Source organism: Fictibacillus enclensis, assembly GCF_001457035.1.
In the GTDB taxonomy this organism is placed as follows: Bacteria; Bacillota; Bacilli; order Bacillales; family Fictibacillaceae; genus Fictibacillus_C; species Fictibacillus_C enclensis.
On the sequence record NZ_KQ758621.1, the window covers coordinates 115343 to 173013 of the forward strand.

At 45.6% G+C, this 57671-nt stretch carries 59 protein-coding genes and 3 pseudogenes (2 of these 62 running past the window's edge); 8 read left to right on the forward strand and 54 right to left on the reverse strand.

Annotated elements, in window-relative coordinates:
- The 4 genes from AS030_RS20610 to AS030_RS20625 all read right to left on the reverse strand — a co-directional run.
- Positions 1 to 301 carry the 5' end (the start) of a Gfo/Idh/MocA family protein gene (locus tag AS030_RS20610; RefSeq protein WP_061975250.1) on the reverse strand. 671 nt of this gene lie to the left of the window's left edge, so the window shows 301 of its 972 coding nt (coding positions 1–301); its start codon is at positions 299 to 301; its stop codon lies off the left edge, out of view.
- The gene (locus AS030_RS20615; RefSeq protein WP_061975252.1) at positions 301 to 1254 is read right to left on the reverse strand and encodes a Gfo/Idh/MocA family protein; all 954 of its coding nucleotides are present in this window, start codon (positions 1252 to 1254) and stop codon (positions 301 to 303) included. Before AS030_RS20615 ends, AS030_RS20610 begins: the two co-directional genes overlap by 1 nt.
- Before the next feature lie 275 nt (positions 1255 to 1529).
- Positions 1530 to 2087 carry a GNAT family N-acetyltransferase gene (locus AS030_RS20620; protein ID WP_061975254.1) on the reverse strand — a complete coding sequence of 186 codons (558 nt, stop codon included), beginning with the start codon at positions 2085 to 2087 and terminating at the stop codon, positions 1530 to 1532.
- 102 nt (positions 2088 to 2189) lie between these two features.
- Entirely contained in the window at positions 2190 to 3110 is a 921-nt protein-coding gene (locus tag AS030_RS20625) for a phytanoyl-CoA dioxygenase family protein (protein WP_061975257.1), read from the reverse strand.
- A gap of 310 nt (positions 3111 to 3420) precedes the next feature.
- On the opposite strand from AS030_RS20625, the gene AS030_RS20630 reads away from it, so the two are divergent.
- Both AS030_RS20630 and AS030_RS23225 read left to right on the forward strand, forming a co-directional pair.
- Positions 3421 to 4317 carry a helix-turn-helix domain-containing protein gene (locus AS030_RS20630; RefSeq protein ID WP_061975259.1) on the forward strand — a complete coding sequence of 299 codons (897 nt, stop codon included), beginning with the start codon at positions 3421 to 3423 and terminating at the stop codon, positions 4315 to 4317.
- Between the two features lie 111 nt (positions 4318 to 4428).
- Positions 4429 to 4749, forward strand: a pseudogene (locus AS030_RS23225) (formylglycine-generating enzyme family protein); the annotation flags it as partial.
- 178 nt (positions 4750 to 4927) lie between these two features.
- On the opposite strand, the pseudogene AS030_RS23230 reads toward AS030_RS23225, so the two are convergent.
- The 3 genes and pseudogenes from AS030_RS23230 to AS030_RS24455 all read right to left on the reverse strand — a co-directional run.
- Positions 4928 to 5164: pseudogene (locus AS030_RS23230) on the reverse strand (ABC transporter permease subunit); the annotation flags it as partial.
- A gap of 213 nt (positions 5165 to 5377) precedes the next feature.
- Positions 5378 to 5692: pseudogene (locus tag AS030_RS24450) on the reverse strand (phytanoyl-CoA dioxygenase family protein); the annotation flags it as partial.
- A 53-nt stretch (positions 5693 to 5745) separates the two neighbouring features.
- Positions 5746 to 5907: a hypothetical protein gene (locus AS030_RS24455; RefSeq protein WP_240482438.1), complete on the reverse strand. Its 162-nt coding sequence runs from the start codon at positions 5905 to 5907 to the stop codon at positions 5746 to 5748.
- Between the two features lie 311 nt (positions 5908 to 6218).
- On the opposite strand from AS030_RS24455, the gene AS030_RS20640 reads away from it, so the two are divergent.
- Entirely contained in the window at positions 6219 to 6947 is a 729-nt protein-coding gene (locus AS030_RS20640) for a UTRA domain-containing protein (protein WP_061975261.1), read from the forward strand.
- 38 nt (positions 6948 to 6985) lie between these two features.
- On the opposite strand, the gene AS030_RS20645 is transcribed toward AS030_RS20640, so the two are convergent.
- From AS030_RS20645 to AS030_RS20710, 14 genes are all read right to left on the reverse strand, one after another.
- Positions 6986 to 7807 carry a PfkB family carbohydrate kinase gene (locus AS030_RS20645; protein ID WP_061975263.1) on the reverse strand — a complete coding sequence of 274 codons (822 nt, stop codon included), beginning with the start codon at positions 7805 to 7807 and terminating at the stop codon, positions 6986 to 6988.
- A gap of 18 nt (positions 7808 to 7825) precedes the next feature.
- Entirely contained in the window at positions 7826 to 8689 is an 864-nt protein-coding gene (locus AS030_RS20650; protein WP_420889665.1) for a carbohydrate ABC transporter permease, read from the reverse strand.
- A gap of 19 nt (positions 8690 to 8708) precedes the next feature.
- Positions 8709 to 9536 (reverse strand): carbohydrate ABC transporter permease, encoded by an 828-nt coding sequence (locus tag AS030_RS20655; RefSeq protein ID WP_061975400.1) that lies wholly within the window; start codon positions 9534 to 9536, stop codon positions 8709 to 8711.
- A gap of 117 nt (positions 9537 to 9653) precedes the next feature.
- A complete protein-coding gene (locus AS030_RS20660) occupies positions 9654 to 10937 on the reverse strand; it encodes an ABC transporter substrate-binding protein (protein WP_061975267.1) in 1284 nt (427 codons plus the stop codon).
- Positions 10938 to 10969: 32 nt separating this feature from the next.
- Positions 10970 to 11959, reverse strand: coding sequence for an SIS domain-containing protein (locus AS030_RS20665; RefSeq protein WP_061975269.1), 990 nt, complete (start codon positions 11957 to 11959; stop codon positions 10970 to 10972).
- Between the two features lie 210 nt (positions 11960 to 12169).
- On the reverse strand, positions 12170 to 13414 hold the full coding sequence (locus AS030_RS20670) for an ATP-binding protein (RefSeq protein WP_162264568.1): 1245 nt from the start codon (positions 13412 to 13414) through the stop codon (positions 12170 to 12172).
- 188 nt (positions 13415 to 13602) lie between these two features.
- Positions 13603 to 14310, reverse strand: a complete 708-nt coding sequence (locus AS030_RS20675; protein ID WP_061975273.1) for a GDSL-type esterase/lipase family protein — start codon at positions 14308 to 14310, stop codon at positions 13603 to 13605.
- Positions 14311 to 14521: 211 nt separating this feature from the next.
- Entirely contained in the window at positions 14522 to 15616 is a 1095-nt protein-coding gene (locus AS030_RS20680; RefSeq protein ID WP_061975275.1) for a Gfo/Idh/MocA family protein, read from the reverse strand.
- 63 nt (positions 15617 to 15679) lie between these two features.
- A complete protein-coding gene (locus AS030_RS20685) occupies positions 15680 to 16429 on the reverse strand; it encodes a ThuA domain-containing protein (protein WP_061975277.1) in 750 nt (249 codons plus the stop codon).
- Positions 16430 to 16853: 424 nt separating this feature from the next.
- Positions 16854 to 18062: an MFS transporter gene (locus AS030_RS20690; protein WP_061975280.1), complete on the reverse strand. Its 1209-nt coding sequence runs from the start codon at positions 18060 to 18062 to the stop codon at positions 16854 to 16856.
- A gap of 20 nt (positions 18063 to 18082) precedes the next feature.
- A complete protein-coding gene (locus AS030_RS20695) occupies positions 18083 to 18652 on the reverse strand; it encodes a TetR/AcrR family transcriptional regulator (RefSeq protein ID WP_061975282.1) in 570 nt (189 codons plus the stop codon).
- A 137-nt stretch (positions 18653 to 18789) separates the two neighbouring features.
- Positions 18790 to 19854, reverse strand: coding sequence for a Ger(x)C family spore germination protein (locus AS030_RS20700; protein ID WP_061975284.1), 1065 nt, complete (start codon positions 19852 to 19854; stop codon positions 18790 to 18792).
- Positions 19855 to 20976, reverse strand: a complete 1122-nt coding sequence (locus AS030_RS20705; protein WP_061975286.1) for a GerAB/ArcD/ProY family transporter — start codon at positions 20974 to 20976, stop codon at positions 19855 to 19857.
- A complete protein-coding gene (locus AS030_RS20710; RefSeq protein WP_061975288.1) occupies positions 20973 to 22469 on the reverse strand; it encodes a spore germination protein in 1497 nt (498 codons plus the stop codon). The genes AS030_RS20705 and AS030_RS20710 overlap by 4 nt, the downstream gene beginning before the upstream one ends.
- A gap of 170 nt (positions 22470 to 22639) precedes the next feature.
- Between AS030_RS20710 and AS030_RS20715 the strand changes: the two genes are divergently transcribed.
- Positions 22640 to 23734: an L-dopachrome tautomerase-related protein gene (locus AS030_RS20715; RefSeq protein ID WP_061975290.1), complete on the forward strand. Its 1095-nt coding sequence runs from the start codon at positions 22640 to 22642 to the stop codon at positions 23732 to 23734.
- Positions 23735 to 24094: 360 nt separating this feature from the next.
- On the opposite strand, the gene AS030_RS20720 is transcribed toward AS030_RS20715, so the two are convergent.
- From AS030_RS20720 to AS030_RS20740, 5 genes are read right to left on the reverse strand one after another with little or no spacing between them, the layout of a single operon-like run.
- On the reverse strand, positions 24095 to 24394 hold the full coding sequence (locus AS030_RS20720) for a spore coat protein (protein WP_061975292.1): 300 nt from the start codon (positions 24392 to 24394) through the stop codon (positions 24095 to 24097).
- Complete coding sequence (locus AS030_RS20725; RefSeq protein ID WP_061975294.1) at positions 24391 to 24606, reverse strand: hypothetical protein; 216 nt, start codon at positions 24604 to 24606, stop codon at positions 24391 to 24393. The genes AS030_RS20720 and AS030_RS20725 overlap by 4 nt, the downstream gene beginning before the upstream one ends.
- A gap of 15 nt (positions 24607 to 24621) precedes the next feature.
- The gene (locus AS030_RS20730; RefSeq protein WP_061975296.1) at positions 24622 to 25758 is read right to left on the reverse strand and encodes a zinc-dependent alcohol dehydrogenase; all 1137 of its coding nucleotides are present in this window, start codon (positions 25756 to 25758) and stop codon (positions 24622 to 24624) included.
- Between the two features lie 18 nt (positions 25759 to 25776).
- Entirely contained in the window at positions 25777 to 26145 is a 369-nt protein-coding gene (locus tag AS030_RS20735) for a spore coat protein (RefSeq protein WP_061975298.1), read from the reverse strand.
- The gene (locus tag AS030_RS20740; RefSeq protein ID WP_061975300.1) at positions 26142 to 26411 is read right to left on the reverse strand and encodes a hypothetical protein; all 270 of its coding nucleotides are present in this window, start codon (positions 26409 to 26411) and stop codon (positions 26142 to 26144) included. Before AS030_RS20740 ends, AS030_RS20735 begins: the two co-directional genes overlap by 4 nt.
- A 269-nt stretch (positions 26412 to 26680) precedes the next feature.
- Here AS030_RS20740 and AS030_RS23235 point away from each other — a divergent pair, with 269 nt between their 5' ends.
- Positions 26681 to 27244: a helix-turn-helix domain-containing protein gene (locus AS030_RS23235; protein WP_074440630.1), complete on the forward strand. Its 564-nt coding sequence runs from the start codon at positions 26681 to 26683 to the stop codon at positions 27242 to 27244.
- A gap of 52 nt (positions 27245 to 27296) precedes the next feature.
- On the opposite strand, the gene AS030_RS24630 is transcribed toward AS030_RS23235, so the two are convergent.
- The 4 genes from AS030_RS24630 to fdhF are packed head-to-tail and all read right to left on the reverse strand — an operon-like array spanning position 27297 to position 31137.
- Positions 27297 to 27428 (reverse strand): hypothetical protein, encoded by a 132-nt coding sequence (locus AS030_RS24630; RefSeq protein ID WP_276203876.1) that lies wholly within the window; start codon positions 27426 to 27428, stop codon positions 27297 to 27299.
- A 27-nt stretch (positions 27429 to 27455) separates the two neighbouring features.
- Positions 27456 to 27674, reverse strand: coding sequence for a heavy-metal-associated domain-containing protein (locus AS030_RS20750; protein WP_061975302.1), 219 nt, complete (start codon positions 27672 to 27674; stop codon positions 27456 to 27458).
- Between the two features lie 15 nt (positions 27675 to 27689).
- On the reverse strand, positions 27690 to 28187 hold the full coding sequence (locus AS030_RS20755) for a helical membrane plugin domain-containing protein (RefSeq protein ID WP_061975304.1): 498 nt from the start codon (positions 28185 to 28187) through the stop codon (positions 27690 to 27692).
- Complete coding sequence (gene fdhF / locus AS030_RS20760) at positions 28162 to 31137, reverse strand: formate dehydrogenase subunit alpha (protein WP_061975307.1); 2976 nt, start codon at positions 31135 to 31137, stop codon at positions 28162 to 28164. Before fdhF ends, AS030_RS20755 begins: the two co-directional genes overlap by 26 nt.
- A 144-nt stretch (positions 31138 to 31281) precedes the next feature.
- Between fdhF and AS030_RS20765 the strand changes: the two genes are divergently transcribed.
- A complete protein-coding gene (locus tag AS030_RS20765; RefSeq protein ID WP_061975309.1) occupies positions 31282 to 31500 on the forward strand; it encodes a hypothetical protein in 219 nt (72 codons plus the stop codon).
- Positions 31501 to 31552: 52 nt separating this feature from the next.
- On the opposite strand, the gene AS030_RS20770 is transcribed toward AS030_RS20765, so the two are convergent.
- From AS030_RS20770 to AS030_RS20865, 19 genes are all read right to left on the reverse strand, one after another.
- The gene (locus AS030_RS20770) at positions 31553 to 32779 is read right to left on the reverse strand and encodes a CynX/NimT family MFS transporter (protein WP_061975311.1); all 1227 of its coding nucleotides are present in this window, start codon (positions 32777 to 32779) and stop codon (positions 31553 to 31555) included.
- Between the two features lie 259 nt (positions 32780 to 33038).
- Positions 33039 to 33494 (reverse strand): hypothetical protein, encoded by a 456-nt coding sequence (locus tag AS030_RS20780; protein WP_061975316.1) that lies wholly within the window; start codon positions 33492 to 33494, stop codon positions 33039 to 33041.
- Between the two features lie 212 nt (positions 33495 to 33706).
- Positions 33707 to 34702, reverse strand: coding sequence for a hydroxyacid dehydrogenase (locus AS030_RS20785; protein ID WP_061975317.1), 996 nt, complete (start codon positions 34700 to 34702; stop codon positions 33707 to 33709).
- Positions 34703 to 34724: 22 nt separating this feature from the next.
- Complete coding sequence (locus AS030_RS20790) at positions 34725 to 35870, reverse strand: DUF2264 domain-containing protein (RefSeq protein WP_061975318.1); 1146 nt, start codon at positions 35868 to 35870, stop codon at positions 34725 to 34727.
- Positions 35863 to 36498: a YesL family protein gene (locus AS030_RS20795; RefSeq protein WP_061975319.1), complete on the reverse strand. Its 636-nt coding sequence runs from the start codon at positions 36496 to 36498 to the stop codon at positions 35863 to 35865. The genes AS030_RS20790 and AS030_RS20795 overlap by 8 nt, the downstream gene beginning before the upstream one ends.
- A gap of 53 nt (positions 36499 to 36551) precedes the next feature.
- On the reverse strand, positions 36552 to 37907 hold the full coding sequence (locus AS030_RS20800; protein WP_061975320.1) for an ABC transporter substrate-binding protein: 1356 nt from the start codon (positions 37905 to 37907) through the stop codon (positions 36552 to 36554).
- A 25-nt stretch (positions 37908 to 37932) separates the two neighbouring features.
- The gene (locus tag AS030_RS20805; protein ID WP_061975321.1) at positions 37933 to 38787 is read right to left on the reverse strand and encodes a carbohydrate ABC transporter permease; all 855 of its coding nucleotides are present in this window, start codon (positions 38785 to 38787) and stop codon (positions 37933 to 37935) included.
- Between the two features lie 20 nt (positions 38788 to 38807).
- Entirely contained in the window at positions 38808 to 39728 is a 921-nt protein-coding gene (locus AS030_RS20810; RefSeq protein WP_061975322.1) for a carbohydrate ABC transporter permease, read from the reverse strand.
- Between the two features lie 157 nt (positions 39729 to 39885).
- Positions 39886 to 40782, reverse strand: coding sequence for an AraC family transcriptional regulator (locus AS030_RS20815; protein WP_240482442.1), 897 nt, complete (start codon positions 40780 to 40782; stop codon positions 39886 to 39888).
- Positions 40783 to 40820: 38 nt separating this feature from the next.
- Positions 40821 to 41594 carry a sugar phosphate isomerase/epimerase family protein gene (locus tag AS030_RS20820; RefSeq protein ID WP_061975324.1) on the reverse strand — a complete coding sequence of 258 codons (774 nt, stop codon included), beginning with the start codon at positions 41592 to 41594 and terminating at the stop codon, positions 40821 to 40823.
- Between the two features lie 14 nt (positions 41595 to 41608).
- Positions 41609 to 42475 (reverse strand): sugar phosphate isomerase/epimerase family protein, encoded by an 867-nt coding sequence (locus AS030_RS20825; RefSeq protein ID WP_061975326.1) that lies wholly within the window; start codon positions 42473 to 42475, stop codon positions 41609 to 41611.
- Between the two features lie 29 nt (positions 42476 to 42504).
- The gene (locus AS030_RS20830; protein ID WP_061975328.1) at positions 42505 to 43578 is read right to left on the reverse strand and encodes a Gfo/Idh/MocA family protein; all 1074 of its coding nucleotides are present in this window, start codon (positions 43576 to 43578) and stop codon (positions 42505 to 42507) included.
- A gap of 15 nt (positions 43579 to 43593) precedes the next feature.
- Positions 43594 to 44754: a Gfo/Idh/MocA family protein gene (locus tag AS030_RS20835; protein WP_061975330.1), complete on the reverse strand. Its 1161-nt coding sequence runs from the start codon at positions 44752 to 44754 to the stop codon at positions 43594 to 43596.
- A 231-nt stretch (positions 44755 to 44985) separates the two neighbouring features.
- Complete coding sequence (locus AS030_RS20840) at positions 44986 to 46050, reverse strand: Gfo/Idh/MocA family protein (protein WP_061975332.1); 1065 nt, start codon at positions 46048 to 46050, stop codon at positions 44986 to 44988.
- A 16-nt stretch (positions 46051 to 46066) separates the two neighbouring features.
- Positions 46067 to 46915: a sugar phosphate isomerase/epimerase family protein gene (locus tag AS030_RS20845; protein WP_061975333.1), complete on the reverse strand. Its 849-nt coding sequence runs from the start codon at positions 46913 to 46915 to the stop codon at positions 46067 to 46069.
- Positions 46916 to 47039: 124 nt separating this feature from the next.
- Complete coding sequence (locus AS030_RS20850; RefSeq protein ID WP_061975335.1) at positions 47040 to 47861, reverse strand: sugar phosphate isomerase/epimerase family protein; 822 nt, start codon at positions 47859 to 47861, stop codon at positions 47040 to 47042.
- Positions 47858 to 49036, reverse strand: coding sequence for a dihydrodipicolinate synthase family protein (locus AS030_RS20855; RefSeq protein WP_061975338.1), 1179 nt, complete (start codon positions 49034 to 49036; stop codon positions 47858 to 47860). Before AS030_RS20855 ends, AS030_RS20850 begins: the two co-directional genes overlap by 4 nt.
- Positions 49008 to 50201: a Gfo/Idh/MocA family protein gene (locus tag AS030_RS20860; RefSeq protein WP_061975340.1), complete on the reverse strand. Its 1194-nt coding sequence runs from the start codon at positions 50199 to 50201 to the stop codon at positions 49008 to 49010. Before AS030_RS20860 ends, AS030_RS20855 begins: the two co-directional genes overlap by 29 nt.
- A gap of 92 nt (positions 50202 to 50293) precedes the next feature.
- On the reverse strand, positions 50294 to 51103 hold the full coding sequence (locus AS030_RS20865; RefSeq protein ID WP_240482443.1) for a helix-turn-helix domain-containing protein: 810 nt from the start codon (positions 51101 to 51103) through the stop codon (positions 50294 to 50296).
- 368 nt (positions 51104 to 51471) lie between these two features.
- Between AS030_RS20865 and AS030_RS20870 the strand changes: the two genes are divergently transcribed.
- Together AS030_RS20870 and AS030_RS20875 are read left to right on the forward strand one after the other, a co-directional pair.
- Complete coding sequence (locus tag AS030_RS20870; protein ID WP_061975342.1) at positions 51472 to 51969, forward strand: hypothetical protein; 498 nt, start codon at positions 51472 to 51474, stop codon at positions 51967 to 51969.
- Positions 51970 to 52524: 555 nt separating this feature from the next.
- Positions 52525 to 53028, forward strand: coding sequence for a GNAT family N-acetyltransferase (locus tag AS030_RS20875; RefSeq protein ID WP_061975344.1), 504 nt, complete (start codon positions 52525 to 52527; stop codon positions 53026 to 53028).
- Between the two features lie 20 nt (positions 53029 to 53048).
- On the opposite strand, the gene AS030_RS20880 is transcribed toward AS030_RS20875, so the two are convergent.
- From AS030_RS20880 to AS030_RS20900, 5 genes are all read right to left on the reverse strand, one after another.
- Positions 53049 to 53918: a PhzF family phenazine biosynthesis protein gene (locus AS030_RS20880; RefSeq protein WP_061975346.1), complete on the reverse strand. Its 870-nt coding sequence runs from the start codon at positions 53916 to 53918 to the stop codon at positions 53049 to 53051.
- A gap of 108 nt (positions 53919 to 54026) precedes the next feature.
- Positions 54027 to 55079 carry a Gfo/Idh/MocA family protein gene (locus AS030_RS20885; protein WP_061975348.1) on the reverse strand — a complete coding sequence of 351 codons (1053 nt, stop codon included), beginning with the start codon at positions 55077 to 55079 and terminating at the stop codon, positions 54027 to 54029.
- Positions 55080 to 56180, reverse strand: coding sequence for a Gfo/Idh/MocA family protein (locus AS030_RS20890; protein WP_061975350.1), 1101 nt, complete (start codon positions 56178 to 56180; stop codon positions 55080 to 55082). It lies immediately after the preceding gene.
- Between the two features lie 19 nt (positions 56181 to 56199).
- Positions 56200 to 57021 (reverse strand): carbohydrate ABC transporter permease, encoded by an 822-nt coding sequence (locus AS030_RS20895; protein ID WP_061975352.1) that lies wholly within the window; start codon positions 57019 to 57021, stop codon positions 56200 to 56202.
- Positions 57018 to 57671, reverse strand: partial view of a carbohydrate ABC transporter permease gene (locus AS030_RS20900; RefSeq protein ID WP_061975354.1) — the 3' portion only. 294 nt of this gene lie beyond the right edge of the window; 654 of the gene's 948 nt are visible here — the last part of the coding sequence; its start codon lies off the right edge, out of view; it ends in the stop codon at positions 57018 to 57020. The genes AS030_RS20895 and AS030_RS20900 overlap by 4 nt, the downstream gene beginning before the upstream one ends.

Below are 57671 nucleotides of genomic sequence, written 5' to 3' on the forward strand. Positions count from 1 at the left end.
CCGCGCTGACAGTGGATATGGCCAGCGGCTTTTCACACAGAACGTGTTTATTCGCTTCAATGGCCGCAAGCACCAGCTCCTCATGCTTGGCATTCTCTGAACAGACGACCACCGCCTCACATACCGCCAGCGCATCATGGATATTTTCAAAGAAGACCGTCTGCAGGTCAGCCGCTTTCTTTTTTCCGCGATGGGCATCATCATCATAAATTCCGGCCAGCTCCGTACCCGCGCATGACTTTACGGCACTCGCAAATGCTTCAAAGTGGACGTGAGCCGTTGATAAAATAGAGACCTTCATCAGGTATTCAGCTCCTTTACTAAGGAAATAGGCCGTTTTTCGTCCGCTGACTGCATGGCCAGCAAAGCCACCCTCGTGCTTTCATAGGCGTCCTTGAGTGTAATGGGAACCGGCCGGTCGTTCCGAATGGCGTCTATAAATTCCCTCAGCTCGAGATACCAAGGGTCATCCCGTAAAAGTACGGCCGGAATCTCGGTGGAATCTTTTGAAGCAGAGATATTTTTATGAACCTGCAGCGGCAAGACATCCTGGCTGTTGTAGGTAAAGAGCTCATTTTCCTGCGCGATTTCTGCCTCCTGAACAAAACCGCCGTCATACCTCCAGCTTCCTTCCAGCCGTGTGATAGACCCGTTCTCATGACGAAGGGTCAGTAATGCGTAGTAATGCTCAGTGTCACTTTGCGCAAAGATCCGAGTAACCGGCCCAAACGCCCAGCGTGCAAAATCAATGTCATGCAGTAAAAGATCAAGAATGACGCCACCGCTGTTCTTCCGTTCCAACGACCAGTTTTTCGCGCTAACCGGCAGCTGTGACCTGCGTGATAGCAGCGAAGACGCCGGCTTTTCCGGATCAATATTTTTTTTTAATTGGCGGTACTCCGGAAAATAACGAAGCACCTGTCCGACCATGACTTTGACATCCGAACGCTGTTCCTGTTCCAGCATGAATCGGCAGTCTTCCTCTGTATGTGCCATCGGTTTTTCAAGAAAAATATGCTTGTCCTTGGCTACCGCTTTTTCAAAAACTTCACGGTGCATAAAGGTTGGCAGGCAAATATCTACCACATCCGCCTGCTCCAAGCACTCGTCCAGATCGTTGTATACCGGTATTCCCTCAATTCTCCCTGTTTTGGTGGTCGAGTAAATTCCGGCAACTTCAACGTCATTCATTTTTTGATAGGCACTTAAATGAATATTTCCAATAAAACCATAGCCCAAGATGACAACTTTCACAGCAGGCACCCCTTTCTTGACGAAAAATAATCTATTTTATACATTCCCTGTTCAGGCGGGAAGACCTGCAATATTTTTGAAGTGATGGGCGGCGTTTACTCACGACTTTTGTTGGCTTACTCACGGAATTTCTATCATTACTCACCATTCGATTACATTTACTCACGGAAACTCCTATTTTACTCACCGTTTTGCCTGCTTTACTCACCAAACACATCATTTTCATAAAACGGCCCAAAAAAATACCGTTCGCAAACGGTATTTCTCTCACTCTGCTATTCTACTTGTTGCGTGCGTTCCTCATACTCCTCCTTAAGAATGCTATAGTATAAAGACGTAACTACTTTCCCATCCACACGCTCCAAAATTTTCTCTTGGCTGAACCGGAAATTGAAGCCGCATTTTTCATTCACCCGTTTGGAATTATGGTTAAAATCAAAATGGCCACACCATACAATATCGAGGTTCAGCTCTTCAAAACCAAATTGAAGCACAGTTTTCACCGCTTCAGGGACATATCCATTTCCCCAATATGCCGGATTCAGCACATAACCTATTTCTTTTTGATTTAGATATACCAGGGACAAATCAGGTGTCCGATCATGCAGGCCGATACTGCCGATGACCTTTCCTTCTGAAAGCAGCTCAATCGCCCAGGTCTCATCTTCTTTTAAAAATAAATCTATGATTTCCTTGCTTTCCTCTTCGTCCTTATGAGGCTTCCAGCCGGCATTCGGTCCCACCTGCTCACTCTTCGCATACTCGTATAAATCTTTGTAATCGGATGGTTTCCAAGGTCTCAAGCGCAATCTCTCAGTCTGCAATTCTTTCATCGGCAGGCCCCCCTCTTATTTTTTTCAATTATAGGCGAATCACCTGCAAATAGGAATAACATTCACAGAAAAAAGCAGTGCACCAGGGCACCGCTTTAAAATCTACCATTTTTTCAATCCAAGCAATTTTTCTCCCAATTCTGTGAGCTGGGCCGTCTCATATTTTTGATGCTCCAGGTTGCGCGGATCTCCCGGAAAGGCTTTTCCGGTTGGAGGTATTCTTTCCTTCCATGATTGAATTCTCGTTTCCCTCAACTGATCGTTACCTTCTTGTGCAGGGAACATGGAGATATACTGTGCAAGACGGGGCTTATCCGAATAGTTTGGGCGAATACCGTGCGGCTGCATGCTATAAAAAATAAGCAGGTCTCCAGCCTTTGTAACAACCTTTGTCGGCGTATACCCGGTCGTATCCGGTTTATGCGGATCCCGGTCTTCCGGCTGTTTCTTCACCCACTCATTAAAATCTCGGTAAAGCTCTGGAATGCATTGGAAACCGCCCATATCTACATCCGTATCCACGAGGGACAAGACTCCTTGAACATTGACCGGAATCGGATCAAGTGAAGTATCCACATCCCAATGGATGAAGCTATTGTATTCATGGCCAGGCTTCATTGGAAGGTTGAGGTTGCACCGGTCGATGCTCGCCCACAATTTTTCCGTTCCCCAGATGTCTGTAAATGCCTCATAAACTTTCGGAAACATCCGGTTGTCCCACAGGTACTGATGATTGTAGAGCTCAACCATTCCTGTGTTTTTCAGCTCCTCCATTTGGATTTCTCGCCTTGCCGGCTTATACCAGGTGGAAGAATCCTGAGGGTCCTTTTCTTCAAAATCCCAAATCAAATTGACCAGACGCTCAAGGTGATCCTTCGGAACGGCATCCCGCACAATCACATATCCGTTCTCTTTCCAAAACGACCAATCGTCTTCACTCAGCACACGCAGCGGTTCATTGTTCTTTCTCTCGTTTAACGGAACGGAGATTTTGAGAATATTATTGAGCTGTTGTTTGTTCATCTTTCTTCCTCCTTGTTTTTATTTATGGTTTGATGTTGATTTAATCGTAGTCCTCCGACTGTTTTCGTACAATTAACAATCTTGCCTTTCTTTTTTTAAATCTATACAATCTTGTGGTTACCTGGCTATGAAACTCGTAATCGTTTCCCTTTGTTTCCGTTCCCAACTCAGATACCACCACAATATTGCTCACTTTTACCAAAATCTTTCATATCTTGCGGTTCTCTATGGATTTCAAGCGTTTTCTCTTATACACTAAAAAGAACCATCATGTTCAGATGGTTCTCAAACGAATTGGGAGGTTATTGTATTGAGAGACATACTTGATCACGAATCGTTCTCCCCTGAAACTTTGTTAATCAATAAAGACCCTCATCTTCTATATGCCGGGCAGATCTGCGACAATCCCTATTGGAAGTTTTCCAGCCACAAGCATGATAACTTAAGCGAGATTGTTCATATTTGTGCCGGTAAGGGAACGTTTACGATCGATGGTACCACTTATGAAGTATCACAAGGCGATACCCTCATCTACAATAAAGATGTTCTGCACGAGGAATGGTCCAACCCTTATCAGCCGTTAAAAACCTACTTTTGCGGAGTGACCAACCTTTCCATTGCCGGGCTGGATGATCTTCATATCATCCCTTCAGGCATCGAACCTGTGATCAGACGCAATAAATATTCTTCCAAAATAGAAACCCTGATAGCCGAGATCTTTGATGAAGCGGCACTAAAAGCGGATGGGTATGAAAAAGTCTCGAAGCATTTACTGATCTCTCTCATTACGTTGATCTATCGCATCCTTCATCTGCATCCCAGTGATATTTCGGCTGAATCAAGAGACTCATTGGCACACCGGATAAAAGAATATATTGACAAGCATTATACGAAAAGTCTGTCACTGGAGGACCTTGCGGAGGCTTTTTTCATCAGTCCCTATTATCTTTCCCATGTGTTTAAGGAAGAAACAAACCTTTCACCCATTCACTACCTGATCACAAGACGAATGGGAGAAGCAAAACGGCTTCTGGTCTCAACCAATTTAAAAGTACGTGAGGTTGCCCAGCTCGTGGGTTACGATAATCCCAATTACTTTACTATGCTGTTCAAAAAGTTTACCGGTGAATCACCGAAACACTTTAAAATCAAGCATTCCGAAAAGCTGCATTACCCAAACACTAAGGAAGGCCCTTATTCCAAGTAGGAAAAGGGCCTTTTTGCTGATATATTATTGAAACTCATTCTTTCTGAACACCTGTTATCGACATATTTAAAATAGTCATGACGTTTTAAGCTGAATTCTTCTTTTTCCTGGAAGTTCCCTTATGAAAGCACTGCAAAAGACAAATATGTGGGTACAGCACCAGTGTATGCCTACCCTCCAAATAATTTTGGCCTCTATAATTCTGTAGGCAATGTATGGGAGTGGTGCTCTGATTGGTTCAGTTCTCCCCACGAGTCGAACCTTAATAACCCGGCAGGTCCAATAAAAGGGCACTCAAAAGTTACTAAGGGCGGATCGTATTTATGTCATCGATCTTATTGCAATCAGTACCGCGTGGCTGCAAGATGTGCAAATACACCTGATAGCTCTGCAGGGCACCTGGGTTTCCGATGTGCAGCTGATGCGGATTAATGCTGTTTTATCTGCCCTTCATTTTAGTAGTATTATAAAAAACTACTAAAATTTTTAGTAGTCTCTTGAACTACCCTCCACCTAAATTCTGACGAATTTTGAGGAAGGAGTCTTCTCGTTAAAATTGATAAAAAACCCCTCTCCTTTTTTGAAGAGGGGCTCACCACTTCTCACAAAATCAAGCCGCTTTATTCTTATTATAGATATCCAGCGCCACGGCAGCGAGAAGGACAAAGCCCTTGATGCCCTGCTGCCAGTCGATGCCGACGCCAAGGAGGGACATGCCGTTGTTCATGATTCCCATCACAAGACCGCCAATAATGGCTCCTGCAAAGGTTCCGATCCCCCCGTAGGCTGAAGCGCCGCCGATAAAGCAGGCAGCAATGGCATCCAGCTCAAACAGGTTACCTGCTTTAATGAGCGAAATGATGATGGCCAGGAAGGTAGGAACATGATGGTTAATGATCATAATGCCCGAAACGGCCCCCACAAAAGCAGCCACCGAACCATGAGCCCAACTTGGAACTGCCGGTGCTTTCATTCTCATAAACTTAAACTTTAGCATAAAGCGCGGTTCACCCAGCACATTTGCGGTTGCCCTGTGCCAGATATCATAATGGATCAGCGCGAAGGTACCTGCCTTTCCGTTGGCTAAGGCTTCTTCCTCTGTATCATCATCCTGGAAAATACGGGTTTCATAATATTGTGTTCCCGGCATAATTCCCGTCGGCCCGAGTTCCACAGGCGTGTCCTGAGGAAAATACATGATCATCGCCCACCATGGATGATGGTTGCGCATCCGCTGATATCCCCAATAGCTGTCTTTTTGCCAAGCACCAGCTTCAGTTGAAGCATTGTAATGGCCGTGCCGATGAGCATGAAGCATATAATCCGAACCCAAAACACTGGTCAACGCTCCTGTAATGATGGGATGATCAAACACTTTTTGAAGTTCAGGAATTCTGGGGGAGAGATTGTTCCCAGGATTTCCTTCTTCTACATATACCGTCTTAACTGTGTGTTCAATGCTTCATGAAATTCCTCGGAGAAGTCTGTTTGCAGGATAAGAAAACCATCTGTGATAAACTTCTTGATCTGCTCATCCGTCAACAAAAACGGTGAAGCCGCTTTCAACTGCGTAATCTTCCTCCTTTTCATTCTGTTCCCCTTGATTATAAGCAGAGCAAATCCTAATCAGAATAGAGAAAGCTAAGGCAGATTGGTACAAAACTAAGATATAAAAAAAGATGCCCTTCTCTTTTTAGGTACTAGTTGAACCAAGTGGCTCAACCCACTAACTGCCAATTCCATTATTTTTTAGAAAAAAATGTAACAGAATACGCTAAATAAGAAGTCAATTTACTTTGTCTATCGAATAGTTTTATAAGGACGTATTAACCATATGACTTTATATCATATTTGTTATATAATATTATATAATGACCTAATGCTAGGAGGAAGCTAAATCGATGAAACTGAACAACGCCAGTTCCCTTCCTTTATATGAACAGCTGATGATCAACATAAAAGATGAGATGGATAAAGGGGTCTATAAAGCAGGGGACAGAATTCCGAACGAGGCTGAGCTTTGTGATCTTTACAGTGTGAGCCGGATTACCGTCAGACGAGCCATTCAAGAATTGGTAGAGGAAGGACTATTGGAGCGAAAGCAAGGCAAAGGCACGTTTGTTTCCCGAAAAAAAGTGGCCCGGGAGCTGATTACCGTTGAAGGGTTCTCTGATTTCAGCAAGCAATTGGGAGTGAACTCCTCGAAAAAAGTATTGGAATGCAAGGAAATAAAAGCGACAAAACAAGTTGCCGAGGCTCTTCAGATTGAAGTGGGTTCACCTGTACTGAATCTTTCGCGCCTGATGTTTATTGATGACATGCCATTCACCATTGATATTGTCCATTATTCCCTGATCCGCTTTCCAAAACTGATGGAAAACATTTTCGAGTATGAATCCACCTACGATGTGCTTAAAAATATGTATCAAGTGAACATGCAAAAGACCTCATCCACCAAGATTTTGACCGCTGTACCTGCTTCCACCACCGAGGCTGAGTACCTGGATTGTGATCCTGGGGCCATGCTGTTCAACATTGATAAAACGGTATTTGACGATCAAGGGGTACCTATTCATATTTCCACCTTTAAAGTACCAACCACTCATATCGCATTTACCATTTCAACCTAAAAAAATGGAACTAAGCCATTTCTGGCTAGTTCCATTTTTCATACCATCAACGATTTACCATGGCCAAATGCTCCCATAATCTCACAGGTTCTTGCGGCTTTTAATGCCGCGAACTGCAGGGACTCTTTAATAGAAGACTGGTTAAAGAAGCTTGTTAAAAACCCGGCAATAAACGAATCTCCTGCTCCGAGCGTATCAATGACCTCCGCTTCCTCAATGCCTTGAATGTACCGGTTGGATCCATCTGACATAATTACGCCTTTAGAGCCTCTGGTGACCACCACATTGGCGGTTCCCAATGTATGAATTTTAGCGATCAATGCATCAATTTCCAGTTCCGATAAATCGCTTCCCGAAACAAAAGCAAACGTAAGATAAGGACATGCCTTTTGGAGCAGCTCATCGGTATAGTGATTGGAAAGATCATAAGAAAGAGGGATCAATTTCTGCAGCCGGGACAACTCATCCTCCAGACTGCTGTAAATGCTCGTGTGCAGCACATCGTAGCGTTTAATAGATTCATAATCTTCTTCTGTTAGTCTCAGCTTTAAGGCAGACTGTATGCCTCCTTTATTGGATTTCACAAAAATACGGTCGCCCTCTTCATCCAGATTAACGTAGGCTTTTCCGCTCTCCCCGATTGCCCGGCGAACCCTGCTGGCATCCACATTTTCTTTTTTCAGAGATTCAACGATATGGTCACCCTCTGTGTCATTTCCTACGATACCTATAAATGCTGTTTCAGCCGCACCGAACTGCCGTGACAGCACCGCTACATTCAGCGCGTTCCCTCCCGGATACATTTCATTCCGTTCCAAATAAACATCAACTACGTTATCACCAATGGCTATTAATTTCATTTGTATTCCAACCCTTTCTTATCCTTTTACACTGCCTGCAGCCAAGCCGCGAATGAAATATTTTTGCATAAATAAAAATAAGAGAATAATAGGCGCTGCAGAAATCATCAAACCTGCCAGAAGAACTCCCCAGTTAGTTTGCAGCGCATCCCTGAATTGCATCAATCCGGCAGGTATGGTTTTCAGCGATTCTGAATCGACAAAAATGAGCGCGAACATAAACTCGTTCCATGTAAAATACGCCGTAAGAATAATCCCGGTTAAAAGGATGGGATAATTCAGCGGTAAAAATATCTTGGTGAACACGGCCCATGAACTGCATCCATCAAGGACAGCAGATTCTTCAATTTCCTTTGGCACATCCAGGAAAGCGGCACGGATGAGCAAAATGGTGATGGGGATCCGGTAAGCGACATAGGGAAGAATCAGCGCCAAATACGTATCATGGATGCCCAAAGCCTGAATCAGCTTATATAAAGGAACAAGACTGACTTGCGGGGAGAGCATCATTCCTCCCATGCAAAGAATAAGAAGCGCATTTTTTCCTTTGAAGGAAAACCGTGTTAACCCGTAAGCCCCCAGTGCACTGATGAACACTGTCCCTAAACAGGTGCTGACAGTAACGACTAAGCTATTCACGAAATATCCTGAAATTCCTGTCTCCCAAGCGTGGGAATAGTTGGAAAACAGCCATTTCTCCGGCATGGCCCAGCTGTTGGAGAAAATTTCGTCCGTGGTTTTAAAGGAATTAATAATCATCCAGAACAGCGGGTACGCCACCACGATAAAATAGACCACTAAAATGAAATAAAGTGGGACAGCTCCTTTGATTTTCGCCTTCTTCCGTCTTCTTTTGACCGGTACATTGTAGGTGTAATCAATCGTTGCTTTGGTTTCCAAATCAATCATCCTTCCCTGTTCGGAATAGCTTCTTTTGAACCAAGGACAAAAGTAATGTGAGAATGAGAATAACGGTGGCAATGGCGGATGCATAGCCCATCTGATCTTTGGCGAAAGCTGAGCTGTATAGAAGAGTACCAAGCACCTCACTGGCGTTGCCGGGACCGCCTCCCGTTAAAATATACGGTTCATTAAAAACCGTAAAAGCGCCTGTCAGCGTAATAAGCGAAGCCACAAAAAACATCTCTTTCACCTGTGGAACCGTGACGGAAATGAACCTGCGGATTTTACCGGCTCCATCCATTTCTGCTGCTTCATAAATTTCCCTAGGAATCGCCTGAATGGCAACGATAAATAACATCATGATGTAACCGATACTCTGCCATTGGGACACGGCAATCACAGCGAAAATCGCTGTTTCCGAATCACCCAGCCATTCCCTTGCCCAGGAGTCCAGTCCCAATCCGTGCAGAAAGCTGTTCAGGATTCCCATGTTCGGCTCATAGACAAAGGTAAAAAGCAATGCGATGACCGTAACCGAGATAACCACCGGCAAAAAGAAAACCGTCCGAAAAAAACTGCTGATGAACCGGGTAATGGGATCCTCGAGAATAGCGGCCAAAATCAGTCCGCCAAACACCTGGCAGATAATCGAGATGACGGCATACCAGACGTTATTTTTTAATGCGGTATAAAATACCGGATCATGAAAGAGGTTGATGAAATTGGTAAACCCGACAAATGCCTTGTCCGGGGAGAAAGCCGAAAAATCATAAAAACTAAATCTGAAGTTTTCCACGATTGGATAATATACAAAAAGCCCCATCATCACTATACAAGGTGCAAGATACAGATACGGGACGAGTTTTCTGATCGGCAATGGATTCACCTCTTCTTTTTTTAAAAGAAGGTGGTTAACGTGCAACCACCTTCTCTTCATCGTTTTCTATTTTTTCTGTAATCCATTGGCGGCTTTCTGGACATCCGCCATGACTTCTTTTGGTGTTTTCTTTCCATTGAGCATCAGCTGTGATCCTTTTAAATACGCATCAACAATTTTGATATCCACTGCAGTATCGAACCAGAGATAGGTTTTGTCGGCATTTACAATCAGATTAATGGCATCCTGCTGAAGCTTGGAAGCATTCGTTTCATTGGTTGTTCCTTTAACAGCGCTGTATTCACTGACCTTTGTCAGCTGTTCCGTACCCTTCTTTTTGGACGTGAGGAATTTAATGAACTCCATCGCTTCTTTTGGATGCTTGGTTTTGGAAGAAATCATGATTCCTTCTGGAGCAGCGGTGATCGAGTTCGGATTTCCTTTTCCGCCTTCAATTTCCGGCGTGTTGAACACCCCAAGATTTTTCTTCAGGCTTGGCTCAATCATTCCAATCTCGGCCAACTGGAAATAGCCGATCGCTGCTTTTCCACTGTTAAACAATTGGCGTGCATACTCGTGGTCCACCGAGTTAACACCCTTATTAAAGTACGGTTCGAGCTCTTTAAACTTTTCCAGGGCTTTCACATATCCCGGATTTGTAAATTCACCATCCGTATTTTTGAGGTTATAGTCTTTTTCGATGACATCTTCCGGTACCATCTGGGCATTCAATGAGCCGATGTAGTGAGAGATTGTCCAAGGTGCCTTGCTGCCAAAAGCGATCGGTGTAATGCCCTTTTTCTCAATGTCTTTCAAAACAGAGATCAATTCATCCCAGGTAGCCGGCGCCTTTAAACCAAGATCTTTGAAAATCTTTTTGTTGTAAAAAAAGGCTTTGCCGTCCGTTGACCAGGGAATTCCGTAAATTTTCCCATCCAGGGTAAAGGGCTTAAACTGAGAAGAAATGATTTGATCTGACCACTTTTTATCATCGTTTACATACTTGGTTAAATCATAGGCTTGTCCGGCACGGGCGAAATTGTAGGCAAATTCGCCGCTCCAGGAAAAGTACACGTCAGGAGGATTATCCGAGCCAAGAAGCACCCGGATTTTGTCTTTGTAGGAATCATTCAAAACGGCTTCGGTTTGGATTTTGATGTTCGGATGGGACTTTTCAAACTCTTTCACCGCATCTTCGAAGTATTGCTTTTTTGGCTCTGTCGGCCAACGATGGAAAAAACGGAGTACAACGGTGTCATCATTGCTTCCTGATGACGAACTGGAGGTACAACCCGCCATGAATGAAAGAATCATGGCGGTGATCATACCTAAAAGTAGCAGTCGTTTCATTTCCTTTCCTCCCCCTGTAAAAGCTCGATAGTTTAATATTCAACCTTCCACATGTATCTTCTCGTTGATAGTGGATGATTGCGCTCTTCAGCCAGTCGATCCGCATAAGTTCTCAACACATAGTTTAGGACTAATGGAGCAATGTAACCTTTCACTTCCTCACGTACACCTGTGAAATCAAAATCAGCGGCATCAAGGACAATCAGTTTTTTGCCATAACGCTTGGAAAATTCCAGCGCGCGTTCTTCAAGATGTCTCGTTTCATCCAGACCAAGGAGGATAATGAACGACGTTTCCTGGTCAATGATTTCAAACGGCCCATGGAAATACTCACCCGCATGGATGGCGTGGGAATGTATCCATTGCATTTCCATCAGGATGCAGATTGCAAACGAGTAAGCCACTCCATAGTTGGCGCCACTGGCCATCGTGTAAATAATGTTTTCGTTTTTGTACATTTGGCCAAAATCCTCTGCATTTCCCTTGTATAGCTCTGCTGCTTTTTCGTGTACCTGCTGGAGATTTTCAAGGCTTTCTTCGATCAGTGCAAACTTATCATTGTTTTCAATTGTTTTTAATACACCAAAAACAAGCTGATAAAGAACGGAGTAGTTCGTTGTGAAGGCATTTGCTTCTTCTCCCCACTCATACTTGAGGACAACATCAGAGGCTTGAGCCAACGGAGAACCTTCCACATTCGTCAAGGAAACGGCCAGCGCTCCTTTTGATCGGGCAAATTTCGCAGATTCTACAGTTTCTGGCGTGTTACCCGAGTGGGAGCAAAGAATGACCAGGGAGTTTTCACCCAATTTATTGTGATTACGGTGGATAAATTCATTAGAGCTGTATAAGTGGGCGTCGATTTTTTTCGCCTCACGGTCAATCACATATTTGCTTGGATACATGAGGGCGGATGATCCTCCGCATGCGACAAAAAATACGTTTTCGATTGTTTTTTTCTTAACTTCCTCAAGGGCTGCCTGAACTTGTTTTTTTACGTCAACAACTAATTCTGTACTCATGAATATTGCCTCCAATTATTAAATTTTTCGGGTGCGCGCATACCCAAAACAATACACAACATTATAATACGTTATATATTGTTATATTATTAGGTATTAATTTACCATCGGTTTCATTCGAAGTCAATATTATTTTCTGAATATTTAGTCGACAATTTTCGAGTGATTTTTCCTTGAAAACATAAAAAAACGCCCGGCATTGGCCGAACGTCATGGTGTATATTCTTCTGATTTTTTCTTATAAGCTGGCAGATTGATCGTAAAGCATGTTCCTTTCGTTAACTCGCTGTTTATCAAAATTTGCCCACCCATCTGCTTTACGATTTGATGGCAAACGGTCAATCCCAATCCGGTTCCCTTTTCCTTTGTTGAATAATAGGGGCTGCCCAGCTTTTTGAGCTGGTCTTTAGTCATGCCTACTCCATTATCTTTGATTTGAATGGAGACAAAGCCATCGGCCGTTTTACTGCCCGATATCCCGATTTCACCATCACTTTTGATCGCTTCAATCGCATTTTTGATGATGTTGATGAATACTTGCTGAACTTCAAGCTTCAATCCTTCAATTTTGAGAGACGGCTCTACTTCCTGTGTGATCTGTATGCTGTTGAGAAGAGCATACGATTGCATCACGTCAATGGATTGCTGAATAAGGGATGTTAAATTAATAATCTCATATTGATCGGTTTGGGGCTTGGCAAGTGCCAGATATTGATTAATGATTTCCTGAGCACGGTCCAATTCCTCAATGGAGATGTTTATGTACAATTGCTGCTCCTTCGTTAACTCTTCTTTTTGCAATAACTGCATAAATCCCCGCACTGATGTCATAGGATTGCGGATTTCATGTGCAACAGAAGCCGCCAGCTGGCTCACCACATTCATTTTTTCCGCCCGGATCAACTCCTGTTTCATTTCAAGCTGCTCATTCATATTTTCAATTAAATAGACGATGGCAATCAAGGTGGCCAAAACAATAAGAGAAGAGCCAAACACGAAATAGGTTTGCCGGTAATCACCTTTCAATTCAAGAAAAATCCCTCTGGTAATCGGGATCGTCATATAAAACAAGCTGATGACCAGGACTTTTCCCTTTATCTGATAGCGGTGAAACATGCGGGTAATGCGGAGCAACAACAGACAATACACCGTATAATTCCCTACTAGGACGGGCAGCCTCTGGTCCGTAAAGAAGCCTGTGATAAGCAATGCCAAAAAAGCAGCAAACCCTACCTTTTTACCTCCATATAAAAAGGACAGGATAATAACAACTGCTTTAAAGTCATACTTATAGATTTCGGTATAAAGAACAGGCTGGCTCATTGTAAAAACTAATATCATGAGCATAAACAGAAAGAATTTCGAACGAATTTTTTTCCGTTTCTCTTCTCTCTCTTTGAAAAAGACTTGGTAAATAAGAATTGTAAAAAGAATGAATACCACATGCAAGCACATGCTTTGGATAGACTCCCACATACAGTTCCCTACTTCCTGGATTTACATGGCTTATTTGGTTTTCGACAAATTTAAAAATATCCCTGTAAACAAAACCAAATTCTAAGTGTTCATTCTAGAAACTGAGCCACAATAAAAGCCAGAAAGAGGAATTCCCTTTTCTGGCTCATTTTTGGTACAACTTTGTATTATATAGTAATACCCTGTTTTTCTAAATCCTCACGCAAAACTTCAGCCATTATATCATACCCCAGCACATGCGGGTGAAGACCATCGTCAGCAAGTTCCGGACGAAGCGTTTTGCCATCGGGCTCTGTCAGATGAGGATGGTAGTTTACATAAGGAATGTCTTCGTTTTGTACCAGCTCTTTCAACTGCTCATTGATTTTAAGAACAAGCTCATTGCGGATGCTGGTCTGCAAGTTCGTTTCAATATTTGTTGGAAGAAGCGAGCAAACTACCGGGATAATCCCGCCGTCCTTCGCCTTTCTGACCATCTCTGCAATGTCAGAAACTACCTCTGCAAGAAGTTGTGTCTGATCCTTTCGTTCCCCTCTTACTGGAGCATCAAGTGCCCATAGATTGTTGATACCGATTTTCATGACAGCATATTTCGGTTTGAGCTGAACGCAATCAGCATCAAAGCGCTTCAGCATGTAGGTGGTCGTGTCTCCCCCGATTCCCCGGTTCACGATTCGGTTTCCTTTTCCGCCAAAATACGTTTCTGTATCCCACATTTCCGTTATGGAATCTCCGATAAAAAGAAAATCAATGTGTGCCTGCCTGGCAATCAGCACTTCATTGTGGAAATCAAATACTGTTCGTCTGGAATCGGCGGCAATCACGCTGCCAAAAAAACCTGGGGATATGACTTTAGGGCGTTGCATTGTTTTCATAATTCATCTGGCCTCCAACGTTGAATTCAGTGTCTCTTTATACATTCGCCCTTGTATCTACCCATACCTTCATTTCTCCAACTCCCCCGGTTGGCCCAGGCGAAATACATGCGTGCTTCGGGATGAACAACGAGCGGATTGACTTTTCTATGAAAGTGCTTACAAAAGCTGATATGACATATTAGATAATGTTCACCTAAAAATAAGGAATCTACTTCGCTTGCAATTCCAAAGCCACAGGTTCCGGGCGATCACAGGTGCTTTGCATGATATAGTGTCTTCCGCTGTCTGAGGAATCATGGAATCCATGCATGGCTTCTAGAACATGATAAGCCAGTCTGCCATTTGCCCGGTATTTTCCGCCTTCAAGGATGGCTTTGGCCATATCGGCAACACCCAGTCCTCTGCTGTTTTGATCATTACCAAACGTTAGAGGTACCTCTTTAAATTCCATCTCGTCACGTTTTCTTATTTTTACGGGACCACCAAAAGTATTCGGGTCAGGCACAAGCAAAGTCCCTTCGCTGCCATAAATTTCGATTGGAGGAAGTGATGTACCGCCAATGGCATCAAAGCTGGTTGTCATATTTCCGATTACTCCCGATTCAAAGTCAATCACGCCTGAAATATGAGTCGGGGTGGACACTTTAATTTTCGTTCCTGCTTTTGGTTGGCTAAGCACTGTTCTTTCAGGGTAACTAATGCGAGTGGAACCAGAAATTCGTTTAATCGGTCCTAAAAGAGCTACCAGGGCCGTTAAGTAATACGGTCCCATATCAAACATCGGCCCCCCGCCAAGGTCATAATAAAATGCAGGGTCTGGATGCCAATGCTCGTGCCCGCGGGAAATCATGAAGGCAGATGCTCCAATTGGCACACCAATTTCACCTTGTTCGATTAATTGGACCGCCGTTTGTATGCCAGCTCCCAGGAAGGTGTCTGGTGCACTCCCAACAAGGAGATTATGTTTTTTGGCCGTTTCTAAAATTTGTCTTCCCTCTTCACGTGTAACAGCGAGTGGTTTTTCCGTAAACACATGCTTTCCCGCTTCAAGCGCCTGGATGCAAACAGCAGCATGGGCTTTCGGAAGGGTTAAATTAATAATCAACTCGATTTCCGGGTCAGAAAGCAGTTCTTCGACAGAGCATGACTTAGGGATATTAAACGTCTCTGCTTGTGCTTTTGCCCGCTCTAGATCCAGATCAGCACACCCAACCAACTCCAGGTGCTCAAATTTCGGACAATTTTGCATGTATATAGAACTAATGTAGCCACAGCCGATAATGCCGATTTTAAGTTTTTTCATTTTAGACCTCACTATTTATAAATTTTGTGAAAAGCTTTTATCCAATCCAGCAACGGCAAAGGATTATTGGCTATCTCCCATTCCTGTATAGATGCGGCCGTTTCCGTTACCTGATGTTCCCGAAGCTGATACTAACAGATCGTTAGCTCGTTTTTTGCCTTCAGCAGCCCAAAGAAAACCACGACGCATTATAAGAGTAACCTCTGGCATAGCCACAATATTTGCTTTATGGCCTAAAGAATTATAGAAAACATGTCCCTGACCCCAGCGTTTTGTCCAGACAACAGGCATGTCCACCGCTTTATTTGCAGCATGCGGTCCTTCAACAACCGGGAAGCGTGTCGTTGCTAATACTTCAACAGCCGGATCAACGTGGAGGTAATATTGTTCACTCACCACGTTAAAATCAGAGAGACCTTCCAAGAGAGGACTTGTGGAATGCTTAATGTTTACCATGTATTCCACTCCATCATTTCCAGGGTGCGCCACCCAATTCCCCCCTGTCATGAATTGCCAGTCTACATTGTTTCGGAAGGAGTCGCACATCCCGCCATGGCACCCAGCCAATCCGACACCATTCATGACCGCTTCAGAAATATTAAGAACATATTTCTTTTCAATCTCGCCCATTGTCCAGTGCGGAACAATCAAATCCAGTGATTTTAGTTTTTCTGCATCCGCATAAGAGTCAAGAGAATTTGAAACCTCTACATTGAAATTTTCTTCTTCAAGGATTCCTTTGAAAATTTGAGAAATCTGCTCCGGTTCATGACCATCCCAGCCGCCCCAAACAATTAACGCGTTTTTTTTCATGGTATAATCGCTCCCTTTTTTTCTTCTGACCCATGGTTTTTTTGATTCTAATAGAACTCTTTCAATACTCTTCTTCATATACAAAACATTTAGAATATTATATCACTTTATCTTAAGTTTGGATATCCAATAAACTAAGTTCTTTTGCCTTTCGCAGGGATAAGTAACCTTTAACTAGAAAATGTAACGTGGGGAGAAATCGATTAGAGGACGGATATTAGGAACTGAGAGCGTGATTGGGCGTTATACAAGGCAGAGAATTTGGGAGGATGAAGAATATTTAATCTCGACAAATGACATCTGGGTCAGTAAGAGCAGTGAGTTGCCTTGGGCTTTTTACTTGCGGTTCGACATGGAATAGTTGCATAACACGTCATTTTCAAAAAAAAGCACCCCGACTCATGCGGGGTGCTTCCGATCTAACTTATGAAACCTGCTTAACAGACGACATGGCCTCTGTCTGTCCAGGGCTTGTTTTGATAAACAGGGAGATCACGAATCCAGCGGCCATAAAAAGGCTCAGCCATTCAAAGGCGCTCTGATAGGAGACGCGGCTGATTAAATAGAGGGCGGCGGATGGTCCGGTGCTCGCGCCTAAAAACAAAATAAAGGCGTTGAAGGAAATGGCGCTTCCCTTTGCGGCTCCTGCCAATTGATTGATGAGCGTAATCGAAATGGGTGTAATCAACGCGATTCCGGCAACAAACAGGACAGTGGTCACTATAAGCATCGGCAGATTATGGCTGAAACCAAGTCCTGCCAGACCCGCAACACTTAACACCAAACTGCCGCGGAACATCAGGCCATTGCCCAGTTTTCCCGCGATCCTGCCGGCAAACGGTGAGAGCAGCATCCCAATAATACCGAAGGCCCGTACCCACAAGATCTGCTGGGCAGACAATCCCCATTCAGGAGAAGTCAGATAATTGCCCAGCACGGAATACATGCCAACCAGGGACAACAGGAGAGTAAATGTAATGATATAGATCATCATCAGCTGTCTGTTCCAGAACAACAGTTTTGTTTGTTTAAATTGAGCATACACGCTGCCCTTGGCTCGCGGAAGATCATCCTTTGGCAAAAAGAAAATGACAAGCAGACTTGATACCAGGTAAACAGCGCCCAAAATGGTAAAAATGGCGTGCCATCCAAACGCATGGTTGACGGCCCCGCTGAACACTTGCCCCACCACGCTTGCCATCAAAAGACCGGAGCTGATAAAGCCGACTGCTGTCAGACGCTTTTCAGGCGGAAACATCTCTGCGGCATAAACAAAAGAGATGGGAGCAAAGGCGGCAGCAATCAGACCTTCAAATGCCCGGAACATCACTAATCCTGAAAAATGATCAATAAATCCAATGATAAAAGAAACAATCGCTAACGCACTAATGCTGCTGGCAAGAAAAATTTTACGGCCATACTTATCGGAAAATGGTCCGTACAGCAGGCAACCGATCGCATAGCATAATGAAAATGAACTTCCAATCCAGGCTGCCTGATTGGCTGTAACATGAAAAGTGTCCGTGAACACGGTGGTGAGCGGGATGGTCACATACATGCTCGAGATGATAACCAATCCGCTCCACAGTAAAATAAGGGTCATGATGGAATATTTATTATTATTATTTTTCACTAAAGGTCTCCTTTACTTGCTTACTTTCCACTGCATGCCGGTAAAATACCAGCAATCACATGGTCCACCAGCTCAGAAATAAAGCGTTCATCTGGTGTTTGTTTATAAATGAGAATGCGAAAATAGATCGGACCAAAGAGCATATCGAGCAGGATATCGATATTAACTTCCGCTTCAATCCCTTCTCTTTCCATGGCCTGGCGCAAAAAGGCAGCTGAATCATTTCTGCGCAGACTCAGGTACGAAGTATAAAACGCATCAGAAATTCCCTTGTCCTCCACAATGATGGCCAGCATCGACCGGCCGAGTGTCGTACTGAACACATCGGCCAGGTTTTTTAACTGTTCCACAAAATTGTTCTTGATCGAATCATTGAGATCGAATGGAAACGCAGACTCTGTCACCATTAAAAAAGCATCCAGTACAAGATGCGACTTCGTTGGCCACCATCGGTAAATGGTCGCTTTTCCCACACCGGCTTCAGCTGCAATCCCCTCAATCGTCAAACACAAATAACCTGTACCGTTTAATACGCTGATGGTCGCTTCTAAAATCTTTTCTTTATTTCTCGGCTGTTTGGTTTGAATCATTAGTTACAACCTCCAAAACCTTCTTAAACGAAACGATACGTATCGTTTCACTTTTGCTATTATACTCGCGTTGTTCATCATAAAGCAACTCTTTCGTTCCAAACAAAAAAAAGCTGGCAAACACCAGCTCCTTTTAATTACAAACTTAGCGGTTCAATTTTCACCGAGTATTTCACATGAACCTTCATTTTTTCATAATGGTCCAGCCATTCCCTTCTTGTCATTGGATGAACCAAGGGAGAGAGCGTATGGGCTCCCACTTCCAGCGGTTCTATCTTTAACCTTTGTGTTTCCTTAACAAGCCCCGCGGTTTCCCGTTGTAAATAAGACTCGATATCGTGGGTCATCCTATTCATTTCACTTCTATCGAGTATGTTTCGGTGTCCTCGGTATTCATCGATTCTTCCCTTTAGCTTAACATGAATGTTTAACGTTTTGAATTGATCATCGACCTGCATATGAACCTTGGAGCGTACCTGGCCCAAGGAAACATTTAGATGTGGGATGGGAAGATTCTTTAAATAGTGGTCATTGGCGATGAGCTGAAACATTTGGTCTTCCCTTTTATTAAATAAACCCACATACTTATTTTCATTAAATAACGCAGTTCCTTCATACGTAAAATTATCTTTGTCTGCCTTAAATATCGGAAGCACTGGATCGGAATAAGGAGAGTAGACCTTTTCCATAAATTCATGCAGATTGACGATGCTCATTTCCCCTTGATTTCTTCTTTCATAATGCCGGAACATCCGGTAAAGGTAATAATCCAGGTTCTTCTGCACTTTCCTTTCCTCTTCTAAAAAATCTTCAAAGCTCCCTCTTACCAGTACAAGAAAAAGGCGCGGAGATACATCAGGATCTGAGAGGATCGTATCAATTAACGAGATGATTTCTTTTTTTGCCAGTTTTTCATTAATGATCAGCATGCGAAGTTGGCCATTCTTTAATTCCCGATAAAACTTCAGGTTGAATTCTTTTTTCCCCTGCTTTAATAAATCCACATTCAATGTAAACAGCCTTTTTTTCTCATCAGTAACCGGAGGAACGAGGGTCGTTATTTTAAATTTGCCTCCTTCCCCTTGATTCAGGGACCAAAACGTGACCGGAGCAATCTCCTCAACCGTATTGTTTTCAACATAAGGTGATGAACAGCCTGAAAAAACAAGGAGGATACAAAGGATGGACAAAAGAGTCTTCATCTAAGACTGCCCCCTCTTCCATTTAATAGCAACGGCAAGTACAGAAGGAACCAAAAGGTAGGTTATTGCCCCCAGCCATAGCTGCAGTGTTACCCATAGATTTAATTCCTCTCCTTCCCTCCAGTACCAACCATTAATGATCAGCATACAGATAAAAACTGCAGCTACACTTCCTAAAAAGCCCTTGCGATTCGTCTTGATGTTTATTCTCCCTGCCACGATTCTTATTGCTCCATACAAACATAATAAAAAAAGGGCAATCAAATAGAGAAAATAAATCATGTTTAGGGAAATTAATATAAGATCCACCCTTTCGAAAACAGGGGACTGCAGATAGCGGATCATGTTCACAACCGGGAAACTAATCTTCTGCAAATATGGTGAACCATAATAGAGAAGACACGCCACAAACAGAACAAGGTATTCAAAGACTGAGAGTGCATTGCCTATACTCATTCCCCTTAAAATCTTTTCCTTAGGGCCGATCCATGGGCCCAGGCAAACTATATATTCAGGTCCGGAGAGGGCAGACCAAACCATCAGCAGTCCGTACCATGAATGAAGTGAAACCTCCCCCGGCACCAACGGATACAAATGATGAGTTTGGGAAATGGGCGGCAAGAAATATGGAATATAGACAAGAATCACCCAGATCGTGGCCAAAAAACTGATGATGGACAAACGAATCGTTTTCTCCATCCCTTGAGAAGCAATATAAAACCCGGATGCCATCAAGACGAAAATAAGCCAGCTCGTCTTCATCGAGGGAAACATAAATTGGTGGACAATTTCGACATACCCCAAAGTGGTCACGATCACTTTAATTAAAATGAAAAAAATCCCCAGAAATGCAAAGAATCGGACCATCTTTTCGCTAAATAATTGGACAAAGCCGCGATAACCCAGAACAAAATAATTCGATGTTAAATATTTGCCCAGAATCAAAAGGTTGATCTGCGAAAGCACACCCACTCCAAGGATCCCTGCCATCATATAAGGATGGACCAAATGTTTGGGCAAAATTAATACGTAGTACAGCATTTGCATCCGGTTCACCATGGCAAAGATATAACCGCTTCCCATAACAGCCGTTCTATCAAACAAGCGAAATCTGCTGCTCATTCGCTCCCCTCCCCTTTAGAGACCCGCCATTTTTTCACCGTCTTCAAATATTCCGGCCGCAGCTTTGCCCATGGCAATGGTGCGCGAACAAAAAGATCTTTCCAATCTCTCCAGTAAAGCGGAGAAACCGGTGCAAAAAATGGCTGTTTTAAGGAAGAAAGACCATTCAGATGAGCGAGCAGGAGTATCAATCCAAAGGCAATTCCCAGGATCCCATAAAATGATGCAAGAATAAGAATCAAAAATTGAAGGACGGTAGTTGCTTTTGTGACTAAATAATTCGGTACTAAAAAGCATGCAATCGCCGAGATACCCACAAGAACAATCAACACCTTGCTGGCAAATCCCGCTTCAACAGCAGCTTGTCCGATGACAATACCGCCAATAACTCCAATGGTCTGACTCGTTTTTGTCGGCATCCGTAAACTCGCTTCTTTAATAATTTCAATGATAATCAACATGATCAGTGATTCCCAAAATGGGGTGAACGGCAGTTTGGACCGTGATTCCATGAGTACATACAGAATCTGGAGTGGAATCATCTGATAATGATAAGTGGTTAATGCCACATAAAGAGGAATCAAAGTGATGGCTATAAAAAAACTTAAATAACGAAGGGTGCGTAAAAAACTGGCAATCACCCAGCGGTGAACATAATCTTCTGGAGATTGAAACAGATGAAAAAAAGTAATGGGGGCGATGAGTGCAAAAGGTGTATCATTTAGCAAAATAACGATCTTGCCAAGCCCCAGTGAATAGGCGCACGAGTCCGGACGATCCGTCTGCATAAACTGTGGAAACAAACTGTGCGTATGATCATCCATAAAAGCGGAAAGATTGGAGGCCTCCAAAATCAAGTCAAAGTTCACTTTCGAAATATTTTCCCGTGCAATTTCTACGATATCGGGATTCGCAATTCCTTCAATATACAGCATCTGAACCTGTGTTTTGGTATTCGAACCTGCCTGGAACTTTTCTGCTTTTAGCTCAGTAACGGGCAGACGCCGCCGAATCATGAACACATTCTGCTCAATCCTTTCCGTAAAGCTGTCTTTGGGCCCGTACATTATCGTCTCAGTTTCCGAATTTTCGATCGCACGGCTGAGCGTATTCTCCAGTTGTACCGCCCACCATTCATTATTCTCATGATCATGGATGAGAACAGCACCAAACAGCATGTGTTCTTTGGCTTCTTCTATTGAATGGATTCTTAGAACGCTGCAGGTGGATATACATTGAATAAACGCCTGATCCCCACTCTGAAGAAGAGGCTGAATAATAGCCTCGTTCAGCCTCTCCTTGTCGATCAGAGTTTGTATGTATACAAGCGAAAAAGAAGCCCCGTTGTTTGTTTGCCGCTGCACGATTTTAGCATCATCCATTTTCGCAGTTGCCTGTTTTAATAAATCGAGCGTCACAGCTTCATGCGTAATCCTGTTCATCTCTTCATTTTTTTTCTGATTGGCTGCTGTCCTTTTCTTTTTACGGAACATCAATACCTACCACCTAACCGAATACCTTGATAGTTTCTGCATTTATTATGTACAGGTGAATAGATTTTAACCAAAGAAAAAAGCAAGTGCTCCGCTCATGTGCTTTGCCATGCACAAAAAAAACTGCGGGTCATATATAGGTATATCGGTTCAAATCGATGAGGGAGATGATGAAATTTATGCTGCCTATGGAAAAATATTTCGGTAAGTTTGAACTCGTTTATTCATTTTATGGGGCTATGCCTACAGGCGTTACCGTGTCAGAAACCGGGCGTATTTTCGTTTGCTTTCCGAAATGGGGAGATGATGTGAAATTTACGGTGGCTGAAATTGCGGGTGATCAATTACAGCCTTATCCAAATTTGGAAACAAATTTGGCCAACCCGGCAAACGTTGCGATGTCATTTATCAGTGTCCAAAGTGTAGTGGCTGATGGGAGGGGAACACTTTGGGTATTGGATACAGCAGCACCCAATTTTTCTGAACCGATTAAAGGGGGAGCAAAACTGGTCGCTGTTGATTTAAAAACAAATACAATCAGAAATGTGTATACCTTTACAGAAGAAGTCATCCTGCCAACCACATATTTGAATGATGTTCGCTTTGATTTTCGCGTAGGAAAAGCCGGTTATGCCTATATCACAGATTCATCCTCCAAAGGTCCAGGAGCGATCATTGTTGTGGATTTAGATACCGGAAACGCATTCAGACGGTTAAGTGGCACCCCACCTACATCACCCGATCCCTATTTCTTGCCAAAAGTAGAAGGTAAAATACTGATGAACCGCAATAAAGACGGCTCCATTTCTCCCTTTCGACTGGCGTCTGACGGTATCGCGATTTCTGTGGATGGAAAGACATTATTTTTTTGTCCATTAACCAGCCGTCATCTGTTCTCCATTTCAACAGAAGCCCTGAGAGACAGAACGATACCGGAGAAGGACTTACTTTCCCGGGTGGAGTATTTGGGGGAAAAAGGGGCATCTGACGGAATGATTACCGGGGCAAAAGGAAACGTCTATGCAGGGGATTATGAAAACAACAGCATACGAAAGATCATGCCGAGCGGAAACATGAAAACCATTGCACATGACCCGAGGCTTTTATGGCCGGATACGTTTTCGATTGGACCGGATCAATACTTATATGTGATTGTGAACCAATTACACCGGCAGGCCAGGTTTCATTATGGAAGGGACCTGCGGGAAAAGCCGTATAGTTTGCTTCGCATAAACATAGATGAATTGCCTGCTCCTGCATTCTGACAATAAATGGCTGTCCAAGAAGTCTGGAAGTCGTTGATTTTCGTTCCAGGCCGCTCGCTTTTACCGGCGTAAACGCCTACTTACGCAGGGCGGGCGGTGAGCCTTACCGGCGTGAACGCCTACCTTTTGGCGCAAGCACCTTCGGTACCGGTGCTAGCACCTCCTTAGTCTCACCTGTCCCGCTAGTCCTGCAGGACAAGGAACACTCCGGCAGCGATTCATCGCACGAAGAAAATGCGGTTTTCATTTTCGAGGAGTCTCGCACCTTCCACTACAATCAACTTTTCCACGAAGTTTTTTCTCACAAAAAGGGTGCCTGAAGGTCATTTTTTGACTTTTCAGACAGCCCCTTTACATCATCTATAGTGTTGGCAAATCCAAAGCGGTATTCATATTTGTCAAATTCAATTGGATCTGCTCGTTCGTATCCCAAGCATGATACCATCCTTTTTCCGCCATATAACCGGAAATTTGTTCATGCATCTCTATGGCTTCCTCCAAATGCCGGGTTAACATTTCTTTGATTTCAGGTGTTCCGGCTTCCGTGGCAGCCATCGCGTAATTTCTGACACCGCTTTTTGCCGCAATCAATAAATCCATCGCAACAACCTGGTCGGAAATGGCATCCATTCCTGTTAAGTTTTCAATGATTGAATTCAATTTAACTCAGCTCCTAACGATTGCTTTGCATTGGATAAAACAGAGGTATATTCGTTCAACTGACTGGTGGAAAGATCAATGTCTTGCTGCATTATTTCTTTTAGCCTTGGGTCACTAACCAGTGCTTTCATCGTTTTGGACTTGGTTAAACAATTTGTTTTAAAAGCGGCCATTTCTTGAACCTCAAGTACTTCGTGCAGAGCATAGTTCATTTTCAATCCTCCTTCCTAAGGCTTCAGGACGACTTTTATGCAATCATCCGTTTTGGTATCAAAAATTTCATAGCCGCGCTTCGCTTCACTGAGCGGAAGGACATGGCTGACCACATCTCCCGGATCGATCTTTCCTGTAGAAACGAGTTCAAACATATAAGGCATATAGTGAATAACAGGTGCTTGTCCGGAGCGGATATTGACATTGCGGTTCATAATATCTCCAAATGGGAAACCGTTGTATTTCCCCGCATAAACGCCGGTCACCTGGATATTGCCGCCTTTTCGGACAGCCTGAGTCGCCATGATAAATGCACCTAATGCACCACTGTGAAGTTTTAACCCACTGGCAAGAAACTCCATATCTGTCATTTTTCCATCCATACCAACCGCATCAATGACTACATCCGCACCGCCCTTGGTGATTTCCTTTAGGTATTCTCCACAATTTTTATGATCCTCAAAGTTAACGATTTCAACCTTGTTCGTCCGTTTCGCATGCTGCAGGCGATAATTGACATAATCAACGGCAATCACGCGCTTCGCCCCTTTTAGCCAGCAAAACTTTTGTGCAAAAAGCCCCACCGGACCACATCCCAAAACGATAACGGTATCCCCGTCCTTTACGCCCGCATTATCGACACTCCAAAAACCAGTGGTCATCGCATCCGCAATAACCGCTAACTTTTCATCAGGTTCCTCGCAGGTCTCCGGGATTTTAAAATGAGTAAAGTTGGCAAAAGGAACTCTCAAATATTCCGCTTGCCCGCCTGGGTAACCGCCAGTTGTTCCGGAATAGCCGAAATAGGCTCCCATATCTCCATTATCATTTGAATTGTCGCATTGGCTTTCCAAATTGTCCTTACAGAAACGGCATTCACCGCATGCGATGTTAAATGGAATGATGACGCGGTCTCCCTTTTTTACATTAGTCACTTCAGGGCCAACCTCTTCAACGATTCCCATCGGTTCATGTCCAATGACATAGTTCTCTTGCAGGTTAGGGATCATGCCATGAATTAAATGCAGATCAGAACCGCATATTGCTGTACTGGTTACTTTGATGATCATGTCATCCGGTTTTTCAATCTTAGGGTCTGGCACTTCTTTCACAACAACATTTTTTATCCCTTGATACGTTACCGCCTTCATACTATATAACCTCCAGTGTCAATGTTCATCAGGTGTCCGATCGAACAAGCCCTTTCGATTGGTCTCAACAGGAAACAGGTTCATTTTGCCAATTTTCATCGTATTGTTGGCCGATAGCTGGTCCAATTGGTACTGTTCCGTTAATTCGTAAGGATGGAACCATTTTTTCTTGATCATCAATTCAGATATTTCCTGATGCATCGCTATGCCCTGCATCAATTGTTTTCTTAATGTGGCACGGACATCAGGTGATGCGGATTCGGTTAATGCTACAGCTATGTTGCGAACACCTTCTTTGGCACGAAGAAGAAAGTCCATGGCAAAGGTAGTGTCTGCCATCTCAGGCATATGCAGCGAGTTTATCGGGTCCAAATAATCATTATTCAATGGATGGTACCTTCCTTTCCATCAATGATGGGAGTGGGGCGATTTTGAGGAACAGGAGCTTGAAAAGGCGCTCGTTCATAGAGGGACTGCAATTCAGTAAGATCCTGCGATGATTGTTGAACATCTTTTTTCATTAAATTCCTCAAATCGTCATCAAAAACCAGTCCTTGCATTAATTTTGACTTGGCGATACAAAGCGTTTTAAAGTTAATGGCCTCATGTAAGTCCAAAGACTCGTGGGCAGCTAATACTTTCTGTTGATCCATTTTGTTTCCCCTCCTTTTTTCGTAATACAATGGTATTGTTCCAAACATAGGATGAAGTATGCTTTACAATAATTCCTACAAAGACCAATCAATTACAAGAATAGAGTAAACCCAAACTGAAAAACCGCTTTATCATCTGAAACATAGAGATAAGTGATTTTTCCTTTTTTGACCAAAATTTATTATGAATTGACATTATTGGTATTGATTTGATTTCATCCAGGTTTATAATCATAGAAAAAAGAGATGAAAAGTTTCAGGTGGTTACAATGAGAAAATGGTTATTACAATTACGACAGCAAAAAAACATGTCTCAGGGAAAAGTGGCATCCGCTGCTTTTATCGACAGGAGCTATTACTCCCAAATTGAATGGGGAAAAAGGGTCCCGAGCCAGGAGGTCGCCAGAAGAATAGCCGAAGTACTAAACTTTGATACGGCACGGTTTTACTCGAACTATTTTAATGAACCTTTTAATGAAGTCCTATCCTGCTCACCTGTATCCATTGCCCACTGCGATTTGCAGCTCCGGTACACATGGGCCTTTAATCCTCCGTCTGATTACGATGCGCCCAATTTTCTTCTGGGAAAGAGAGATGATGAATTAATCGATCATGCAGGCTCCAAAGAATTTATGGCATTGAAGTATAAAATCATTAAAACGGACCAGCCCCAGCGCAAGCTTATTCATTATGACATGTCCGATGGCATTCATATGTATGACATTTTTGGAAAACCAATATATTCAATGGAGGGAAAATTGACGGGCGCCAGTTTTGTTGGCACAGATCTTACTGCTATAAAGCAACAACTCCTTCAGAATAGAACCGATTAGAGGAAAAAGGAAAAACAGGTGACCCTTATTCCGGTTCACCTGTTTTTCCTTTTTAAACATGATCTAATCCATCGAACTTGCGGTCATTTTGGCAGCTTTCACAGAGATGAAGAATTTTCGGGGAATCGCCTGCTTCGTGGTTTTCGAGCGGCTCTTCCAATCCGCAGATTTCACATTTTTTCATGCGTTTGTTCTCCTTTTTTCATCTGAATCATTGTAGACCATTCTCCACAACATAGCCTCTCTCATGGATGGCCTGAAGAAAATCCTCATAGGACGCCATACTTGGGTCGAAGCTGATGCTTGCTTCTCCCCGGCTGATGTTGACATCAACCTGCCCAATACCCCATACATGCTGAAGTGCATTTGAAATGGTATCGGCATCCTGCTCATTTTCAAGCCCTTTAATTTTGATGATTTTTGCTTCCAATGCGGGTTTCATCCTTTATTTATTGTGTCTTGGTACTTCATTTATGCCTTCGCCCATGCCCTGCAAAAACTCCATCATCATGGCCATCGTGGCTCTCGTTTCAGGAGTGCGCATGCTTTTTCCCAGCTGCCATAAACTTGGTGTTTCCTCTTTTTCTGCAGAATCGGCCGCTCTCTCAAGCCCCTTACTCATCCCGGAAAGCATCGTTTTCAGTTGATCCGGATGGATGGTACCGAGAAAATTAAAGGCATTGATTCCGTTTTTAATCGTTTTGTGCATTTCAGGCTTGTTAATTTGCTGAATGGCGATTACTCCAACATCGTTACGTTTTTCAATAAGAGCGGATAAAGTATCCAGTGCCCCCATTTCATGAAGGTTTTTCACAATGCTAATCATGGTCAAAATCGCTTCGCTGTTGTCCGCCAGTTCCCGAACAATTCCTGCCACTGCTTCTGCCTGTTCTTCTTCCCGGGTGCGGCCTTCCTTTTTAATTTGCCTGATTGCTTTCGCCATGCTCGTCCCCCCTTATCAACTCTTCAATCGGCGTGAAATCGTCACGCTTCCACTTGGCTTCCACGCGGACACTGATTTGTGGAATACGGTTCCCAAATCGGTGATTCACTTTTGGTAATGGAGGCTCTCCGGAAGTTTCGAGAACTTCCATTCTGACATCCATTTCCTTATATGCCGGTGTGTGAGTAATAATGTCGTGGTAGCTGCTCGTCAGCTTGTTAACCGCTTCAATGTCCTCAGAAGTGTTCATGGTCAGATATAGCTCATTGCCTTTCACCCGGTCGGTGACGATTACCCGGACCTCCACATGGCCATACGGGGAAGTCAGGCCAACGAGTGCCCCGTCCTCAAGCTCCCGTTCACGGGCAAGCTCTGGCGAGACTTCCACCCATGGATGTGGAACTTTGTGTGTAAGCCCCTCTGAGCGGTACGTCATGTTTCCTTCATGGAAATGTTCCAGCAAACGGCCGTTATTTAAATGCAGGTCGAACTCTTCACCCGGCTTAAACGGCTTAGTCCATTCAACAGCAACCAGCTTCGCCTTACCGTCAGGAAATGCAAACCTCTCCTTGTACAAGAGCGGAGAATCGGTACCATCTGCTGCTACCGGCCAAAGCTGGCTGTTCCATCCTTCCAGCCGATCATAGCTTACACCGGCAAAAAACTTGGCTAGGCTGGCCGCCTCTTTCATGATTTCACCAGGATGTGTGTAGTTCCAATTGGCTCCCATCAAGTTGGCCAGCTCCTGAAAGATTTCCCAATCCGGTTTCGACTGGCCAAGCGGCTCAAGAACCTTGTAAAAACGCTGGATGCGGCGTTCCGTGTTGACAAACGTACCGTCCTTCTCCAGACTTGGTGCTGCCGGTAAAACCACATCCGCAAATTGAGCGGTTTTACTGAAGAAAATGTCCTGCACCACAAAGAATTCCAGCTTTTCAAAGCCGTCATCCACAAAATTCGAATTGGAATCCACCAGTGACATGTCTTCACCAAACAAATAAAGTGCCTTTAGCTTTCCTTTATGGATGCCTTCCACCATTTGATGGTTGTCCAATCCCGGCTCTTCCGGAAGCTTGACGCCCCATGCCTTTTCATAGCGCTCACGCACCGCTTTGTCCTGGACAGGTTCATAACCGGGAAACCATGCCGGCATCGTGCCAAAATCACACGCACCCTGAACGTTGTTGTGTCCTCTAAGTGGATACGCACCTGTTCCGGTTCGTCCGTAGTTTCCTGTCACCAGCAGCAAATTGGAGATTGCTGTACTCGTATCGGTCGCTCCCATATGCTGGGTGACACCCATTGCCCATAAGGCACAGACCGACTTTGCCTCATGAATCATAGTTGCCATCTGGATCAACGTTTCTTTGGATAATCCTGTTTTTTCCTCAGCGTATTCCAGTGTGAACTTATTCAATGATGACCGGTATTCTTCCAATCCATTGACCCGTTTCTCCAAAAATGTTTTGTCTTCCCATCCTTGATCAAGAATGTACTTTGTAACTGCTGAAAGCAAAATCAAATCTGAACCCGGTTTGGGATGAACATGCAGATCAGCCCGCTCAGCCAGTTCATTTTTCCTCAGATCCACGACCATTAATTTCTGCCCGTGCAATTTATGGGACCGTTTAATTCGGGTAGCCAGAACAGGATGGGATTCTGCCGGATTGGCCCCAATAATCATTACCAGCTCAGATGCTGCAATATCCTTAATGGTTCCGGCATCACCGCCAATTCCAACGGTCCGCAACAGTCCTGCCGTTGCCGGAGACTGGCAGTATCGTGAGCAATTGTCCACATTGTTGGTTCCCATAATGGATCGCGCAAACTTTTGAAAAAGATAATTCTCTTCATTCGAGCATTTGGAAGAGGCGATATAGCCGATGGAATGAGCACCATGCTCTTCCTTTATCCCTGTCAGTTTTTCCGCAATGAGTTTCAACGCTTCTTCCCAGGTGGCTTCAACAAACTCTTCTCCTTTTCGGATCAAAGGCTTCGTCAGACGCTTGTCACTGTTAACGAAATCCCAGCCCCATTTTCCTTTGACGCAGGTGGATATTCCGTTAACCGGAGCTTCTTCACTCGGTTCGATCTTCAGGATTTCCCGGCCCTTCGTCCAAACCTCAAAACTGCAGCCTACCCCACAGTATGTACACACTGTTTTCGTCCGTTTGATCCGGGCTTTCCGCATGGCTGCTTCCATTTCGGATATGGCGAAAATCTCCTTATACCCCGGCTCGACTTCCTTCGTAAGATCGATCATCGGTCCAAGCATGTTGGCCGGAATGCCTGTCAGATACCCCGCCTCTCCAAGCATCGATTTTTCCATTAGTGCATTACAGGGACAGACCGTGACACAATGGCCACAGGAAACACATGATGATTCATCGATGGGAACATCGTTATCCCAAATCACGCGCGGAGCTTCGCGTTCCCAGTCGATGGTCAGCGTTTCATTCACTTGCAAATCCTGGCAGGCTTCCACACACCTTCCACACAAAATGCACTGATCCGGTTCATAGCGGTAAAAAGGATGTGAGTTGTCCGGCGGGTAAGGTTTCGCTTCAAATTTATATTTCTGATGCTCAATCTCCAGATATTCAGCCGTATTATGCACCACGCAGTTACCGTTATTGTTATCGCAAACTGTGCAATAGAGCTCATGATTTTTTAAAATGCGGGACATCGCTTCGTACTGTGCATCCTTGACGGTTTTTGACAGTGAATCGACCTGCATCCCTGGTGTAGCTTTAGTGGAGCAAGCACGAACCAGTTCGCCTTCTACCTGCACAAAACAGGTATCACACGTTTGAATCGTACCCAGGTCAGGGTGATAACAAATGCTCGGAATTTCATAGTTCTGTGATTTGGCCACCTGCAGAATCGTTTGGCCTTCAGTAGCAGGAAATTCTTTTCCGTTGATTTGTATGGAAAAATGGTTGTCTTCCATTGAATAAATCAGCCTCCTTTTATTCCAATTTCGTTTCTTTTTAACAAGCATTTCCAAAACCGAAGGGAATTAAAATGGATTTGCATAGAAAAAGTAGAGATTGGTTAGGATTTTGATAGATGTGATAAAGGAGTGGATCAAAAAATGGAAAAGGAAGAATTACTTTCGCATGTCACGGCGATGATTGTATCCTCAGCCAAAGTGCCGAAGCATATGGCGTTTTCACCTGTAAAAATGGCCGATTTGTATGGAGTCCAAGCAATCGAAGTGGAAAAGGGACTTGATGAATTAGTGGATGAAGGGAAGTTAAGAAGAGAGCAATTGCAGGATTATCCGCACTATACGGTATATCTCCTGCCTTAAAAATCCATATAAAAAAACAGGCTGTTCGTGTTCAACAGCCTGTTTTCTTACGTTATAAAGCTTTTTTCTGAAGAACATCAGTATCTTTCTCAACGCTCACATACCGGTTGCTTCCCGCTCCCATGCCAACGAAAAAAAGTAGCACGCCGGCCACGACCAACACTGTAAGGGGAGGGGTCCAGCTATGGGTTTTATCATGCAAAAAGCCAAAAAGGGCCGGTCCAATCGCAGCCAGCAAATAACCGACCGATTGCGCCATTCCTGAAAGCTCTGCCGCCTGATGGGCATTTTGCGTCCGAAGCACAAAAAACATGGTCGCCAAGCCGAATCCTGAGCCGATGCCGATCCCAATCAAAATCACATAGAGAGGAGCGAGCCAGGTTATCCCGCTAAGAATGCCTGCATAGCCCAAGAGTAAAAAGAGGACCGTAAATGCTACGAGTTTTCGCTGATCTGCGCTCCTGCCCGCCAAAACCGGAACGAAGAACGTTGGAAGAAGACTCGCAAATTGAGTCAGTGACAGCAGCCAGCCGGCTTTTGAAGGACTCAGTCCCTGCTGATGCAAAATGGCCGGTAGCCAGGTAATAATCGAATAAAAAACGGTGGACTGCAGCCCCATAAACAGCGTCACCTTCCAGGCAAGCCCTGAGCCCCACATGGATGTGCCTTTTAAAGAAGATATGGGAACATGCTTCATCCTTAGCTGAGGAAGCCAAACAAGAATGGAAACGAGCGAGATGAGCACCCAGCACACAAGCGCAAAGCGCCATCCATAGCCCAATCCTTTTGAAATGGGAATACTCACGCCGGAAGCAACGGCTGCCCACATGTTCATGGAAACCGAATAGGTTCCTGTCATCAACCCTACCTTGTTCGGGAACTCTCTTTTGATTAAACTCGGCAGCAAAACGTTGCATACCGCTATGGCAACTCCAAGCAATACCGTCCCGCCAAACAATCCGGATGAGAGAGGAACAGACCGCAATAAAATACCTGCACCGAGTAACAGCAATGCACCAAACAGCGTATGCTCCAGGCCGAATTTGCGTGCCATTTTCGGCGCCAGTGGCGAGATCAACGCAAAAGCGAGCAGCGGCACTGTAGTCAGCATACCCGCGAGTGTGTTGGACATCCCTGTATTCTCCCTTATCATCTCGATGAGCGGCCCTACACAGGTTAATGGCGCTCTCAGATTAGCGCCGGCAAAGATAATACCCAAAATCAAAAGCCATCCAGCCGGCTTGGAAACAGACAACATATGAACGTGTTGATTTTTCATTCTATCTTTCCTCCAATAAGAAAAGGCCCGACTCCTCAAATCCAATGGGGGGGCCGTGGCACAATGTCATTAGTCTATTTGCATCATAAACACTTATGTATTCGCCATAAGAGAAGAGAGCTGAAAAAAGTGTCATACCTAAAGTATAACATAAATCCAATTCCTTTAAAGGGGCACAGGAATAAAACGGTCGTTTAACAAACAAGCAGCCTCCCTCTTCGTGGTACGAGAGGCGGCTGCTTTTACACGTTGTAGCCATTCAATATACCTTCTGTTTTTTAAGAATCGTAAAATCCTTATCCACCAGCCAAACCTGGTGCACACGGAGCTCAGGATCAGCTTCTGTGCTGAAATGGTCAAGACTTACAGTGAAGAATCGCTCCACTTGTTCGTTATAGGACTCATTTTTCGATTGGATGATAAAGAAGGTTTCCTTTTTAGCCAGAACCGCCTGCGTATCAAGAACCGAATGGTATCGTTTCAAATCCCCAAAGGTATAGGACATGGAAGAGCGGAACTCCTCTTCGATATCCTGCTTCATTTGATTTTTCGCTTCCCGCTCCAGCTGCTTCGGATCGACTCCAGCCACTATCAGGCCAGCCGGGGAAGTCTCATTATCTTCATATTTTGCAAAAAGCAGCTGATTCACTTTCATACCCGTACAAAGACCGGTTACAATAATAAACGCCATAAAAAAGAATACTCCCCGTTTCATACATCCCCTCCATTCTGGTTGCTCAAATCTCTTAATACAACCTATGTCAGGGTGAAGGGAATTAGTAGTGAAAATCTAGCAAAATTTTATGTTTCTATCAGTTCATGAAACAAAAAAAGTAACCACCCTGTCAGCGAAGACAACCTGAGGTGGTTACTTTTGGTTTTATTAAGCATAGTGAATCTGGTGAATTATCTTAACTATCCTCTTCTCTACGCCATAATCCCCATATCCTTCTCCAGAACCTCGCACTTCAGCGGTTCGTCCTTTAAATACCGCTGAAATTCATCCAGCATGCTTTGTCCCATCCGGGCACACTCCGGGCCTTTGCTGCCAGCAATGTGCGGGGTCAGCACCACATTGGGAAGGGTAAATAGAGGTGAGCCGGGAAGAGGCGGCTCGGGGTATGTCACATCCAAGACCGCAGTGATATCCTCACGATGCATCAGCACTTCTATCATTTCATCTTCTCGTACGATGGCACCGCGCGCGGTGTTAATAAAACTGGCATTTGGTTTTAACAGGGAGAAATGCTGTCCCGTAATCATTCCCCGTGTTTCGTTTAATAACGGCGTATGCAGGGAAACAACGTCTGCCCGCTGAAATACATCTTCCAGTGAACACAACTCCACACCCAGACTTCCGGCAGCCTCTTCGCTTACATATGGATCATAGGCAATGACCTTCACATCAAATGGCTCAAGCAGATCACAAACCCGGCGGCCGATTTTACTCAGTGAGATGATTCCTACTGTGCTTCCATACGCCCCTGCCCCGGCAGATATCGATTTTCCCGGGTAAGCATGATCCCGCTGGATGCTTCGGACATAGCTCCAGCCGCTTTTTAAGGAAAACAGAATTTGTGACAGTGCAAATTCCGTTACCGGGACGGCATTCGCTTCAGCCGCATTGAAAATCCGGATGTTTCTTCTCCACGACGCCGGAGTGGCAATGTTTTTTACTGTTCCTGCCGCATAAAAAACGGCGTTCAGACGGGGCGCTGCCGCCAAAAATGCTTCGTCGAGCTCTGGCCCTCCCCATCCAGAAAAAATGATCTCAACATCCTTTAGAATGGATTTATTTTCCTTAGCCCGGTCCTTAGTCAAAAAAGGAAGATCCATACCAACCAGATCTTCAATTTGCTGTCGTATAGTTGACGGGTAAACCCAATCAAAAGGCGCCTCGTCCATGATAAATAATCCTTTCATACGGTTTGCACTCCTTTCCCACTTAACTTTTCAATGCATGATCCATCGGAAAATCCAATCCGGACCAAGCCTTTTTTGACGTCCAGCTTTCATCCTCATCACGCCAGAAGGAAACTGATTCCGGCAAGCCCGTGGGCAAAAAGATCAACGAGCAAAGATAGGTAGAGCCATTCGTAATGTAGCCTTCACCAATTCCCGGCTGATGGCCGCAAAATCCGACCGATAACCAACCATCGTCCGTATACGTTCCGGCCGCATGGAGGCACTTTTCCAAAACGGCAGTCAATCCGCACCGAACCTGGGCGGAAGACACACTCTCCGGCAAGTCCTCTCGCCACGCGTGCTGAGCCAGCGTATGAAAAACACCGCAGCGGTAGGCGAGCGAACGGCCAACAGCCGGAAATGTTCCTTCCGGCGAGATCAACCGTTCAAGAATTTCTGCATAGCGGCGCGACCTCTCTTTTACCGTTTCCGCTCTTTCATGCCAGTCATCATAATGAAAACCAACCGACTCCAAAATCTCGAGCAGCATCGGCTGAATAACAAAGCTGTTATAGTAATCAAAGCGAAAATGGGGACCGTCACTGTAGACGCCATCCCCCGCATACCATTGCTCCATCTGCTTGATGGCATAGTCAATCCGCATGTGATCCCAGTCACTTTCACCCATCCGGTGCAATGCCGCTTCAATCATAGCGGAAAACAGCAGCCAGTTGGAGAACACGGGTTTTCTTGATCGGGCCGCTTTAAAAGCATTAACCACATTCCTCTTCACCCGGCCATCCAGCTTCTCCCACAGCTCGGTCGGTGCACGAAGAATGGCTTGGGCCAAAAATGCAGTGTCCACAATCGGCTGAAAGCCCTGTGAAAAATTCATATAGTCGGGTGATGACGGGTCCGTTCCAGCATCAATCGCCTCACGAGCCAGCTCACAATAATGGCTTCGAATACGTTCTTCACTGCCTTCTGATTTTCCTTCCAGCCACGGCGCCATCCCGACAAGCAGCCGGGCCAGTGTTTCCAGATGAACATACGATTCTCTGTCTGCACCTTCTTTCATTTCCACCTTCATGTTTGCTTTCAGTTCTCTTTTGGCCAACGCCTCAAGCGGGGTTCTGGCTAATGTGAGCATGGTGTCGAGCCATAATGAGCGCATTGGGTTATCCATTCCACCCACCCGCTTTTGCTTTCCCTTCGAGCCGGAGAAATGCGCAATGAGAAAACCACATCGAAAGAAAGCCCGCACCACTCACATAAAAAAAGACAGAAAGCCCTGGGATCACATAGCAAATATACGTTACCACCAGGATACTCATGCCGCTGAATACCGTCATCAACGGTGAGGACAACCCTACAAACAAGGCATTTTTCACACAATCCAGAAGTCCGCCTTTAAAATGGGCCAGCACCGGAAAAAGATACAGAAGGACGATCACATATAAAAAGAACAAACCAAGTAGCAAAACTTTCAGCACACCAACCAAAAAATAATCAACGGGAAACACCAGTTTTACATTTACCCACAGAAGCATTCCAAACAGCACCATAAAATACCCCAACAGGTTCGCCTTTACAAACTGAGTTCGGTATTCTCTCCAGAACTGCCGGATAAGCGAAGGGCTTTCCTCTTTCCTGATCCAGGAACGCTCAACTGCAAAAAGCGCTGCGGTTGCCGGGAAAACACCGCCGATCACCAATCCTGCCAGGCTGAAAAGGAGGCACAGAACACTTAAAAACGCGAACCGTGCAAACCACACACAGGCCATGTAAAAGCCCCCAAAGGCTGTACCGTCCATCCAACATCCCTCCTATGCAAAGAAAGGAGGATTTCTCCTCCTCCTCCTTCAACTTACTTTCTATTTTTCACCCAGGCGGTGCTCTCGCGTTGCGCTTTATCCAACGCCTGTTGTGCCGTACGCTTGCCGGTCAAGGCAGCTTCCACCTCTGACGTCAAGGTAAAGCGCGGCTGTGAGGAGCCCCAAGGATAGCGCGGTGTCCACGGACTGCTCATCGCTTCAAACACAGGCTGCATCAACGGCATTTCCTTTGTACTTTTCCACGTTTCTGCAGCTTTAATGGCCGGAATGGCACCTACTTCTTCAAAGACGTACTTTTGCGCAAATTCATCGGTCGCAAATTTAATCCATTCCCAGGCCAGGTCTTTATTTTTACTGCTCTTGGCGATCGCGAGCGGACTTCCTGCAAACAATCCGCCTTTTCCGTCCTTGTTCTTGAATTCCTGTGCGATTCCAATCCGATCTTCTAACCCTTGAGCATAGGTCGGTTTGATGGTATCGCCAGGTCCCTGGTTCATCATGATGGCGACATTGTTATCCTTGGTGAGCCATTTTTCCTGGCCCTGGTTGCTGACAAGGCCCTTTGGCGCGTAATTCTTCATGTCGAGCAGCCAGTCCAGCCCTTTTTTCATCTCCGGAGAGTTAAAATTGAACTTTACGTCTTTCCAGGCAAATCCTTCTCCCCATTTACCGTTTTGGCCCTCAGCCAGATCGATCAAGGTGAACGCGGAAGACCAGTCACCGCGGAACCAGATGCCATAGTTCTGCTTACCGGTTTTCGGGTTTTTCCCGGTCATTTGTTTCGCCTTTTCCGCAACCTCCTTCATGGTCGGGTGGTCGGAAAGATAGTCAACACCCCAGTCGTCAAACAGCTTTTTGTCATACGCGATAAATCGAGCGTCTCCCAAAAACGGAAGACCGTAGATTTGCAGTTTGTCGTCATCCTTGCCAAGCACCTTCCAGCCATCCACCTGACTGTCGATAAACTTGTCCAGATCCATTTCTTTGTCTTTATCGATGTACGGCTGAAGAGGTTCAAGTACACCCTGAGGCGCGAAATCCGCGAGTCCAGGCATCTGATACACATCGGCTTCATTGGAGGTAATCATCGCCTGCGTTTTTTCCGTATATCCTTCCCACGGCATCAGAATGAAATCAACCGTTGCACCGGGATGCTGTTTTTCAAATTCCTCCTTTAACACGTCAATCCCTTTCACTTTCTTTCCCGTGATCGGATCAGTTGCCGTTTTATCTTTGAAGTCTCCGATCATCTGCACCTTAATCTTTTTCCCTGCCCACTTTCCATCCGCTTTTCCTGAAGTATCTGAGCTTGAACAGCCGGTCAGCATGGCCATCACAGCCAGAATTAAAATGAGCGATAACGAAATCCCTTTCCGAACATGTTTCATTTTTCCGCCTCCTTTAAAATGGGTCCTACTCTCCTTTTACTCCGCTAAGGGCAATGCTCTGAATGATGTATTTTTGTAAAAACAGATACAAAATGACGATCGGCAGGACACTCATGGTCGCTAGTGCCATCGTTAATCCGCCAAGTCTTGTCCCGTTCTCGAGCGAGAAGCTGGCGAGATACAGAGGGACGGTCTGAAGCTCTTTGTCGTTCAACACAACGAGCGGCCACATGAAATCGTTCCAGCTCCAGATAAAGGCTAAAATAATCATCGTCGCCACAATCGGTCCGGCAAGAGGAAGATAAATGCGGAAAAAGGTTGTAAATTCCCCTGCCCCGTCAATTTGCGAGGCCTCTCTCAGCGTGTCCGGTAATTGGTCAAAGAACTGCTTGCAAAGAAAGATCAGCATGCCACTGATCAGAGACGGCAGAACGAGTGGCCAGAACGTATTAAGCAGATGAACGGAATTAAACAGCTTGTACAATGGAATCAGGCGCGGCTCCATTGGGATCATGAGCGTGCAAAGGACGACCACAAACAACACCTTTTTTCCTTTGAACCGTCCTTTGGAAAACGCATATCCTGCGAGAAGCGATGCCGATACACCGATAAGTACAGAACTGACGGTAACGATCGCAGAGTTGAGGTAAGCCTTGATCAGGCTTCCGTTTTCAAACACGATGCCAAAGTTAAACGATGATGGGTGCTTCGGTACTAATTTGGGCGGAAAGGGCATCGTGACATTGGCGGTGCGGTCAAATCCCACGCTCACCATCCAGACAAAAGGCGTAATGAGCAGCAGACCAAACACCAGCAAAATAACGAATTTGAAGCCTCCTGCAATCTGTTCTCTCTTTCTATAGGAAAGCCCAGCTTTCATGAAACACATCCCCCTTTCGCTTAGATTTTCATCTTGGAAACTTTCAGGTTAATAAACGTGAAGACCAGTATCAAAATAAACATAATATACGTTGCGGCCGAAGCGATTCCGAACTCAAACCCTGTGAAGCCTCGTTCGTAAATAAACGCTCCCATCGTTTGAATCGACCGCGCCGGACTTCCGTTTGGGCCCCCCAGCACATAGACTTCATTAAATCGCTGCAGCGCTCCAATCCATCCGGTAATCAGCAAAAAGGCAAAGGTTCCTGCCATATTGGGAATGGTGATAAAAAACCATTGCTGCAGTCCGCTTGCTCCGTCGATTTTTGCGGCTTCGTACATTTCGCTCGGAATCGCCTGGAGATTGGCAAGACAGATGATGATGACAAAACCAACCCAGTGCCAAACCGCAAGAATAATGACCGCCCATTTTGAGGTGGAAGGATCAGAAAGCCAGCCTGGTGTCGGCAGCCCGATGGCATGAAGAACATAGTTGACGATTCCCATTTCCGGATGAAGCACGAAAGCAAAAATCATGGCAGCGGCAACAATGGACGTAACATTAGGCAGGAAATAGAGGACTTTGAAAAAATTCTGGCCCCGTTTGGTAGAGTTGATGATCGATGCAAAGATAAAACCGAGCGGAATGGTAATGATGATTTGAAAGATGCCGATAAAAAAGGTGTTCCAAACGGCGTTCCAGAACGAGTTCGAGGTTAAGACCGACTTGAAGTTTGCGAGTCCGATATAATGCTCGACCGTTCCGTTGGATTGATAGAAACTGAGGCGCAGAGATTCAAAGATGGGGTAGACCATGAACAGCAGGATCCCTAAGAAACTCGGAATCAGGAAAACATACCATTTCAGCCCCCAGTCCTTCCGTTTGCTTCGCACCTTTTCCACTTCCATTCGTACGTTCAGCTCAATGCTGTTGTTAGCCATAACAGCCTCCTTTCAATTGGCGGGAAAATCAGGGTTTTGCCTGGATAATAAAACGCTTTCATTTGTCTGTTTAATTTTACTAATTTTCGGATAATTTAAAGGTTGCAGGATGGTCCTTTTTTTTGAAAAATTTGTCTGATATTGCTCTATTTTGGTTTTAATAGTTTCCGATCTGATCCAGCGCTTCACTTATGGTACGCTCGTTGCGGTAGGCGGTGGGTGTAATTTTAACTTGTTTGCGGAAAAAGCGGCTAAAATGCGAGGAATTTTCAAATCCAGACTCCAATGCCACCTCCAGGATCGACATTTCAGGGTGCATTTCGAGCAAATACTTGGCCCTTTTGATGCGGCAGCTCATCAGATATTCCATGATCGTAAAGCCGGTTACGCACTTGAAGATTCTGGACATATAATATTTGCTGATACTCAGGCTCTTGGCGATATCGTCCAGTTTGATGTTCTTTTCGCGGTTGTCTTCCACCCACCGGATGATGCGGTCGACGTGCATGTGTTTTTCCGACTTGACGGAGGGAATTTTGACGATCCTCAACTTGCTCAATTCATAGATTTTAAACAACAGCTGAACGAGAAGCGTAGTCACTTCGCCTTCCTTCAGCCGGTTTTCAAACTTGTCCTCCTGCTTGTACCCTTTTGAAAAACCGACCTGTGCTATTTTCTTGATCAGCTCTTCGATTTCAAGCAGCATGTCCTGATCCACCCCGCGGAACAAGCAATTGTTCAGCATATAAAAAGGGTTTAACAGCTCCGGCACCTTTAAATTGGCGAGCACAGGCTTCAGCCACTCTCCGGAAAACTGAATCACGCTTCGGATATAAGGCTGCTCTTCTTCAGGGTAAGGCCGGTGCAGTGTCAAACCATCCATAATGATAATGTCGTTTTCCTGAAGGTGATGGATTTCATCACCGATCATGTACTTGCATCGGCCGCTGTGAAAGAAATACACCTCGTACGTATCATGGGAATGGAAATCATAGTCCTCTTTCTTGATCTCTTTGGACATCCGGTATTCAGAAACAAAGAATTCTTCCTCCAATTTTTTCTCCCCCTTTACGATTTAAAAAGCTAACCTGATTATACTTTCCGGGAGTAAAGAACCGATGATAAAAACTGCCTTGCTGCACCTGCTTCCGCTTCAAAGTCCTGCCACTGGCATTCGATTGAGATTCGGCCGTTGTACCCCGCCTCGCTCAGGCAGGAAACAAACCTGTCGTAAGGATAGGTCCCCGTCCCGGGCGCCCGCCTTCCGGTATCAGCCACATGAATATGGCGGATATAGTCTTTTTCGGAAACAAGGTGCCCAAGCGGTTCATTTTCTTCATCCATATGATAAAAATCGGCCAGCACCTGGATGGATGGACGATTTACCTTCTTGGCGATCCTTACTGCTTCGGGAACCGAGTTAATGATGTTACTTTCCTTTTGATTCAGCGGCTCAATGACGACCGTAATGCCAAGAGGATCACTGTAATTGGCCACAAGATCAAGGAACTGAATGATCTGTTCCTCTCCCTTTTTCCTTGAAAATCCCTCTGGCAGGGACCGGGCGCCTCCGCTGCCAAACACGACTGTATCGGCACCGATTTGCTTGACCCGAAGAAGGGCTTTTTCAACATAGCTTTCAACCGATGAGATGTTCACGTGTTCACCGGTGATTTTAAGTGATCCCGGCAAAAAGATGTTGCAGGCCTCTACCGGGAGCCCGCTTTCCTGATAGCGTTCCAGGATTCCGGGAAAATCATCATCATTTTCCGGAACGAGGGATACCACCGTACATTCCAGAAAATCAAAACCGGCTTTTTTTGCTATGGCGGAGTTTTCGATGATCGTACAGCAGCCAAGCTTCATTGCCTTCTCCTCCTTTATACCGCAAGCGTTTCGTTTAACAGTTTTTTCAACGACTGAACATGATGCTTCAGGGAGTCCTTCGTCGAAAACTCCTGGCTGAAGTCTTCGATGCCAATATATCCATCATAGCCAACCGCCTTTAAGTCCTGAATCACTTGCTTCCAGTCTACGATTCCTTTTTCCAGCAAGGCCCATTCTGCTTTCCACTGAATACTTCCGTCCTCTGCCTGTCCGCTTTGTTTCCAGATGGCGTTTTTCGCATGAACATGAGCGAGGTACGGTCCGAGAAGCTCCATTCCCATTCGGTAATTTTCAAATCCCTCATGCACCATGTTGCCCGGATCGTAAAGCACGCCGATATGGTCAGGGTTAAAGGAAGAAACCAAACGATGGGCAAGGCCGGCGCTCGGAGCAATCGTCATGTGATGCGTCTCGACCAGTCCCTTAACGCCGTATTGTTTACACATCTCTTCCGCTTCTTTTAAGTAGGCCACAGCTTCCTTAAACAAATCATTGTAATTTCGGTTCCGGTCATACCGGGGAACACCAAGGCGTACCGTTGATGCACCGAGTGATTTGGCCACCCGCAGCACATTTTCCGTTGCCGCCAGATCACCACAGGCCAGGTAAGGCGTCACGCTCGTTACTTCAATGTTGTTTTCTTTTGTTACTGCCGACAAATGCGCAAGCTCTTCATCGGTGATATCCGGGGCAATGGTGCACAGGTTATTGCCCCAAAAGCTCGGCTCTTCCTTTTTGAGTTCATGAGGCGTTTCTTTAAACCGCCATTCCACTCCCTCGTAACCGTATTCCTTCAGATAGCCTAGTAACTGTCCAGGTGTTGCATCCGGTGCCATTACAGTAAACACAGAAAACTTCATGTTATCAGCCCGCCCATCTTTGAATTTTTCTATTCCACCCTGATTGCGTTCTCCTGAGCAATCAGGCACAATTCCGCCGCTTTAAAGGCATGCTCCTGGGTCATCGCCTTTTCCGTCCGGTTCAGGCAGTCCAGGATCAGTTCACCAAAAAACGGATAACCCACTTTACCTGTGAGGTGAAAGTGCTGTTCGCCTTCGCCATTCACCAAATACAGGTGATCCCCGCTGTCTTCACTCGCCACATTAATGTACTTACGGATTTCAATATAGCCTTCCGTTCCAAGAATGAACGTTCTTCCGTCGCCCCATGTACGGAGTCCGTCTGGCGTCAGCCAGTCGACCCGAAAGTATTGGGTTGCCCCATTATCGCTGACGAGTGTAGCGTCTCCGTAGTCCTCAAGCTCGGGATAATCCTTGCTTCTGTAGTTTCCAACCTTGCTTGAGAGCACCTTGGCATCCTTTGACTTTGTATAAAAAAGAAACTGCTCGATCTGATGGCTGCCAATATCACAAAGAATTCCGCCATACGTTTCTTTTTTGAAAAACCAATCGGGTCTGGATGATGCCGATAAACGATGAGGGCCAAAACCTGTCACCTGGATGACCCTGCCGATCGCTCCCTTATCGATCAGCTCTCCGGCAAACACTGCCGATTCCACATGGAGCCGTTCGCTGTAATACACCATGTACTTTTGTCCGGTTTCTGTTGCCTTTTGTCTCGCCTGTTCCAGTTGTCCCAATGTGGTAAAAGGCGTTTTATCTGTAAAATAGTCCTTTTGGTGGTCCATCACCCGCAAGCCCAGTTCACAGCGCTTGGAGGGTATGGCGGCACCGGCCACAAGCTTAACGTCCGAATCATTCAGAACCTCTTCCTCGGAGGAAGCGACCTGGACCTCCGGAAAGGCGTTCTTGAATTGATCAATTTTTTCCGGATCGGGATCATACACCCATTTCAGCGTGGCACCCGCTTCAATCAAGCCGTTGCACATGCCGTAAATATGACCATGATCCAGGGCAACGGCAGCGATAAAAAAGTCACCTTCTGCCACCACCCGGTTTGGTTTTCCTTTTGGGGCATAATTCATGCCGTCTTGTTTGCTCATGTGTCCGCTCCTTTATCAGTACGTGCCGCCAACATCCAGCACAACGCTGATTTTATCTTTTTTCCCGGTGGATTGTGCCGCTTTTTCCTGCAGATGTTTCAGATAGAGATCCTCGTTTATCGGGAATTCCACCCAGTCATCCAGCCATGTGGAAAGATGCATCGCATTGGAAAGCTCAAGCCCCTTAATCCCTTCCATTCCCGGTGCAATGAGCGGAGTTCCCTTCAGGATAGCGTCCACAAAGTTCTGGGTGATGCCGCGGTGCGCCGTTTCCTTGCCTTCAATCGGCACCTCGACCTTCCAGCATTCCGGTGCCCCGAAGCCGCCTTTGTATTCACGGTTAAACTCAGGCTCTGATACCCGAAGCCTCCAGTAATCGAGCTTGTCGTTCTCAACAACCACCTTGCCCCGGCTGCCGGCAATCTCCAGCCTGTTTGTTCCCGGAGCTTCTCCTGTTGTCGTAACAAAGACCGCGGTCGCGCCATTGTCATACTCCGCAAAGGCGGTGACATCATCCTCCACCTCGATATCCCGGTGCTTGCCAAAATAGCAAAACGCACGCATGCGCTTGGGCATCATGCCTGTCATCCACTGCCACAGATCGAGCTGGTGCGGACACTGATTGATGAGCACACCGCCGCCTTCTCCTTCCCATGTGGCTCTCCAGCCGCCTGAATCGTAATAGCTTTGCGACCGGTACCAGTTGGTGATCAGCCAGTTCACCCGGCGGATTTCGCCCAGTTCTCCCGTAAGGATGAGATTCCGAAGCTTCTGGTACAGCGGATTGGTGCGCTGGTTGTACATCATGGAAAATACCTTTCCGCTTCTTTCGGCGGCTTCGTTCATTTCACGGACTTGTTTGGTGTACACGCCTGCGGGCTTTTCACAAAGCACATGCAACTGATGGTCAAATGCTTTGATGGCGAGCGGAGAATGAAAATAATGAGGCGTTGCGATCAGTACGGCATCGACCAGACCGGATGCGAAGAATGAATCTTCGTCGGTGAAGATCTGTACATTGCTCCCAAGTTCTTTTCTTAGTGCTTCAGCCCGTTCTTTGCTCGAATCTAGGACGGCGGTGAGAACGGCTCCGTTGATTTCTCCGTTGAGAAGATAGCGTGCGTGCGCTCCTCCCATGTTTCCTGCTCCAATGACTCCAAGCCTTACGTTTTCCATCTTTCGTGCCCTCCTTGTAGTTTTTTTCAAAACCTTGCTCTAGAAGTGGTTGATATTCCGTTCCAGGAGCTCGCTTTCCTAGGGGCGGGCGGTGAGCCTGTGACCGGCGTAAACGCCTACCTTGTCTCACCTGTCCCGCTAATCCCTAAGGAGTCTCGCCCTTGCACTCCAATCAACTTAGCAATGAAGAAGAAATGCTCTCCTGTAATAATCTTTTTTAAAAAAATTTTGTCAGCCGGACAAGAGTGTGTTTTTCTTGGTATCCCGCTTTGTACCCAGGTCTACAGCTTTTCCTGTTTTGGAAGATTCGTAGATGGCTAGGATGACTTGGATGGCGGCTTTGCCGTCTTTTAGTGAGACGTAGGGTTCGGTGTCTGTTTGGATGGCCCGGATGAAGTCGGTGACGATGGTTTTGTGGCCTTCGCCGTACACGGAGTCGGGAAGGTTGCTTTGATCGGAGACCATCTTGCTTTCCTCCTTATGAAAGGAGGTGGAGAAGCGCCACTTTTCAATTTGGTTAGCCGCGTTACCGCCAATGCAGACGGTGCCGTTTTCTCCGAATAAATTCAAGCTTGCTCCGAGATCGGCGGGATAAATGGCACCTGTTCCTTCGACCACGCCGATGGATCCATCCTGGAATTCAAGAAGGGCGGTTCCGATGTCTTCCATTTCAATATCCACGGTTCGGGTTGCCGTTTTTCCCATCACGCTTTTGACCGGTCCCATCAGCCAGATCAGCAAGTCAATGGTATGGATGCACTGGTTCATCAAAACGCCGTCCTTCATGGCGGCCGTTCCACGCCAGGCATCCTGATCATAATATTCCTTGCCCCGACGCCAGCGGATGTTCGCCGTCCCGTAAGCCATTTTTCCAAACTTGCCTTCTTCCAGTGCTTTTCTTGTCGTTTGAACCGCCTCATTGAACCGGTTTTGATGAACGACTGTTGCTTTGACATGGTGTTTTTTCGCCGTTTCGATGATCCGGTCTGCATCACGAATCGATAATGCCATCGGTTTTTCGATCATGACATGCTTGCCCTTTTCCATTGCCTGGATGGCCATTTCTGCGTGAAGGGCATTCGGAGTGCATATATTGACCACATCGATAGCGGGATCATTGATCATTGCTCTGAAATCGACAAAGGCGGACACCGCTCCATAGTTTTGTGCAAAAGAATAAAGACGTTCCTCGTTGGTATCACAAACAGCAAGAAGCTTAGCTCCTTGCGCCTGTTGGATCGCTTCCGCATGAACGGCTGCCACCCTTCCGCATCCTGCAATCGCAAAATTGATCATTCGCTTCCTCCCGGTGTCAGAATTTCATGGTCGGACCAGAGGAGACCTGCTGTTCCAACTGCTTCATAAAATGAGCATATTGCTTAAACGCAATTTCCGGCTCTTCAATTTCTGGGCACCAGACCTTTTCCCACTCCAGCGTAAAATACCCCTCATAGGCTTGATCCTTCAGCAAACGATACATCCGGTAAAGTGGGATATCTCCCTCTCCAAGCAGACAAAGCTGATAGCCTCTCTTGTGCTCTGTTTTCACATAGGAATCCTTCCAGTGGGTATACCTGATTCTATCTCCCAATACGTTCCATGTTTGCTCCGGTTCCTCTCCGATCGTCCGGTACGGATGATGAACATCCCATAAAACCTCCATCTGAGGAGAATTCACCCGGCTAAGCAGCTCCTGCACGACCCGGCAGCTCGTCCAGTCATCGTGCGTTTCCAGCAGCAAAGTGACCGGCAGACCTTCGAAGACCTTCAAATACTCTGCCGTATTCCGAGCGGCAATGGTTATCGCTTCCTCTTTCTCACGGTCCCCAATCAAACCGCCGAACACCCGGATAAATGGGGTTCCAAAATACTCGCAAAGATCAGCATACTGTTTCAACTCTGCAAGGTACTCTTCTCGTTGCTCCGTTGATTCGGTAAATAAGCGGACCGAACTGGAAAAGCAGGGAATTTCAAGTGAAGCTTCCCTGAATCGGTCCCTTGTTACTTCCAGATTTGTCGAAAACTCGGGCAGCCGGTAGATTTCCATTTCTCCCAGATATCCGCGAAAGTCGATTCCCTGATAACCGTGCTGAACGGCACGCGAGATCATTGTTTCTAGATTCCAGTCCGGGCATCCAAGCGTGGTAAACGCCAATTTCATGAAATCACTCCCTGTATGCAATACTCCTTCCTCTTATGGTAAAAGGTCGGGAATCAGCATGCTTTGTTCATGTTGCTTCATTTACCGGGATTGATGACAGATGTTGCTATAATTTGTTGAAGAATTAGACATGCTGAGCAAATGCCTTTTTGATCAGCGCGAGATTTTCATCGCCAGGCATCTTCCACAGTTCCTTGTTCATAATTTCAACCTCAATCGGCCCGTGGTAGCCATTTTGTTCCACCGCCTTACGGATACGCGGGATATCAATGACTCCTTCTCCCATCAAGGAACGGCCCATAAACAGATCGGTGATCGGCACCTTCCAGTCAGAAACATGAAATCCAAGAATGTTCCCGTTGGCACGGTCGATTTCTTCATACAAATAGGGATCCCACCATACGTGAAACACATCTACAATAACGCCAACCTGTTCTGATCCGATTCTTCCTTTCAGGTCATTGGCTTCAGCAAGGGTGGTAATCACCGACCGGTCCGCCGCAAACATGGGATGCAGAGGCTCAATGCCAAGCTTCACTCCATGCTGCTGGGCAAACGGCAGGATCGCTTCGATTCCCTCCTGCACCCACTTGCGGCTTTCCGAGAGATCTTTATGAGGGGAAGGTCCGCATACAAGCACTAGCACCTCTGTGCCAAGCTCCGCTGCCTCTTCCACTGCGCGTTTGTTATCTTCAATCCGTTCGTTACGTTCTGATTGCGACAGGGCAGGAAACATTCCACCCCGGCATACACTGGACACGTTCAGGGCGGATTCCCGTATCAACCGGCTGCTCTCCTTCAATCCGATATCGGCGATTTTATGCCGCCAAATTGAAATCGTTTCAATCTCTTGCCTGAGGCAACCTTCAATCGCCTCGGGCAGTGACCAGTTTTCCGTTGTGATCTGGTTTAAGCTGAGCCTTTTCACATCCACAGCGCCGCTCATTTGACGGCCTCAATCTGATGAACACCGGCCAGTTGAAGCAAAGGCTTCATCCGTTCGATGGCGAGCTCAGGATCAGCGAGCACGTTCGCCTGGTCAGCGAGCTGGAACAATTGAGAGAGATGCAGGATGGAACGCGTACTTTCCGCACCAGCTACCATTCGGAAATGAGGCTGATGCCCATTGAGATACGCCAGAAACACGATGCCCGTCTTGTAACAGTACGTCGGTGCTTGGAAAATATGTCGGGAAAGGGGAACGGTCACATTCATCTTCTTCCGGTAGTCCGCCAAATTTCCGCTGTCCAAATCACCCAGAGCGGAGGAAGCAACAGACGCAATCCCGTCAAAAATGCCCAGCAAGGCATGACTATAGCCAACTTCGTCTCCCTCGATCAGAGATGGATAATTAAAATCATCACCGGTATACATTTTCACCGTAGCTGGCAGCAGCCGGCGCATTTTGATTTCTTTTTGGTCATCAAGCAATGAGATTTTGATCCCGTCGATCTTGTTTTCATAGTTTCGGATGATCGCCAGACAGTTTTCCATTGCTTCATCCAGGTCGCTGGATCCCCAGTAGCCGGCAAGCTTCGGATCAAACATATCTCCCAGCCAGTGAAGAATAACCGGCTTTGAAACTTGTTTCAGGATTCTTCCGTATACCAACTCATAGTCTTCAGGGGACCGGGCAGAGGCAGCCAGCGCGCGGCTGGCCATAAGGATCACCTGGCTTCCCGCCTGTTCAATATGAGCAACCTGCTCCTCGTAGGCTTCACAAATCGCTTCGAGCGAAAAATGGTCATCATCACGAAGATGATCGGTCCCGGCGCCACAGGCAATCCCTCCGCCAACCGCCTTCGCCTCGTTCACAGAGCGGGTGATAAGTTCCTTTGCGTCCTCCCATTGAAGGCCCATGCCGCGCTGCGCGGTGTCCATCGCTTCCGCCACCGAAAAGCCAAGTGACCATAAATGGCGCCGATAATGCAGGGTCAGCTCCCAATCGATAACATCCCTTTTACTCTGCGAGAAAGGATTGGCGACCACATGGGCTGCGGCATATGCGGTTCTTGAACGAAACGGGTCAGCCGTTGATTTTGATATTGGAAGTGGTTCCTTGTTTTTAAGATGATAGTGAAACGCGGTGCCATCAGGAGCTGGAAGATATATAGTGCTCATCCTTCACCCTCCCTGCTGTGGTCAATTCCGGCACATCAAGCCAGCGGCGTTCTTTGGCTGATTGCAGTCCGAGATCGGCAAGCTGCGTTCCTTTTGCTCCCTCTAACAGATCCCACGGGAACGGATCACCCTGGAAGACATGCTTGAAAAACAGTTCCCACTGCACCTTGAAAGCGTTGTCAAAAATCTGGTTATCTGGGACTTCGCTCCACTGGCTTTGAAAATCGATGGTATTCTCAAGGTCCGGGTTCCATACCGGTTTTGGCGTGTTGATTCGGTGCTGCGTTTTGCACTGGCGAAGCCCCGCCACCGCGCTTCCTTCCGTTCCGTCCACTTGAATGGTGAGGAGGTCATCCCGGTTGACCCTTACAGCCCAGGAAGAATTGACACTTGCAATCACGCCGTTTTCCAGCTCAAAGGTGGCGTACGCCGCATCATCTGCTGTGGCATTATATGTATTCCCCTCTTCATCCACCCGGGTCCCAATGTGTGTCGAAGTCACAGCCGACAAGGCTTTTATCCCGCCAAACAGGTCATCCAGCACATAGCGCCAGTGAGGGAACATATCCACGATAATGCCTCCGCCCAGCTCCTTCTTATAGTTCCATGACGGCCGCTGGCATTCTTGCCAGTCCCCCTCAAACACCCAGTAGCCAAACTCCATGCGCACCGAAAGGATTTCTCCAAAAAAGTTGGCATCCAGCAGGCGTTTGAGCTTCATGATGCCTGGAAGAAACAATTTATCCTGCACTACACCGTTTTTGACACCAGCCTCCTCTGCCATTCTAGCAAGCTCCAGGGAACCTTCCATTGAGGTGGCTGTCGGCTTCTCACAATAGATATGCTTTCCGGCAGCAATCGCCTGTTTGATCGCCTCCTGCCGACGGTCGGTCGTTTGGGAATCAAAATAGATCACGTTGTACTCGTCTTGCAGCGCTTCGGACAGATCAGTTGTCCATCGGCTGAGCGAATGAGCTTCGGCCAGAGCTGCCAGCTTCTTTTCATTTCGCCCGACCAATATCGGATCCGGCATCACCACATCACCGTTGTTCAGCTGCACACCGCCTTGTTCCCGAATGGCCAGAATGGAGCGGATCAAGTGCTGCCGGGTTCCCATTCTTCCTGTTACGCCGTTTAAAATGACACCTGCATTATGAGTCGTCATGGCTCTAACCTCCTCACTGATTTAACGTCAGTTTAAAGGCATAAGCTCATCCTGTCTTACTAGATAGCGAATGAAATTCTCAATTTCGGAACTCATTTTGATTTGTACGTCGTTCGGTAGACATTTGGAGAGACACCGACCATTTTTTTAAACAGCCGGTAAAACGTAGATAACGATTCAAAGCCCATCTCAAAACAGATCGATACAATATCCTTTTCTGTTTCAAGCAGCTCTTTCTTTACCCTCCCTATGCGGACTTCGGTTAAATACTGAAGAGGAGTCATGCTGTAGTATTCTTTGAAGATCTGTTGAAGGTAACGTTTGCTGATGCCGATCCGGTTCGCCAATTCCTCCGTACTGCGGATATCAAAGTACCTTGTTTCGATGTACCGCTTCAGCTGCTCCACCCTCAGCGAATTAAGGTCCGCCGCCTCCTGGGTGTAAGAGCGTGAAATGATGATCAGCATCTCGCTCAACGAGTTCTTGAGTGCCATTTGCCAAAAAAGATCACGGTGGGATTGTTCATACAGTTTTTTCCGGAGGAGCTGCCGAACATCACTGCTGTCGAACGTATTCAGCTGCAGCACACACGCTTTTCGAAAAACATGAGGAATAACCTCCTGCTGAATGTCCTCACCGAGTGTGGCTGCGTCAAACTCCAAAACAAGCACACTCGTTTTCGAATGGGAATGGATGGAGTGCTCCACTCCGGGCGGAATAATCATAAAACAATCCGTTTTAAGTGTGTTTTCCACGCCATCGAGCATGCAGATCCCTTCCCCATCCAAGATGTAGAGAATCTGATGGTTTTGATGATGATGGGGTTGGACCACGTCTTTTTCGTTGTGTTTACTTTCATATAGAGAAATGAGCGGGGAGCGTTTTTGAGTCTGCAGGTTCAATAAACCTCCTCCTTTTTTGCATAGTGGGTGGCCTGCTTACACGTTAGCAGTTTTTGTTATGGAGGGGAAGGTTGGTTTTAGGGCGTTACTCACGGTTTGATGGGCTTACTCACGGAAATTATGTATTACTCCGCATGTTTCATTGTTTACTGACAAAATGGAGGCGTTACACTTCGTTTTTATAGCTCCACTGACTAAATAAATCATTTTTAAAAAAGATGGTACAACCATGGCTGGCGCATCATCATATTTTTCAGTTTGGTACGCCACATATCTCTCTTATTTACAAAATAAATAGTTTCCCTCTTTTTAAACTGGGAAATAGACTATAAACTTTAAAATTAATATAAACTATAGGGTGATAAACGATGAAAGAAACAATGGAATCAATTTTGCCTTTCCTAAAAGAATATCTCTCAGTAATTGTGGCTATTTTAGCTTCTTTTTTCACTTATCTATTCGGTAGAAAAAAAGAGAATTATAGTTTTTATATTAACCAAGCAAAAGAAGGATTGGAAAATATAACTGGACCAATTTACTACAACCTTAAATACATATTAGAGATTGAAAATGATGAGCAAAAAATGAATCTTATATTAAAATGGTTCAGTAATACGCTCGCAGATGAAGCTCCTCTATATCAACTGGGCAACAAAAAAATCATCAATGATTTCCTTGAGCTTAAACAAGCATTTTATAAGGAAAACAAATTAAAGCTTACTGAAGACTTTCAAACTAAGTTAAGCAGTTTTTATAAAATAATAGAAGAACGTTATTGGACTACTTTCAATGCTCTTTATAGGGATTTTGACTTAATACCAGAATTCTTAATGCAGGTTTTACATATAGAGTTATCCTTGAGTTAGCAAAATATATGAAAAACTTTTTTCAATTTATTGTTTCCATCTGTATTGGAATTTTGCTATTTAACCTATACATAAAATTTTTGAATATGATAAATCTTGCTAATGACATCAACATTCTTTCTACAGATGTTCTTCTTATAACTTTTTCTGTTTTAATTTCTTGCTTCATGTTGTTGCTTTTTATTGATATCATACTCCCAGGAAAATTAAATCTTTTATTACAAAAAGTAGGGGATTTATTTATTAAAACAATAAAGTTTTTGTATACTTCTATTAAAAGTTTCTTGAGAATAAAACGTTAAACCCGGCAGGCATTCAAACCAAACTCCCCCTGGCACTTAGATCTCCTATATCTATACAAACATCTGACCATTGGAAAGCGAAAAATACCTAGTGAAGAAAATAGAGTCTTTGATGTTTGTAATGGATCGACTCTTTTAGTTGCTCCTTTTGGGTTAATAAATCATTATCAAAATAAAATAAATCAATTTAAAACTATATATGCCACCTAAGCTATTATAAGATGTACCTACACTATTCTCAGGAGGGTTCTGCATGTTAGTCGTTCGAACGGCGAAGGAATATGAATTTGAATTCCTTCAAGAACAAAGGATCAAAGCTTATTCACAGTATGAACAAGATGTACCTGCAGCGCATTTGCAGGTATTATTAAAGGCCATTTCTGCTGATGTGAGCACGGAGGAAGAAGTGGAGTATTTGGTCGCAGAATGGGGCGGGGAGATTGCTGGAAGTATCGTAGTATTCCCTCCAGAAACCGATGCCTATGATGGGCTGACTGGGATTTCAACTTTGCCGGAAATAAGAATGCTAGTGGTGGACCCTTCGTTCCGGAAGCGGGGGATTGGAAAAGCGCTCGTTGAAGAATGCCTTGTTAGAACCAAGGCCAAAGGATATCCTGCGGTCGGTCTCCATACGGCAGATTTTATGAAAAGTGCCGTTAAGCTTTATGAGCGAATGGGTTTCAAGCGGTTACCCGAACTGGACTTTTCTCCCCTTGACGATGGAATTGTAGTAAAGGCCTTTCAATATACCTTATAAAGTCTCGCGCACTAAAACACTTAACGTGTTTCTAGTGCGTTTCCTTTAATTCGAGTGCGGATTACTTTATTTTCTTTACTACATGTTTCAGAAACAATAATACTTGGCCGGTCCATAGCGACTCCCTGGATCACTCGATAACTGTTCCAACCCTCCGATAATGATGAAAACACGTTATGTTCGGTTAAATAGGCACCTAATGCACACGCAGCTACACCTGTTGCCGGATCTTCGTTATACCCGGCTCTTTTGGGAAATTGACGAGCTTGGACACTCTGCCCGTTGTTTTGTTCAATCGCAAAAGGGTAAAATCCAGTCGTGTTATATTCGTCACATAATTTCCAAAGGTATTCATAATCGGGTGTAAGACGATTAAGTGTTTCAACGCTTTTTAATGGAATGATTAATTTATAACGAGACGCAGAAACAGATTGAACAGGAAAGTCATGAATGTCATCCATTCCAATACCTAATGCTTTGCATACTTCTTCCTTTGAAGGGTTTTCGTCCTTAAATTCCGGGGAGAATTGTTCAACAGTAACGTCTACCTCCGATCCTTTTACTTCCCATTCCACTCTAACTGGCCCTAACAAGGTCTCCACCTGAAGCGGTGAGTGTTTGATCAATCCCCGTTTTACAAGAACAGTGGTGCTTCCAATTGTCGCATGAATACACATTTCCATCTCATGTAATGGAACAAAAAAACGAAACTTTACATCACAATCTGGACGAGTTGGTTTTAACACAAAGGCTGTTTCATGAGCAAAGTCCTTTGTCATCCTTTGCATTTCCTCTGTTGTTAAATCATCGGCATTTAACACAACGGGACATGGATTTCCTCCACCTTCTTCTAAAGAAAACACGTTGGTATGTACAACTTCGTAAGACATCTGCTTCCCCTCCATCCACTTTGTGATCCATTATAACATCAGCTTCTCCCCCCAAAAACAAAGACGACCCCGGAACCATACCGAGGTCATCCTATCATGAATACTCTATTAATGAGTAAGAGCTTTCCCCTCACTCACCCCAACCTTCACAATCTGCTTGGTCTGGTTCGACTCAATCGCAGCGAGGATGACATCCAGGGACTTCATGCCTTCTTCTCCCGTAATAAGCGGAATTTTTCCATTCAGGACAGCGTCCGTGAAATGGTCGATGACATGAGATTGGGTCTGTCCGCCTTTATCATTGGATTGGATTCTCTCCAGCTCGTAGTTGACGGTTTCGCCGGTTTTGTATTGAGCGACGAGGGAATAATTCGGATTATCTTCCAGACGTAGAATGCCTTTCTCACCGTAAATGATGGTTGAGTTGTCTCCGCCGGAAACATAGGACCAGCTTGCAGCCAGGGTGCCGATCACGCCTTTTTCGGTCTTTAAAATGCAGACTGCGTTGTCATCGACTTCTGTGTTTTCCTTCGCGCTAGTATCGATGAACGAGCCGACTTCGGTGATCTCACCGAGGAGGTAGCGCATGAGGTCGGTTTTATGTACGCCAAGGTCACCCATCGCGCCGATAAAAGCTTTTTCTTTGTCAAAGAACCAGCTGTTGCGGCCATCGATGCTCCACTGCTCCGGTCCAGGATGGCCGAAGGTGGTGCGGAAGCTGTAGATTTTTCCGAGCTCACCGCTGTCGATCAGTTGCTTGGCCTTCTGATGGGAAGCCACAAATCGTTGGTTATGAGCGATCATCAATGTTTTGCCGCTTTCCTGAGCCGCCTTGTTCATCTCTTCTGCTTCTTCCTTTGAAGTAGCCATTGGCTTCTCACAAAGCACGTGCTTGCCAGCATTTAGTGCCGCAATCGTTACAGGCGCATGCAGGTAGTTCGGCAGACACACGCTGACTGCATCAATATCCGGATTTTTCAAAAGTTCTTCATAATCGGTATAGCTGGCAGCTCCATACTTGCTTGCAGTTTCCTGCACCCGTTCTGGGAGAAGGTCGCAAACTGCTACAATCTCTACTTGTTCGTTTGCTTCATATTCTGGCAGATGGCGCTTTCTTGCGATACTGCCGCAGCCGATCACTCCAACTCGTAATGTGTTCATTTATTGGTTCCCTCCTGATACTAACGTTTCGTTTACGCCTGCCGGGCGGTTGTAAGTGCTCTGCATGTCATAATGCTTGCCAAGTGACGCCGCCTCGTGGAATCCGTGCATGATCTCCAGCACATGAAACGCTTGTTCACCTGAAGCTCGATGCGGCCGTTTTTCCAAGATCGCATCTGCCATATCAGCGATTCCTATTCCTCTTGAATTTTCCACTGTTTCAGACACAAGCTCCTGCTCCACCCACTCGTCAGATCCCTTTTGCTTCAACACGACAGGACCGCCGAATGTGTTTGGATCCGGAACGGAGATCGTTCCCTCCGTTCCATAAATCTCGATAAAAGGAAGCCGGCTCGCCTGCACGTCAAAGCTTGTGATGATCGTGCCAACGGCTCCGCTTTCAAACTCCACATTACCTGAAATATGTGTCGGTGTATGAACAGGGATTTTCTTGCCCGCATCTTCTCCTGACATAATCGTACGCTCCAAAAACGGCATGCCGGCAGACGCGGTTACGCGTTTTACCGGTCCGAGCATTGAAATAAAGGCGGTCAGATAGTAAGGGCCCATATCGTACATCGGTCCGCCGCCCGCCTGGTAAAAGAACGCCGGGCTCGGATGCCATTGCTCGGGTCCCCGTGACATCATGAAAGCCGTCGCCGCGACCGGCTGGCCGATGGCTCCGTCCTCAATCAAGGCACGGCATGTTTGCAGTCCTGCTCCAAGGAACGTATCCGGCGCAGCACCGATCAGCAGTCCTTTCTCGTTTGCCGTATCAATCAGTTCCTGAGCTTCCGGAACAGAAACCGAAAGCGGCTTTTCCACGTAAACATGCTTACCAGCGTTCAGCGCCTGCAGGCAAAGCGCATAATGACCGCCCGGAGGTGTCAGGTTCAGCACAATGTCAATATCTTCATGATGGATCAGTTCATCCACTGAAAGAACAGACGGAATGTTGTACTGCTGGGCCTTTTCTTCTGCCCGCTTCTGATCCAGATCGGATACAGCCACCACTTCCAGATGATCGTAACTGCTGCAGTTTTTCAAATAAATATCACTGATCACACCGCAGCCAATCAGTCCAATGTTAATCTTTTTCATGGTATCTCTCTCCTGTCTATTACTCTTTTACTGCTCCGCCCGCAAGTCCCTTGACCACTTTTTCCTGCGAGAAAATATAGACAACAAGAATCGGCAGGCTGGCCAATGTCAGTGCGGCCATCAAGCCCGGAATGTTGACAGAAAATTCGCCTTTAAAATCCTGCAATCCTAGCGGCAAGGTCATATTTTCAGGACTTGAAATGAGCACGAGAGCAAAGATAAATTCGTTCCATAGATGGATAAAGTTATAAATTAAAACGGTCATCAACGCCGGAGTCAGCATCGGCAGAATCACCCGCCAGAAAATGCCAAAATGGCTGCAGCCGTCAATCTTCGCCGCTTCCTCCAGTGAAGCCGGAATCTCCTGCATGAACTGCGTCAAAATAAAGATCGAAATCGGCAAGCTGAATGCGATATACGGCCCGAGCAGCGCCCAAACGGTGTCATACAATCCCATGCTTTGGGAAAGCTTAAAGACCGGGATCAAGGTGGCGTGAATCGGAAGCATCATGCCCGCAATAAACAGCAGGAACACCACGCGGTTCAGCTTAAATTTCATCCGGCTCAGCGGATAGCTGGCCAGCGCTGCAATCAGCATAACGGCAAACACGGCAATGACCGATACAAGAATACTATTGAAAAAATAACGAGACAGTCCCATTTCAAATACACTTTTGAAGTTTTCTAACGTAAAGGATGAAAACAGGGAATACGGCTTTTCAAAGAACTGCGTCCGGCTTTTTAAGCTGGTGGAGATCATGTAAAGAAAGGGATAGCCTGTGAACACCAGCAGAATAAGGGCAATCACATACAAAGGGACTTTTTTAATCGCTACATTCATACATAGGCTCCTTTCTTTTTCCGGTAATAATCAAGCGCCTGAATGATGATGGTCACTATCATAGCCAGGAAGAACATGACAAATGCGATGGCGCTGGCATAGCCCATGTTAAAGTTCACGAACGCCTGCTTGAACATGTACGTTCCGAGAAGCTCCGTACTGTGGTTCGGCCCTCCGCCGGTCATAACGTAGAAAATATCAAACGCCTTCAGCGATCCTACAATAGCGAGGATGGATGAGCTCACAATCGTTGGCATCAAGAGCGGCAAGGTGATACGGAAAAACTTCGTGAACGCGCTTGCCCCGTCGATCTCCGCCGCTTCATACAGCTCTTCCGGAATACCGACGATCGCTGCCTTAAAGAGAATCATGTAAAACGGAGAAAACTGCCAGACAATTACGAGCAAGACCGCAAACATGGCCGTATGGGTCTGGCTCAGCCATTCCACATTTTCAAAGCCAAACACACTCACAATCTGGTTGATGATCCCGTTTAATGGATCGAGCATCAATACCCATAGCAAACCGACTGCAACGGTGGAAATCAGGAACGGAAAAAAGTAAATTCCGCTGAACAGCCTGATGCCGCGAATCGGTGCCAATAGCATGAGTGCCATGATCAGCCCGAGCGGGATCTGAACAAAAATCGA

What these genes read in the sequence shown, in the direction of transcription:
- AS030_RS20620 (WP_061975254.1), bottom strand. Translation starts at nt 2,087, where the DNA reads ATGAAAGAATTGCAGACTGAGAGATTGCGCTTGAGACCTTGGAAACCA.
- AS030_RS20625 (WP_061975257.1), bottom strand. Translation starts at nt 3,110, where the DNA reads ATGAACAAACAACAGCTCAATAATATTCTCAAAATCTCCGTTCCGTTA.
- AS030_RS24455 (WP_240482438.1), bottom strand. Translation starts at nt 5,907, where the DNA reads ATGAAAAGGAGGAAGATTACGCAGTTGAAAGCGGCTTCACCGTTTTTG.
- AS030_RS20640 (WP_061975261.1), top strand. Translation starts at nt 6,219, where the DNA reads ATGAAACTGAACAACGCCAGTTCCCTTCCTTTATATGAACAGCTGATG.
- AS030_RS20645 (WP_061975263.1), bottom strand. Translation starts at nt 7,807, where the DNA reads ATGAAATTAATAGCCATTGGTGATAACGTAGTTGATGTTTATTTGGAA.
- AS030_RS20655 (WP_061975400.1), bottom strand. Translation starts at nt 9,536, where the DNA reads ATGATGGGGCTTTTTGTATATTATCCAATCGTGGAAAACTTCAGATTT.
- AS030_RS20660 (WP_061975267.1), bottom strand. Translation starts at nt 10,937, where the DNA reads ATGAAACGACTGCTACTTTTAGGTATGATCACCGCCATGATTCTTTCA.
- AS030_RS20665 (WP_061975269.1), bottom strand. Translation starts at nt 11,959, where the DNA reads ATGAGTACAGAATTAGTTGTTGACGTAAAAAAACAAGTTCAGGCAGCC.
- AS030_RS20670 (WP_162264568.1), bottom strand. Translation starts at nt 13,414, where the DNA reads ATGTGCTTGCATGTGGTATTCATTCTTTTTACAATTCTTATTTACCAA.
- AS030_RS20675 (WP_061975273.1), bottom strand. Translation starts at nt 14,310, where the DNA reads ATGAAAACAATGCAACGCCCTAAAGTCATATCCCCAGGTTTTTTTGGC.
- AS030_RS20680 (WP_061975275.1), bottom strand. Translation starts at nt 15,616, where the DNA reads ATGAAAAAACTTAAAATCGGCATTATCGGCTGTGGCTACATTAGTTCT.
- AS030_RS20685 (WP_061975277.1), bottom strand. Translation starts at nt 16,429, where the DNA reads ATGAAAAAAAACGCGTTAATTGTTTGGGGCGGCTGGGATGGTCATGAA.
- AS030_RS20695 (WP_061975282.1), bottom strand. Translation starts at nt 18,652, where the DNA reads ATGATTCAAACCAAACAGCCGAGAAATAAAGAAAAGATTTTAGAAGCG.
- AS030_RS20700 (WP_061975284.1), bottom strand. Translation starts at nt 19,854, where the DNA reads ATGAAGACTCTTTTGTCCATCCTTTGTATCCTCCTTGTTTTTTCAGGC.
- AS030_RS20705 (WP_061975286.1), bottom strand. Translation starts at nt 20,976, where the DNA reads ATGAGCAGCAGATTTCGCTTGTTTGATAGAACGGCTGTTATGGGAAGC.
- AS030_RS20710 (WP_061975288.1), bottom strand. Translation starts at nt 22,469, where the DNA reads ATGTTCCGTAAAAAGAAAAGGACAGCAGCCAATCAGAAAAAAAATGAA.
- AS030_RS20715 (WP_061975290.1), top strand. Translation starts at nt 22,640, where the DNA reads ATGAAATTTATGCTGCCTATGGAAAAATATTTCGGTAAGTTTGAACTC.
- AS030_RS20725 (WP_061975294.1), bottom strand. Translation starts at nt 24,606, where the DNA reads ATGAACTATGCTCTGCACGAAGTACTTGAGGTTCAAGAAATGGCCGCT.
- AS030_RS20730 (WP_061975296.1), bottom strand. Translation starts at nt 25,758, where the DNA reads ATGAAGGCGGTAACGTATCAAGGGATAAAAAATGTTGTTGTGAAAGAA.
- AS030_RS20740 (WP_061975300.1), bottom strand. Translation starts at nt 26,411, where the DNA reads ATGGATCAACAGAAAGTATTAGCTGCCCACGAGTCTTTGGACTTACAT.
- AS030_RS23235 (WP_074440630.1), top strand. Translation starts at nt 26,681, where the DNA reads ATGAGAAAATGGTTATTACAATTACGACAGCAAAAAAACATGTCTCAG.
- AS030_RS24630 (WP_276203876.1), bottom strand. Translation starts at nt 27,428, where the DNA reads ATGAAAAAATGTGAAATCTGCGGATTGGAAGAGCCGCTCGAAAACCAC.
- AS030_RS20755 (WP_061975304.1), bottom strand. Translation starts at nt 28,187, where the DNA reads ATGGCGAAAGCAATCAGGCAAATTAAAAAGGAAGGCCGCACCCGGGAA.
- fdhF (WP_061975307.1), bottom strand. Translation starts at nt 31,137, where the DNA reads ATGGAAGACAACCATTTTTCCATACAAATCAACGGAAAAGAATTTCCT.
- AS030_RS20765 (WP_061975309.1), top strand. Translation starts at nt 31,282, where the DNA reads ATGGAAAAGGAAGAATTACTTTCGCATGTCACGGCGATGATTGTATCC.
- AS030_RS20770 (WP_061975311.1), bottom strand. Translation starts at nt 32,779, where the DNA reads ATGAAAAATCAACACGTTCATATGTTGTCTGTTTCCAAGCCGGCTGGA.
- AS030_RS20780 (WP_061975316.1), bottom strand. Translation starts at nt 33,494, where the DNA reads ATGAAACGGGGAGTATTCTTTTTTATGGCGTTTATTATTGTAACCGGT.
- AS030_RS20785 (WP_061975317.1), bottom strand. Translation starts at nt 34,702, where the DNA reads ATGAAAGGATTATTTATCATGGACGAGGCGCCTTTTGATTGGGTTTAC.
- AS030_RS20790 (WP_061975318.1), bottom strand. Translation starts at nt 35,870, where the DNA reads ATGGATAACCCAATGCGCTCATTATGGCTCGACACCATGCTCACATTA.
- AS030_RS20795 (WP_061975319.1), bottom strand. Translation starts at nt 36,498, where the DNA reads ATGGACGGTACAGCCTTTGGGGGCTTTTACATGGCCTGTGTGTGGTTT.
- AS030_RS20800 (WP_061975320.1), bottom strand. Translation starts at nt 37,907, where the DNA reads ATGAAACATGTTCGGAAAGGGATTTCGTTATCGCTCATTTTAATTCTG.
- AS030_RS20805 (WP_061975321.1), bottom strand. Translation starts at nt 38,787, where the DNA reads ATGAAAGCTGGGCTTTCCTATAGAAAGAGAGAACAGATTGCAGGAGGC.
- AS030_RS20810 (WP_061975322.1), bottom strand. Translation starts at nt 39,728, where the DNA reads ATGGCTAACAACAGCATTGAGCTGAACGTACGAATGGAAGTGGAAAAG.
- AS030_RS20820 (WP_061975324.1), bottom strand. Translation starts at nt 41,594, where the DNA reads ATGAAGCTTGGCTGCTGTACGATCATCGAAAACTCCGCCATAGCAAAA.
- AS030_RS20825 (WP_061975326.1), bottom strand. Translation starts at nt 42,475, where the DNA reads ATGAAGTTTTCTGTGTTTACTGTAATGGCACCGGATGCAACACCTGGA.
- AS030_RS20830 (WP_061975328.1), bottom strand. Translation starts at nt 43,578, where the DNA reads ATGAGCAAACAAGACGGCATGAATTATGCCCCAAAAGGAAAACCAAAC.
- AS030_RS20835 (WP_061975330.1), bottom strand. Translation starts at nt 44,754, where the DNA reads ATGGAAAACGTAAGGCTTGGAGTCATTGGAGCAGGAAACATGGGAGGA.
- AS030_RS20840 (WP_061975332.1), bottom strand. Translation starts at nt 46,050, where the DNA reads ATGATCAATTTTGCGATTGCAGGATGCGGAAGGGTGGCAGCCGTTCAT.
- AS030_RS20845 (WP_061975333.1), bottom strand. Translation starts at nt 46,915, where the DNA reads ATGAAATTGGCGTTTACCACGCTTGGATGCCCGGACTGGAATCTAGAA.
- AS030_RS20850 (WP_061975335.1), bottom strand. Translation starts at nt 47,861, where the DNA reads ATGAGCGGCGCTGTGGATGTGAAAAGGCTCAGCTTAAACCAGATCACA.
- AS030_RS20855 (WP_061975338.1), bottom strand. Translation starts at nt 49,036, where the DNA reads ATGAGCACTATATATCTTCCAGCTCCTGATGGCACCGCGTTTCACTAT.
- AS030_RS20860 (WP_061975340.1), bottom strand. Translation starts at nt 50,201, where the DNA reads ATGACGACTCATAATGCAGGTGTCATTTTAAACGGCGTAACAGGAAGA.
- AS030_RS20870 (WP_061975342.1), top strand. Translation starts at nt 51,472, where the DNA reads ATGAAAGAAACAATGGAATCAATTTTGCCTTTCCTAAAAGAATATCTC.
- AS030_RS20875 (WP_061975344.1), top strand. Translation starts at nt 52,525, where the DNA reads ATGTTAGTCGTTCGAACGGCGAAGGAATATGAATTTGAATTCCTTCAA.
- AS030_RS20880 (WP_061975346.1), bottom strand. Translation starts at nt 53,918, where the DNA reads ATGTCTTACGAAGTTGTACATACCAACGTGTTTTCTTTAGAAGAAGGT.
- AS030_RS20885 (WP_061975348.1), bottom strand. Translation starts at nt 55,079, where the DNA reads ATGAACACATTACGAGTTGGAGTGATCGGCTGCGGCAGTATCGCAAGA.
- AS030_RS20890 (WP_061975350.1), bottom strand. Translation starts at nt 56,180, where the DNA reads ATGAAAAAGATTAACATTGGACTGATTGGCTGCGGTGTGATCAGTGAT.
- AS030_RS20895 (WP_061975352.1), bottom strand. Translation starts at nt 57,021, where the DNA reads ATGAATGTAGCGATTAAAAAAGTCCCTTTGTATGTGATTGCCCTTATT.